General features: G+C 29.3%; 48 protein-coding genes, 2 tRNA genes, 3 rRNA genes and 1 pseudogene (2 of these 54 cut by a window edge). 5 read left to right on the top strand and 49 right to left on the bottom strand.

Annotated features, from left to right (window positions below; translation table 11 throughout):
• The 10 genes from J4863_RS00505 to J4863_RS00460 all read right to left on the bottom strand — a co-directional run.
• Positions 1–1172, bottom strand: the start of a protein-coding gene (locus J4863_RS00505) for a DEAD/DEAH box helicase (protein ID WP_211618509.1). Its footprint begins 1894 nt before the window's first position; the window shows 1172 of its 3066 coding nt (coding positions 1–1172); it begins with the start codon at positions 1170–1172; its stop codon lies off the left edge, out of view.
• 189 nt (positions 1173–1361) lie between these two features.
• Positions 1362–2387, bottom strand: coding sequence for an RnfABCDGE type electron transport complex subunit D (locus J4863_RS00500; RefSeq protein ID WP_211618508.1), 1026 nt, complete (start codon positions 2385–2387; stop codon positions 1362–1364).
• 19 nt (positions 2388–2406) lie between these two features.
• Positions 2407–3027 (bottom strand): hypothetical protein, encoded by a 621-nt coding sequence (locus J4863_RS00495; RefSeq protein WP_211618507.1) that lies wholly within the window; start codon positions 3025–3027, stop codon positions 2407–2409.
• 78 nt (positions 3028–3105) lie between these two features.
• On the bottom strand, positions 3106–4851 hold the full coding sequence (locus J4863_RS00490) for an ABC transporter ATP-binding protein (protein WP_211618506.1): 1746 nt from the start codon (positions 4849–4851) through the stop codon (positions 3106–3108).
• A gap of 67 nt (positions 4852–4918) precedes the next feature.
• Complete coding sequence (locus tag J4863_RS00485; protein WP_211618505.1) at positions 4919–5899, bottom strand: glycosyltransferase family 52; 981 nt, start codon at positions 5897–5899, stop codon at positions 4919–4921.
• A 17-nt stretch (positions 5900–5916) separates the two neighbouring features.
• Positions 5917–6984, bottom strand: a complete 1068-nt coding sequence (locus J4863_RS00480; protein ID WP_211618504.1) for a polysaccharide deacetylase family protein — start codon at positions 6982–6984, stop codon at positions 5917–5919.
• Positions 6985–7044: 60 nt separating this feature from the next.
• The gene (locus J4863_RS00475) at positions 7045–7782 is read right to left on the bottom strand and encodes a glycosyltransferase (RefSeq protein WP_211618503.1); all 738 of its coding nucleotides are present in this window, start codon (positions 7780–7782) and stop codon (positions 7045–7047) included.
• Complete coding sequence (locus J4863_RS00470; protein WP_211618502.1) at positions 7775–9322, bottom strand: glycosyltransferase; 1548 nt, start codon at positions 9320–9322, stop codon at positions 7775–7777. The genes J4863_RS00475 and J4863_RS00470 overlap by 8 nt, the downstream gene beginning before the upstream one ends.
• A 47-nt stretch (positions 9323–9369) precedes the next feature.
• Positions 9370–10416: a glycosyltransferase family 9 protein gene (locus J4863_RS00465; protein WP_211618501.1), complete on the bottom strand. Its 1047-nt coding sequence runs from the start codon at positions 10414–10416 to the stop codon at positions 9370–9372.
• 22 nt (positions 10417–10438) lie between these two features.
• Entirely contained in the window at positions 10439–11446 is a 1008-nt protein-coding gene (locus J4863_RS00460; protein ID WP_211618500.1) for a glycosyltransferase, read from the bottom strand.
• A gap of 135 nt (positions 11447–11581) precedes the next feature.
• Here J4863_RS00460 and J4863_RS00455 point away from each other — a divergent pair, with 135 nt between their 5' ends.
• Entirely contained in the window at positions 11582–12826 is a 1245-nt protein-coding gene (locus tag J4863_RS00455; protein WP_211618499.1) for an O-antigen ligase, read from the top strand.
• Positions 12827–12905: 79 nt separating this feature from the next.
• Here the strand turns inward: J4863_RS00455 and J4863_RS00450 are convergent, their stop codons facing one another.
• Entirely contained in the window at positions 12906–13922 is a 1017-nt protein-coding gene (locus J4863_RS00450) for a glycosyltransferase family 9 protein (protein ID WP_211618498.1), read from the bottom strand.
• A 629-nt stretch (positions 13923–14551) separates the two neighbouring features.
• Here J4863_RS00450 and J4863_RS00445 point away from each other — a divergent pair.
• A tRNA-Gln gene (locus J4863_RS00445) sits at positions 14552–14626 on the top strand.
• A gap of 183 nt (positions 14627–14809) precedes the next feature.
• Here the strand turns inward: J4863_RS00445 and J4863_RS09385 are convergent.
• A pseudogene (locus J4863_RS09385) lies at positions 14810–15205 on the bottom strand (ISLre2 family transposase); the annotation flags it as partial.
• A 576-nt stretch (positions 15206–15781) separates the two neighbouring features.
• Between J4863_RS09385 and pth the strand changes: the two are divergent.
• Entirely contained in the window at positions 15782–16351 is a 570-nt protein-coding gene (pth, locus tag J4863_RS00440) for an aminoacyl-tRNA hydrolase (RefSeq protein ID WP_211618497.1), read from the top strand.
• 335 nt (positions 16352–16686) lie between these two features.
• Here pth and J4863_RS00435 read toward each other — a convergent pair whose 3' ends face one another.
• The 28 genes from J4863_RS00435 to J4863_RS00300 all read right to left on the bottom strand — a co-directional run bounded on the left by J4863_RS00435 (position 16687) and on the right by J4863_RS00300 (position 48722).
• Positions 16687–17325 (bottom strand): RNA-guided endonuclease TnpB family protein, encoded by a 639-nt coding sequence (locus tag J4863_RS00435; protein ID WP_211618496.1) that lies wholly within the window; start codon positions 17323–17325, stop codon positions 16687–16689.
• 220 nt (positions 17326–17545) lie between these two features.
• A tRNA-Asn gene (locus J4863_RS00430) sits at positions 17546–17622 on the bottom strand.
• Between the two features lie 31 nt (positions 17623–17653).
• A 5S ribosomal RNA gene (gene rrf / locus J4863_RS00425) occupies positions 17654–17766 on the bottom strand.
• A 49-nt stretch (positions 17767–17815) separates the two neighbouring features.
• Positions 17816–20726: ribosomal RNA gene (locus J4863_RS00420) — 23S ribosomal RNA — on the bottom strand.
• Between the two features lie 120 nt (positions 20727–20846).
• Positions 20847–22358: ribosomal RNA gene (locus J4863_RS00415) — 16S ribosomal RNA — on the bottom strand.
• The 16S, 23S and 5S rRNA genes sit together here with 1 tRNA gene alongside, the layout of an rRNA operon.
• A 469-nt stretch (positions 22359–22827) precedes the next feature.
• Positions 22828–23214, bottom strand: a complete 387-nt coding sequence (locus J4863_RS00410) for a nucleoside triphosphate pyrophosphohydrolase family protein (protein WP_211618495.1) — start codon at positions 23212–23214, stop codon at positions 22828–22830.
• Positions 23215–23346: 132 nt separating this feature from the next.
• Positions 23347–24078 (bottom strand): Bax inhibitor-1/YccA family protein, encoded by a 732-nt coding sequence (locus J4863_RS00405; RefSeq protein WP_211618494.1) that lies wholly within the window; start codon positions 24076–24078, stop codon positions 23347–23349.
• Between the two features lie 126 nt (positions 24079–24204).
• Positions 24205–26115, bottom strand: a complete 1911-nt coding sequence (thrS, locus tag J4863_RS00400) for a threonine--tRNA ligase (RefSeq protein ID WP_211618493.1) — start codon at positions 26113–26115, stop codon at positions 24205–24207.
• 198 nt (positions 26116–26313) lie between these two features.
• Positions 26314–30024: an LPS-assembly protein LptD gene (locus tag J4863_RS00395; RefSeq protein WP_211618492.1), complete on the bottom strand. Its 3711-nt coding sequence runs from the start codon at positions 30022–30024 to the stop codon at positions 26314–26316.
• A 99-nt stretch (positions 30025–30123) separates the two neighbouring features.
• Positions 30124–30573, bottom strand: coding sequence for a MarR family winged helix-turn-helix transcriptional regulator (locus J4863_RS00390; RefSeq protein WP_211618491.1), 450 nt, complete (start codon positions 30571–30573; stop codon positions 30124–30126).
• 69 nt (positions 30574–30642) lie between these two features.
• Positions 30643–31761 carry an AI-2E family transporter gene (locus J4863_RS00385; protein ID WP_211618490.1) on the bottom strand — a complete coding sequence of 373 codons (1119 nt, stop codon included), beginning with the start codon at positions 31759–31761 and terminating at the stop codon, positions 30643–30645.
• 25 nt (positions 31762–31786) lie between these two features.
• On the bottom strand, positions 31787–33106 hold the full coding sequence (der, locus tag J4863_RS00380) for a ribosome biogenesis GTPase Der (RefSeq protein WP_211618489.1): 1320 nt from the start codon (positions 33104–33106) through the stop codon (positions 31787–31789).
• A gap of 185 nt (positions 33107–33291) precedes the next feature.
• Positions 33292–33882: a YigZ family protein gene (locus J4863_RS00375; RefSeq protein ID WP_211618488.1), complete on the bottom strand. Its 591-nt coding sequence runs from the start codon at positions 33880–33882 to the stop codon at positions 33292–33294.
• A gap of 209 nt (positions 33883–34091) precedes the next feature.
• Positions 34092–34571, bottom strand: coding sequence for a hypothetical protein (locus tag J4863_RS00370; RefSeq protein ID WP_211618487.1), 480 nt, complete (start codon positions 34569–34571; stop codon positions 34092–34094).
• A gap of 97 nt (positions 34572–34668) precedes the next feature.
• Entirely contained in the window at positions 34669–35619 is a 951-nt protein-coding gene (locus J4863_RS00365; RefSeq protein ID WP_211618486.1) for a hypothetical protein, read from the bottom strand.
• The gene (locus J4863_RS00360) at positions 35595–36494 is read right to left on the bottom strand and encodes a hypothetical protein (protein ID WP_211618485.1); all 900 of its coding nucleotides are present in this window, start codon (positions 36492–36494) and stop codon (positions 35595–35597) included. Before J4863_RS00360 ends, J4863_RS00365 begins: the two co-directional genes overlap by 25 nt.
• Positions 36495–36557: 63 nt before the next feature.
• A complete protein-coding gene (locus J4863_RS00355) occupies positions 36558–37319 on the bottom strand; it encodes a site-2 protease family protein (protein WP_211618484.1) in 762 nt (253 codons plus the stop codon).
• A 339-nt stretch (positions 37320–37658) separates the two neighbouring features.
• Positions 37659–39473: a S1 RNA-binding domain-containing protein gene (locus tag J4863_RS00350; protein ID WP_211618483.1), complete on the bottom strand. Its 1815-nt coding sequence runs from the start codon at positions 39471–39473 to the stop codon at positions 37659–37661.
• Positions 39474–39621: 148 nt separating this feature from the next.
• Positions 39622–39891 carry an HPr family phosphocarrier protein gene (locus J4863_RS00345; protein WP_211618482.1) on the bottom strand — a complete coding sequence of 90 codons (270 nt, stop codon included), beginning with the start codon at positions 39889–39891 and terminating at the stop codon, positions 39622–39624.
• Positions 39892–40196: 305 nt separating this feature from the next.
• Complete coding sequence (locus J4863_RS00340) at positions 40197–40637, bottom strand: DUF333 domain-containing protein (RefSeq protein ID WP_211618481.1); 441 nt, start codon at positions 40635–40637, stop codon at positions 40197–40199.
• 338 nt (positions 40638–40975) lie between these two features.
• On the bottom strand, positions 40976–41662 hold the full coding sequence (gene gpmA / locus J4863_RS00335; RefSeq protein ID WP_211618480.1) for a 2,3-diphosphoglycerate-dependent phosphoglycerate mutase: 687 nt from the start codon (positions 41660–41662) through the stop codon (positions 40976–40978).
• Between the two features lie 121 nt (positions 41663–41783).
• Positions 41784–42071, bottom strand: a complete 288-nt coding sequence (locus J4863_RS00330; protein WP_178938259.1) for a hypothetical protein — start codon at positions 42069–42071, stop codon at positions 41784–41786.
• Between the two features lie 151 nt (positions 42072–42222).
• Entirely contained in the window at positions 42223–42969 is a 747-nt protein-coding gene (locus J4863_RS00325) for a hypothetical protein (RefSeq protein ID WP_211618479.1), read from the bottom strand.
• A gap of 36 nt (positions 42970–43005) precedes the next feature.
• A complete protein-coding gene (locus tag J4863_RS00320) occupies positions 43006–45189 on the bottom strand; it encodes a heavy metal translocating P-type ATPase (protein WP_211618478.1) in 2184 nt (727 codons plus the stop codon).
• 30 nt (positions 45190–45219) lie between these two features.
• The gene (locus J4863_RS00315) at positions 45220–45591 is read right to left on the bottom strand and encodes an HMA2 domain-containing protein (protein WP_211615234.1); all 372 of its coding nucleotides are present in this window, start codon (positions 45589–45591) and stop codon (positions 45220–45222) included.
• A gap of 26 nt (positions 45592–45617) precedes the next feature.
• On the bottom strand, positions 45618–46103 hold the full coding sequence (locus J4863_RS00310; protein WP_211618477.1) for an HMA2 domain-containing protein: 486 nt from the start codon (positions 46101–46103) through the stop codon (positions 45618–45620).
• Between the two features lie 146 nt (positions 46104–46249).
• A complete protein-coding gene (locus J4863_RS00305; RefSeq protein WP_211618476.1) occupies positions 46250–46651 on the bottom strand; it encodes a zinc transporter 7-A in 402 nt (133 codons plus the stop codon).
• Positions 46652–46787: 136 nt separating this feature from the next.
• Positions 46788–48722, bottom strand: a complete 1935-nt coding sequence (locus J4863_RS00300; RefSeq protein WP_211618475.1) for an ABC-F family ATP-binding cassette domain-containing protein — start codon at positions 48720–48722, stop codon at positions 46788–46790.
• 196 nt (positions 48723–48918) lie between these two features.
• Here J4863_RS00300 and J4863_RS00295 point away from each other — a divergent pair, with 196 nt between their 5' ends.
• Positions 48919–49182, top strand: coding sequence for a SemiSWEET family transporter (locus tag J4863_RS00295; protein WP_007070517.1), 264 nt, complete (start codon positions 48919–48921; stop codon positions 49180–49182).
• 231 nt (positions 49183–49413) lie between these two features.
• A complete protein-coding gene (locus J4863_RS00290) occupies positions 49414–50628 on the top strand; it encodes an ATP-binding protein (RefSeq protein ID WP_211618474.1) in 1215 nt (404 codons plus the stop codon).
• A gap of 160 nt (positions 50629–50788) precedes the next feature.
• On the opposite strand, the gene J4863_RS00285 is transcribed toward J4863_RS00290, so the two are convergent.
• The 9 genes from J4863_RS00285 to ftsZ form a co-directional block, all read right to left on the bottom strand.
• Positions 50789–51760 (bottom strand): transposase, encoded by a 972-nt coding sequence (locus J4863_RS00285; protein ID WP_211618473.1) that lies wholly within the window; start codon positions 51758–51760, stop codon positions 50789–50791.
• 20 nt (positions 51761–51780) lie between these two features.
• On the bottom strand, positions 51781–53139 hold the full coding sequence (locus tag J4863_RS00280) for a DUF2207 domain-containing protein (protein WP_211618472.1): 1359 nt from the start codon (positions 53137–53139) through the stop codon (positions 51781–51783).
• A 46-nt stretch (positions 53140–53185) separates the two neighbouring features.
• Positions 53186–54556 (bottom strand): MFS transporter, encoded by a 1371-nt coding sequence (locus tag J4863_RS00275; RefSeq protein ID WP_211618471.1) that lies wholly within the window; start codon positions 54554–54556, stop codon positions 53186–53188.
• A gap of 116 nt (positions 54557–54672) precedes the next feature.
• The gene (locus J4863_RS00270; protein ID WP_211618470.1) at positions 54673–55251 is read right to left on the bottom strand and encodes a DUF937 domain-containing protein; all 579 of its coding nucleotides are present in this window, start codon (positions 55249–55251) and stop codon (positions 54673–54675) included.
• 20 nt (positions 55252–55271) lie between these two features.
• The gene (locus tag J4863_RS00265) at positions 55272–55874 is read right to left on the bottom strand and encodes a lipoprotein (protein ID WP_211618469.1); all 603 of its coding nucleotides are present in this window, start codon (positions 55872–55874) and stop codon (positions 55272–55274) included.
• 369 nt (positions 55875–56243) lie between these two features.
• Positions 56244–56483 carry a 30S ribosomal protein S18 gene (gene rpsR, locus J4863_RS00260; RefSeq protein WP_211618468.1) on the bottom strand — a complete coding sequence of 80 codons (240 nt, stop codon included), beginning with the start codon at positions 56481–56483 and terminating at the stop codon, positions 56244–56246.
• Between the two features lie 23 nt (positions 56484–56506).
• Positions 56507–57010, bottom strand: a complete 504-nt coding sequence (locus J4863_RS00255) for a single-stranded DNA-binding protein (protein ID WP_211618467.1) — start codon at positions 57008–57010, stop codon at positions 56507–56509.
• Positions 57011–57070: 60 nt separating this feature from the next.
• Positions 57071–57355 (bottom strand): 30S ribosomal protein S6, encoded by a 285-nt coding sequence (rpsF, locus tag J4863_RS00250; RefSeq protein WP_211618466.1) that lies wholly within the window; start codon positions 57353–57355, stop codon positions 57071–57073.
• A 101-nt stretch (positions 57356–57456) separates the two neighbouring features.
• A protein-coding gene (gene ftsZ, locus J4863_RS00245; protein ID WP_211619260.1) for a cell division protein FtsZ crosses the window boundary here: on the bottom strand, positions 57457–57671 show its end. The gene runs 964 nt beyond the window's last position; 215 of the gene's 1179 nt are visible here — the last part of the coding sequence; its start codon lies beyond the right edge, outside the window; it ends in the stop codon at positions 57457–57459.

The raw sequence follows: 57671 nt of genomic DNA, 5'->3' as shown, positions 1-57671 counted from the left end.
ATAGTTTCAATTCCCTTGTAAATCCCAACTCCATACTGAACATGAATTACATAGTCGCCTTCTACAATTTGATTGACTTTCTTGTACTTTATACCTTTATTTGCCTTCACTTTCTTTTCGTAAATGTAACCATCTAATTCTCTATCTGTTAAAATGAAAACATCTTCTATTACAAATCCCTCAATTAACGGATAATTGTGAATTTTTAACAACTTTTTCTTGTAAATTTCATTATATTCTGAAACTTTTTTATCATAATTTTTTGTATATAATTCAACTTTTTTTATTTCAGATAATTTTTCTAATTTATCTTTTGTTTTAAAAGTTTCTAACTGTTCTTCAGTAAAATTAACCGTTTCCATCGAAAAACTTTTATTTTTTAAATTTTCATATCTCTGTCTATAAATATTTTCCTTTTCTCGATTTAGCAAAATATATTCTTCCATTTTGTAATCTAGTAACTCTTCGTTTTCTATGATGATCACCACATCTTCAGACTGCAACTCTTCAATCAATTCAACCAATTCATAATTTTTTCCTGAAAGAGCATTTCCAAAAATTTTAATTTCATTTATTTTTGAAATAGACTTTTGGCTATCAATATCAAATTCTCTGATACTGTCTAATTCATCTCCAAAAAACTCAAGCCTTATAGGATTTTCAAGATCAGGTGGAAAAATATCCAAAATATCTCCTCTTTTGCTATATTGTCCCTTTTTATCAATCAAATATGAATTTTCGTAACCATTTTCTATTAAAAAATTTATCGTCTTAATAATCTCGTATTCTTTTCCAATTTTGAAATCCAAAAATTTTACTTTTTCAAAAAATACATCCAATGTGATTTGTAAATTAATAAATAACACAAATTCTGACTGATTTTTTAAAATATCTAACAATTTTATATTAATTCCTGTCATATCTTCTTTTTTTGAAGAAATATTTTCAAAAATCTCAATTTTTTTATTAGAATATTTTTTACTTTTTTTTTCTTCAAAATAATTTTCCAACATATAGTGGTAATTTTCTAAATTTCTGTTAGAAGTGGAAATATAAATTATTTTTTTATTTTTAGAAGTCAATAAAATCCAAGGAATTGCTCCACGATAAATTTTATTATTCTGTTTCAACTCAAATTTTTCTGTTTTTTTTAAAAAATTTAATTCACCCATTTTTCCCCTTTCTATCTTTTTGTTCTTAATTTATAGTTTATTATATCATTTTCTCTCTTTCAAAAAAATAAAAAATTTTCTAAAAATTCTAAATTTCAATAAAAAAATAAAAACGTCATACAACTCACAGCTTTCCAACTATTAGTGCATGACGCAATTAATTTTAAACTATATAAAATATATTTTTAGTTATTTTAAAGTTGATATTTTCCAAATACCGAAAAATAAATAAATTATAAATAAGTAAAGTATTAATCCAAATTGGTGTAAGAAAATGAATGCGAATACTAGCACGATTACTGCTATCGCCATTCCTAATCCTTGTGTTATTTCAGCAAATCCTAATTTATCATCACCGTAAACATTTGGTTTTAATACAGAATTTATTGGTCTTATAAATATATTTAGTATTAAAATTGCATATAATGGTGCTTCTTGTTGTATTCCATGTTTCCAGAATAATATCATTGAAGCTCCAATCATTATTCCATAGAATAATTTCCCAAATAAGTATTTCGGACTTGAATATAAATCTGTTAAAATGAAAACTCCTAAAAATACAATTTCTCCTAATTCTAATGGAATTTCAATACCCATAAATGCTGCAACAAAATATCCTACAAAAATAGATATAAACAATCCTGTCGGAACTTCCCAACTTAATCTTCCTCTAAGCATTAAATATATTGATCCAACTACTATTGCGATTACTGAATATCCACCTATCATTCCTGTATTTGCCAATAAGATTGATCCAACTCCCTCAAAACCAGGTGCTACAATATCTGGATTTGACCAAGCAGCTGATCCCGTAGCCAATACAGATGGAAAGAATAATAAAATCGCTAATTTACCAATTACTATAGGATTTACAATTTTCTTTTCTACCGAACCAAAACATAATTGTCCAAATAATACACTAATAATTGAAGCTAATCCTGCGATATAAATTGGTGTAAATGGTGCTAATGAAAGTCCCACTAAAACTCCCACAACCGCTGTTGAAAAATCAGTTTCAATATCTTTTTTCAATATAAATTTTCCAAATATATATTCCGTTAATACTGCCAACACTGTTGATGTTAAAATAATTAAAATCGGAAAAATCCCATAAACTACAAATGCAACTACTATCAATGGAATAGTCGCTATCAAAGTATCTATCATAGTTGTTGTAATTTTTTCTTTCAGAGCCCTTTTTTCATTTAATCTCATTTCAATTTATCCTCTCTTTCTATTCTGATGTACCTTCACTAGATTTTGTTCCAGAAGAACCTGAACTTGATTCAGAAGAACTTCCACTATTACCGTTACTTTCTGGTGAACTACTAGTTGATGTCTTCGATTTTTCTGGTGAACTATGTTTAGAAGATTTTTTTGTACTTCCTGATTTTGGTTTATCTAAAGAAAATTTCTCAACATTTCCCATACTTCTTTTTTTCGTTGTATGTTTTTTCTCTTCTTTTGGTTTTTCCTTTGCCACTGGATTTTGTGGTGCTACAACAGGTGCTGTTGCTGGTTGTGGTTGCGTTGGCTGTTGTGCTACTGGTTGTTGTGGCTGTGCAGGTTGAGCTTGTGGTTGAGGAGGCTGTTGCTGTTGTTGCTTAGCCTTTGCTGCTTGTTGTTGTGCTGCTAATTGAGCTGCTTTTTTCGCATCTTCTTCTTTTTGTTTTTGCCGTTGTTTTTCTTCTTCTTTTGCTTTTTTATCAGCCAATTCTTTAGCCTTTTTCGCTGCCTTCTTCTCTGCTCTAATCTTTGCAATCATTGGATTACCTATATCTTTTGCCTTAAAACTTCCAACCGCCAGTAATAATAATGAGACCAAAAAGATACACACATTTTTTAAATGTTTCATAATTTACCGTTTCCTTTCTACAATTTTTTTAATTTTATACAGTTTTTCAATTAGAAAATAAAATCTTAATTTTTTTTCTTAACTCTTAACTCCAGCTTTGCTATACAATGCTCTATAAATTCCATTTTCCTTATCCATTAAAGTTTCGTGATTTCCAACTTCTCTAATTTCCCCTTGCTGTATAACTACTATTTTATCACTATTTACTATTGTTGACAACCTATGAGCGATAACAAATGTTGTTTTCCCTTCCATTAATTTTTCCAAAGCATCTTGAACTAACTTTTCTGACTCATTATCAAGTGCCGAAGTTGCTTCATCTAAAATTAAAATTTGTGGATTTTCCAAAATTGCTCTCGCTATTGCAATTCTTTGTTTTTGACCACCAGAAAGTTTGACTCCTCTTTCTCCAATTTCTGTATCGTATCCGTCATCCAATTTTTGAATAAATTCGTGTGCATTCGCTAATTTTGCGGCTTGAATAACTTCTTCATCAGTCGCATTCTGTCTTCCGTATTTAATATTACTAAAAATCGTTCCACTAAATAAAAATGTTTCCTGTGGCACAATTCCAATACTTTTTCTCAAACTTTTTATTTCAAAATCCTTCAAATCAGTACCATCAATCGTAATATTACCACCTGTAACGTCAAAAAATCTTGGAATCAAGTTCACTATCGTAGACTTTCCTCCACCAGAATTTCCAACTAAAGCAACCGTTTCTCCTTTTTTTATTCTAAGGTTAATTCCCTTCAATATTTTCTCTTTATTATCCTGATAAGAAAATTCCACATCATTAAATGCTATTTCATCATTAAATTCTCTAAATTTTATACAATTTTCTTTATTGATAATCTGAGGATTTATTTCTAAAATCTCATATACTCTATCAATTGAAGCTATATTTGAATTTATTGTATTATAAATTGTTGTACTTCTTCTTACTGGCGTATACACAGAAGCTATAGCTCCCACAACCGTTAAGAAATCACCTGTTGTAAAATTATGTCCTCTAATAATTCGATATCCTCCAAACAATAATAATATCGCAACCATTATATAATTCAATGCTTCTGAAACTGCCATTGATTTTGCATTATAACTAACACTTTTCAATACAACTTTTTTTAAATTCAAACTTTTTCTTTTAAAATCTCTTATTTCAACACCCTCTGTAGCAAATGCCTTTATTACTCTAATCCCAGAAATCGTTTCCTGCAATTTAGAATTCAAGATCCCTGTTGCTTCTTGTCTTTCTTTCCCAGAACTTTTTAATTTTCTCGAATATTTTTTTACCGTTACCATTAATACTGGTGCTACAATTAACACTCCTAAAGTTAATTTCCAATCTATATACAACGCAACTCCCAAATATAATATCGCAGTAAAAACATATTTAATCAACTCAAATAAATCCAAAATCAATGAATTTACATTTGCTGGATCATTTAAAACCTTCGTCATCATTTCTCCAACTTTTGTTTTAGAAAAATATTCTATATCCAATGACTGTAATTTTAAATACAAATCATCTATTATATTTTTATAAATTGATGATGAAACTTTTCCCGAAAGAAGCGTATTCCAATACATTATAAATGCACCAACTACAGATAAAAGTATCATTCCACCTGCTGCATAAAGTATATCTTTCTCATTTTTCCCAATAATTCCTTGATCTATAAGTCGCTTCAACAAAGCAATTGGAGCTACCGAAGAAGCAGATGAGACCATTGCTAAAATCATATTTAAAATTATTAAAATATAATATTTTTTTATATATTTTTTTAATTTTTTTATTGAAATTAAATTTTTACTTCTCATTTTATTTAAACTTTTTCTCCTTTTTATATTTTTAATTTTAACCAATAAACTTCATAAATTTATTTTCCTATAACTTCCCTAATTTTTTCTCTAATTTTTTATTTATTTGTGAACCATAAAAATCTACTTTTTTCACATTTTTAACAGTTAACGAAGCCGTTGAAGCCACTGTTGCCAATACATCAAACTGAACTCCTACAAAATCAAATAATTCAAAAGGAACTATTTTATCAAATACTAATATATCAGGAAAATATTTGCTGTAATCTTTTCTATCTCTTGGATGTGTTTTTATCATTATTTCTTCTCTTTTATAATTTTTAAAAATTTCTTCATAAATCGAAATTTCTTCCTCTAAAGTCAAAATTCCATCTTGAGAAAAAGGTTGTGTCAAAAAAATTACTCTTTTAGTTTTTATTTTTTCTATATCTTCTGTATTCAACGTGAAAAAATCTAAAATTTCTTTTTTATCTACATCATCTTTTTCTTCATAAATTTTTTTAAAATCTAAAATTTCTGCTTTCTTTATCAACTCTTGTGGAATTTCTTTTATCCCACTAAATATCACTTTTTTTACCTTTGGAGATAGACCTAATTTTAAATTTTTCTTCGACTTAAACTTATTCCTTCTCGATTTTCTGTAAAGTTTTTGATCATAATAACTTGCTATTCCGTCTTCTATCATGGTAAACTCATCTATCTTATCCCAAATAACTCTCGTCGTTAATATATGATCATTCCCAATATATCGTATTTTTTTATTTTTAGTTCTCTTTTCAATTTCTGATAACAAAATTTTTCTTAATTTTTTTCTAAAAAGAATTTTTTTTATCCCTTTTAGCATTCTTAATTTTATTGACAAAATCTTATTGTACTCTTCTTTATCAATATAAACTGTATCTAGTTTAAAATTACTTTTCTCAAAATAATTCAATAATGTTTTATCAGAAAAGATATAAGTTTTATTTTTGTGTAATTCTTTTGTTAAAAGCATATACAATAACAAAGTATATCCGCTATCAACTAAGATTATATCATGTTCTTCCATTTCTGACCTTTCATTTTTTATTTAAAAATTTTCCGATAAATTGCAGTCGTTCCATTATTTAATTCTTTTTTGAAATCTTCTATACTGTAATCATCAGCACTCAATCTATAAACCCAATTTTTATTTATTTTCAGAGAATTTGCACCTTTTCTTGTCGTTATAAAAATATCAACACCCAACTTTCTCAAATCCTCTCGATTCCCTTTGTATCTGTGTCCCCACGGATAAGCCAAACAATCTGGCGTTTTATTCAATTTTTCTTGAATTATTCTTTTATTTTCCAATATTTCAAATTCTACAGTTTTCTTAAATTCCTCTTCACTAACCTTATAAAAAAATTCATCCTGTTTTTCCTTAAATAATTTTGTCAAAAACTTCTTTCTCTCTTTCAAAGATTTTTTTTGAAATTCTTCACTTTTTTCTATCTTTCTGTACTTCTCAACAAAATCTTTTTTAGGTTTATGTCCAGGAATTGAAATCTGACTCACTGACTTGCAAATCGGCAATCCATCCATTTTTTTACCACTAACATTTTCCTCATAAAAATCATCAAAAAACATACTGTAACTTTCTCTTCTAAAATATGGAGAACTTTCCTCATCATAAAACCCAGTTACTTTCAAATGTTTAAGTGTCATAGCATGAGAATGTGTATGCATCTGAAAATCAACTAATCCACTATCATACATCTCTCTAACCTGATCCCAATTCAAGTAAAAATCATTCTTCCCAATATATTTTGTATTCAAAAAAATTGTCGCCTTAATGCCATATTTTTTTAAAATTGGAAACGCCTCAACATAATTATTCTTATATCCGTCATCAAACGTAACCAAAACTGAATTTTCAGGTAATTTATATCCTAATCCTTTCAATTCTTCCATTTTAAAAGTTTTCTTATCTTTAATCACTTTCATTTGCTCTTCAAATTCTTCCGTTGAAATAATTCCTGGAATTCCTACCTTGTAAACACTGTGATACATCAAACAAGTAAAAAATTTTTTTCTACTTTTATTATAAACAATATATCCCAGTACCAATAATACTAGCAATATCAACACTTGCCGCAACAAAAAAACTAACATTCCTCTCTCCTTCCTTTTTTATTTTTAATTTTTTAAATTCACCCAATTATTTTAGAAATCCTAAATTTTTCCTCTAAATTTCAGCCATTTCGCTCTTATTTTTTTTATCAATCTATCAATTTTAAAATTTAAAATCGTATTTTTTCGTTTATTACTAAAATGCACATGCCTTTTATTCCCAATATGTCTAACAAACGGCTCCTTAAAAAATATCGTTTTAAACCCTTTTTCCTTGTAAAAATCTGATAAAACTTCCTCATATCTCTGATTTTCCAATTTCTCATGCAAACCAAATAAATCCATATCTTTTTTTCGTCTCAAACCTGGATTATATGTGAAAATCTCACCTTTCACTTTATAAAATCTCTCACCAGATTTTGAAATATAATCTTCACTCTCATCAAAAAAGAAACCTTCTGCGTAATCTTCCTTCGCTCTTCCACCAACAATCAAGATTTTCTCATCTTCCTTTAGCAACTCAATCGATTTCTCAATAAATCCCTCTCGAAAAAATTCCCAATCATCTTCACAATGAAATACATATTCAGTATCAACTTCCTTATAAGCCTTATCAATCGATTTTAACTGACCCAAACGAGTTTCATTTACAATCAGCTGAAAATTCTGATTCTCATATTTAGAAACCAATTTTTTTAATTTATTCCCTTCCGTGCTATCTTCTGTAATTATAATTTTCTTAATCGGATAAGTGTTATACTTAAAAAAACTATCCAAAGTTTCTTCTAGCAAATCAAACCGACCACAACTTGTTATGATCAAACTAACTTCATCATTCATATTGACTTAACCCTTTCTCTGCTCTCATTTTACCAGCTTTTATAACATTCGCTAAAAATTCATCATTCTCTTTTAACTTGCTTCTATCATTTTCTTTATGATAAATATGATAAACCAAAGCCTTAAATTTCAATCTTTTCTTACTAATCCCATTATTGTAGAGTCTAACCGCAATTTCACTATCTTCTCGACCCCAACCTTGTATTTTTTCTTCAAATCCATTCACCTTTTGTAAATCTTCTTTAAAAAATGCCATATTACAACCACGAATTCCACTCAATTTCTTATCCCTTTTTATAAACATTTTCGACAAAATTCCACATCTTATCATATTCGCTTTATTCTTAAATCCTTTTTCAAATAATCTAAAAATAAAATTCGGCATTCGATTTTTCAAAAGATTTTTCGAATTTTTTTCATCCACAATCACACGAGAACCTTGCACAAAATATCCTTTTTCCATATTCTCAATATGATCTTGAATAAAATGCTTCTCAAGTATCAAATCTCCATCAATTATTATTAAATATTTTCCACTCGCACAATTTATCGCCTTATTTCTTGACATCGAAAGCCTGAATCCATCATCTTCTTGCCAAGAATGAATAATATTCAACCACGGATAACTTTGCTGAAAATCCTTCACTAAATCAATCGTTTCTTTCCTAGAACCATCATCCGCAATTATTACCTCTCGTGGCTTTACCGTCTGCTCTAAAACACTGTTCAAACAAGCCTTCAACGCTTCAGGCCAATTATAAGTAGTTATTATAAGTGAAGTATCTTTCCCCAAAGTATTGTAATACGCTTCTCTCAATTTTGTATATTTTGTCATCGTATAAATTGAACTATACTTAGCCAACAAATACCCCTCGTATCCATCCAGAACACCAAATTGAAAAATGTACATTTTTACAAATCGAAACAACATTTTTGAATAAATTTTCAAAAAACTTGCACTTTTTTTATGCTTAATATATTCAGTCGCACTCTGCGAAGTATATCTATTCAATTTCTCTAAAAATTCCTCAATACTGTCATAAGTATAATGAATTATTTTCTCATTAATTTTTTCAATTTTACTCTCAGTTTGATATTGTTCATGAACCTCACGATTACTTATTTTAACCTTTCCATTCTTCCAAAGCCTAATTACATAATCATCCCATCCACCAAACTTAATCTCCTTCCCAAACGCAATATTTCTAAGTTTTATTTTATAAACATCACTTGAAGGTTTTTCATCATTTATAATACTTTTTATTTTTTCTTTCAATTCAGGCGATACAACTTCATCTGCATCTAATAACAATACCCATTCTCCCTGACATTTCTCCAAAACAGAATTCTTCTGAGGACCATACCCTTTCCATTTCTCAACAAAAACTTTCGCTCCTTTAAACTCAGCTATTTCTACCGTCCTATCTTTGCTCTCACTGTCCACAATTATAATTTCATCCACTATATCCCTTATAGCATCAATAGTTTTCCCTATTCTATTTTCTTCATTAAACGTTATTAAACCAACTGATAGTTTCATTTTAAATCCTTTCAGTTTTTCTCATATTTTTACTAAAATAATCAATTTTACAAATATTTTCCCAACTCTTTTTCATAATCTAATTCATTTATATCTTCATTATATTCAATTAAAATATTATTTTTAGTTCTATTTATTCCCCATTTTTCAACTTTTTCTTCATCATAAAATGCTATTATTTTTTTATCCAATCCTTCTGCTATATGAACTATCGAAGTATCTGGAGAAATTATTAAATCGCATCTTTTTATTATTGAAATTGCTTCCATTATACTTTCTGTTTTTTTATAGAAAATATTCTTATCTTGTATTTCTGACATTATCTCTTCCAATATTTTTCTATCTCTTGGAGAATCTAAAATTATAGTTTTATATTCCTTTTTTCTTAATAATTCTAATATTTTTAATATATTTTCTTTATTAATTTTCCTTCCTTTTGAATATCCAAAAAAATTAATTGCAATTACATTATTTCCCAACTTTTTGTCTTCAAAATATTTTTCTATTTCCTTTTCATATTCCAATGAAATTGGTACTTCATATTTAGAATTAAAATCTGTAATTCCTAATTTTTTCAATATCTCTTTATAATTTTCTATCATTTTATTATTATTTTTTTCTATTTTTATGTTAAAAATATTGAAATCTTCCTTATCGTACCCTATATTCACTTCAGCTTTCATGCTTTTCACAAACCAAAATTCTTTATATTTCATATGCTCTGTTAAATCAACTAAAACATCATATTTATTTTTTTTCAATTTTTTTATCATTTTCAACATTTGAAAAGTATTTTTTCTCTTATACACATAAACATTATCTATATTTTTATTCGTTTCTAAAAGTTTTTTTATTGAAGTATCGCTAACTATATCAATAATAATATTCGGATTATTTTTCTTCAACTCTTTAAATATAAAAGAACTAATTATATAATCTCCTATTTTCCCATCTATTCTCATAAATAGTATTCTTTTTATATTTTTATAATTTATATTTATTTTTTTTCTCTTTTCATCCAACAACTTATTTATAAAAAAATCTCTATTATCCTTTAATTTATTTCTCAAAGGTTTATAAAATTTCCAATTCATTCTTCTATCTTCCCATCTTTTATTATTTTTTCTTTTTTATTAATTCTTTTATAAAAAAATATTTTCCTAAAAAATATAATAAATAAAAATTAATATTTTCAAAATTTTTAGCATGTGTATACTTCAATGTTTCTCTAAAATCTTTTTTAAATTCTTTATGTATTTTATAAAATAAATCTATTCGATCACATTCAATTGCCCTTTTCATTGCATTTTTATAAAATCTTTTTGTTCTATAAAATACCAATGCTTTTATTAGTTCATCTTTTTCTGTTTTATATTTTTGAACTAAGTACTTACAATTTTCAAAAACATCTTCAGTTTGCTTATCATATGAAGTTGTTAAAGTACTTCCTTCTCTTGCTAAATATACCCCAAATATATCATCAACTATTTTTATTTTTTGTGCTTTACTTAAAATATTAATTAGAAACAATTCGTCTTCATGAGTTCCTATTTCCTCTATAAATTCTATATTATTTTTTTCTAAAAATTCTTTTTTATATAAATAAATTCCAACTCTTACACTTAAAAATTTATGCTCAATACCTTTTTTAAAATATTCTCTACCAGTTAATATTTTACCTATTAATTCTTTAGGCGTTCTTGCATCTGCACCAACCCATGTTTCACCACTATTTTCATCATATCTAGTTTCTTTTCCAACAATTATATCAATATCTGTATCCTTTTCTATATTTTCTTTCAACATTTTTTTAAATGATTCTGTTTCTACCCAATCATCACTATCTAAAAAAAATATAAATTCTCCTTTTGATTCTCTCAATCCAACATTTCTTGTTTTGGAAATTCCCTTATTCTCTTGATTTATTATTATTATATTTTCATTTTCATGCTCATTTTTAAATTTTTTTATAATTTCCAACGAATTATCTGAACTTCCGTCATTGATCACTATTATTTCATTTGCTATTTCTAAACCACATAATGATCCCAAACATTTTTCTATATATTTCTCTACGTTATATACAGGAATTACTACACTAAGTTTTACTTCTTTATTTCCCATTTTTATACCTTTCCCTTTAACATTCTATTTATAATTTTTTCTTCACATATTATATCATAAATCACATTAATTTATTTATATTTTTTCTATTTTATGGTAAAATTTAACTAATCTAATCATAGAAAGGAAAAAATTATGAAAAAATTAAATTCTATAATACAATTTTTTGTATTTTTATTTCCAATTTTACTATTTTTGTCTTATAAAGGAGTTCAAACACTCAGTTATATAATTTTACTTTTTTTTATTTTACAAATAATAAATAAAAATAACAGAGCTAATCTAAGCTCTCACTTGGATAAAAAAATATCTATTGGTCTTCTAATTTTTATAGCAACACCTTTTATTATTTCAATCTTTAGTGGCGGAATCATGTCTCGTTCAGATAATTATATTTATTTATATTTATTAATGTTTTTTCCACTAGTATATTTTATTAATAGCGAAAAAAAATTTTTTCTTTTTTTAAAATTTTTATTTGGAAGTGCAATAATCTCCCTAACAGGTGCTCTTATATTTTTCATTACAATTTTTAAAGAATGGGCTAATCCAAAAGGATTTTATTATCCAAGAATACAATTTGTATTGCCAACACAAGATTTTGCAAACATAATGTGTATCTTTTTTTTATTTATGATTTCATTTTTACTCTTTTATAAAAATGAAAATAAAAAAATAAAAATAACCTTTTTAATTTCAGCAATACTAGCTATTTTTATTTTATTAGTAAATAGATCTAAAATGGTTTACATCTGTTTATTCCCTAGTGTTATATATATTTTATGGGAAAAAAATAAAAAATATATTTTATCATTTATATCTGTTTGTTTTGTCGGTTATTTTTTCCTTCCAAAAGCTATTTCTGAAAGATTACAATACATTATAAAATTTGACAAAGATCCTTCTAGTCGTTTACGTGTTTTATTTTGGGAAAGTGCTATTGCTTCTTTCAAAAAAAGTCCATTATTTGGAATGACGACAAAAGATAGAGTTAATTTTAATTTGAATCATTTTAAAAATAACGGTACCCTTGAATATATTGCCAACAATTATGAATTTAAAGTAACTGAAACTGGAATTGTAAATACTCATAATATGTATCTTCATTATTTGGCATACTATGGAATTGGAATATTTTCTTTAATTTATTTTTTATTTATTGTTATTCCTTCAAGACTTTTAAAAATAAATTATTTGAAAAATAATTTTAATGATACTCGTTTTATTGCTCTTGAAGTTGCAATAAAATCTTCTTTTATTGCCTATTTAATTCAAAATTTAACAGAAATTAACTTAAATAAAAAAATAATGGTTTTCGTTTTTACAATTATATTATTCATAATTAACTATATTTATAAAAAACAATTTTCAAAAAATTAAAACAAAAGGAGATGTCTCATAAATCAAAAAATATACAATCCATTTTTGTAAATTTATTTATTTTATGAAACAACTCCTTTTATTTTTCTAATCTCTTCACAATCTCTCCATACACCCTCTCAACACTAATTCCAGGTATCCCCCTATAATAATCCTTCCTATACGCATACTGATGTTCAGGTATTTTCACAATATTATTATCATAAAATTCATTATCCTCAATAACATTACTCTTCTCTTTCCAAGGAAAAAATCCTAACGAACGTTTCCCTGGTCCAAAAATTCCAATCACAAATGGTTTCTCAAATCCACTAGCAATATGAATCGGAGAACTATCATTCCCCACAACTACATCTGTATACGACAAAAGTGCCGAAAATTCCAACAAATTTATTTCTCCTCTTAAATCAATCACATTTCTCTTAGAAAATTTTAAAGGTAATCCCTTTTCAACCTTACTACCTGTAATAACTATCACATTTTTAGAATCCTCAGACAACCTCTGTATCACTTCTCTATATTTCTCAATCGGCCACATCTTCTCAGGTCTTTGACTCCCAGGTGCAACAACAATTATCTTCTTTGTTGCTTCTTCATAGCCACTTTTTTCTAAAATATTTCTAATCTTCATTTTATTCTCATCAGTCGGATAAATTCTAATTGGAATTCTCTCTCCCTCGTAATCAACCAAATCCAACAATCTCTCAACCTCATGCTTTTTCATATCATAATGCACCTTTTTATCCAACATCCACGCTCCACTAGCCACATCAAACCCAACAATTTTAGGTATCCCAGCTAACTTCGCAAGTGCAATAGACCTTATAAATCTATGAGGTATCACCGCATAATCATATTTTTTCTCTTTCAAAATCTTCAAAATCCTAAAAAAACCTCTAATTCCCTTATCTTTACCCTTTTTATCATATAACATAATCTCATTCAAATTTGGATTATTGTCAATAATGCTTTTGTTCGCTGGCAAAGTCAAATAATCTATAACTGAATCTGGATACATATCTTTCAATCTTTGAATCAACGGCGTTGATAACACAATATCTCCAATAAACGCTGTATGTATAATTAATATTTTCATATCTCACCTTTTTCTCGTTTTCTTTTGTGAATTATACCATAAATTACAACATTTTTTAAACTTTTATTTTGACAACGACAAAATAAAAAACATAAGGCAAATAGATTTAATCAAATTTTTAATTAAAAAAAGAGGAACCAGTTATAATATTCAATCAATCCTATTAAAAAGCGATCCTCATAAAAATATCAGATTAAAGACTTTTTTTAATATTTTCCCAATATTTTGCCTTCAAACTTTCATTTGAACAGGAGCAAATATTTTGTATTCAAGGAAAGAAGAATATCTGATGAGTGAAGTTCTAAAGAAAGTACCCCGAAGTAGAATGATTTAAAAAAGATAATCCGAAATATTTATTATGCATTTGACAGCTGCCCCTATATTTTTTTACTCTGTCCATTCTCAACTGTCCGTTAACAAACATGGTATATTTCTAATACACTATTCATATGAAAGGTTTCTCCTTAATGTGGTTTGGTAGACTTACAATGTATAAAAATCTTTCTTTTTTTATATACTCTTGTTACATATGTATTATCTCACAACAAAAAAATTACAAAATTTTAAAAAAGTTGTTGACAAAATAATATAAATAGTGTATAATACTTCTTGTCTTGAAGAAGATTTGTTGGGCTGTCGCCAAGCGGTAAGGCACTGGACTTTGACTCCAGCATGCAATGGTTCGAATCCATTCAGCCCAGCCATATTTTTTTATTAACTATGCTAAATTAATACTATTAAAGTATTAGATATAGCATTTTTTTATTTTATATAGAAATTTTTTCATTTATTATAGAAGAATTAAACTATATGAATGTCTTACAAATAAAAATAATTTTACTAAAACAAAATATCTATATACTATCTCATAAATTTTGTCACCTTACAAAAGAATTGACAAGATTTTATGGTAACCTTTAAAACACCGTAAGTCTTTGCAAAAAATAAAGCCACAGTATGCTGATTATTGAAAAAGTATAGTAAAAATCATCTCGTCAGAAAACCATTTGTAGCGTTTAAGTTCATTATTTTCCTATTTCTTATCTACATATTTTCGACGTTCACTACCCAAAAGCAGTTAACAGTTCTTTTGACAAACCCTTTACTTTTAAATTTATTCTTTCTTTCAGTGGAATAAAAAAATCTATCGTCAACTTTTTTTGACATAAACCCTAAACAATATTTCAAAAGCCTTTATGATAAATAGTAAATTGTTGCTCAAAAGAAAGTTTGAAAGAAAAAATATTTTTTAAAAAGTTTTTACAAGTAAAGAAAAATCTGATCTTCTCTAATCATAAAGAAAACCACCTTTCAATAGGATTTGGAGATTATATTGTAACTGGTTTCCTCATTTTTGTTAATTAAAAATTTGATTAAATTTATTTGCTCCTATATTTTTTACTCTGTCCTACTATAATTGATATATTCCAATTAACATGGGATGCTATAAAACAGTAAATATTGAGTTTTATTATATTTAAAGAGATGTAATCTTAAAAAGATTGTGGAGAAATTACAAAATCTCAATCAACTTTTTAATATTTAAGATGTATTTGTATACTAAATATCAATAAATATAGCTTTTGAAATTATCCCTATATTATTAGAATATATAATACTATAATTTTAAAATTGTCGAAACATCCTTTTTATGATATAATAAAACTTATAAATTAAAATGTATTTTAAATATGATAATAATATTTTTTATTCTCAATAGAATAATAAAAATTTTAAAATTATACTTTAACTTTTTCAAAGATAATAAAAATTTTTATTGTATTTATTATCGTAATACATAAAATTTTACATTTAATAAAAAATTATAAAAATGCACTTAGCATAGAATGGAAGGACATATGAAATTAATTGTTGGATTAGGAAATCCTGGAGAGCAGTATAAATTGACAAGACACAATATTGGATTTATTTTTATTGATGAATATTTAAAAGAGAATAACATCAATGATATTAGAGAAAAATTTAAATCTGAATTTATTCAAACAAATTTTCAAAATGAAAAAATATTTTATCAAAAACCTCTGACATATATGAATTTAAGCGGTGAAGCAATAGCTGAAGCAGTAAAATTTTTTAAAATTGATCCAAAAACCGAACTTTTTGTAATTTATGATGATATGGACATGAAATTTGGTAAATTAAAAATAAAAAAAGAAGGTAGTGCTGGAGGACATAACGGTATCAAATCCATTATTAGTCACATTGGAAAAGATTTTATTCGAATTAAATATGGAATTGGAAAGCCAGAATTGAAAGAAGAAACAATAAAACATGTTCTTGGAAAATTTACTCCTGAAGAAAAAGAAATTTTAAAAGAAAGCAGAAAAAAAATCTTCAACTTAATAGAAGATATCAAAACAAATACTTCAGTAGAAAAACTAATGAATAAATACAATTCAAAAAAATAATAAAATGAGAGTGTAAACTTTTTGTGTAAATAACCTAGAGAACATTATATCAGTGGACTTATATATACATTTGCATAAAAATTTTTACACTCTCAAAATTAAATTAGACACTCTCTTACTCATAAAATTTTTATTCAATACTATTTAAAAATTTAATCGCTCTAACAACATAATACCTATTTCTTTCTTATTTTAAAATATCTATTATTATCTTTATACCAAGAGTGAACTACTCCCGCTTTTAGAAGCGGGAGCTTCTTGGGAAGTACCTGCTTTTGCTAGCCAAATATATTTACCAAGCTCTTCGGGTAGTTCCTACCCTGTCTTTTTATTTCCTAATATTTCAAAATCTCTTTTCCAATGTTTTTTATATTCAGTGCCGCATTATAATCTCTATCAATCTCAATTCCACAGCACTCACATTTATAGCTTCTTTCTGATAATTTCAGTTCCTCTTTAACATTTCCACATTTACTACAAGTTTTCGACGACGGAAACCACTTATCTATCTTCAAAAATTGTTTCCCTAAAAACATCAGTTTATACTCAAGCATCCTCAAAAACATTCCCCATCCATTATCTCCTATACTTTTTCCAAAATTTAATGCCTGGCTCATCCCTTTCATATTCAAATCCTCAACAACCACAGCATTATATGTTTCAGACAATTTTTTCGATAATTTATGTAAAAAATCTCTTCGACAATTTTTAATATATTCATGTAATTTTGATATTTTCGCTTTCAATTGAGCATTTGAAAGTGCCAAACTGTCTACTTCTTTCAAAAATTGATTTTCACTTTTCAAACTAGCAGGTGTAATTATTTTATTTTTTCCAGTTTCTTCATAAAATTTATTCGCAGTATACAAAATCGTATTGTAAACAAAACGAACACATCCAAAAGTCTTGTTTATCAATAATTTCTGTTCCTTATTTGGATAAATTCTGTATTTGAATGCTAAATTATATTTCATAAATTACACCTCCTTTTGATTTTGAATATTATTTTTAATTATTTTTTTTAGAAATTTTATCATTAATGATTTCTCTTCTATATTTTATACAAAAATTGTATCATAAGTATATATTTTTTTCAATTTTTTTACAAAAAAAGCAATTCATCTTCCACTTATAGAAGTCGGAGACTTCTTGCTATCTTTTGTTAAAAATTAAAGAAAAATATAATAAAAAAAATGGCGTCCCCGGTTGGACTCGAACCAACGACCCTCTGATTAACAGTCAGATGCTCTAACCAGCTGAGCTACGGAGACACTCTTTTTTAATAAGAATATATATTAAAAAGTTTGGCAATTTCCTATTTTCCCTAGATAACTCTAAGTATCTTCGGCGTAAACAGACTTAACTACTGGGTTCGAAATGTAACCAGGTGTATCCCTGTCGCTATTGTCACCAAACTTAAAACTTAATAAAGACAATGAGAAATAAATAGTATGGTAAAAAGAATATTAAAAGCTTTCGTATTATTAGTACTGGTCAGCTAAATATATCTCTATACTTACACCTCCAGCCTATCACCACCTGTTCTCGATGGATACTAAAAGAACACTCATCTCAAAGTGGGCTTCTCACTTAGATGCTTTCAGCGATTATCCCTTCCAAACGTGACTACTCAGCCATGCCACTGGCGTGACAACTGATACATCAGAGGTTTGTCCATCCCGGTCCTCTCGTACTAAGGACAGATCTTTTCAATATTCTAGCGCCTGCAGTGGATAGGGACCGAACTGTCTCACGACGTTCTGAACCCAGCTCGCGTGCCTCTTTAATGGGCGAACAGCCCAACCCTTGGGACCTTCTCCAGCCCCAGGATGAGACGAGCCGACATCGAGGTGCCAAACACTTCCGTCGATATGGACTCTTGGGAAGTATCAGCCTGTTATCCCCGGGGTAGCTTTTATCCGTTGAGCGATGGCCCTTCCATACGGAACCACCGGATCACTAACTCCTACTTTCGTACCTGCTCGACCCGTCAGTCTCGCAGTCAAGCTCCCTTATGCGTTTGCACTCTTAGGTTGATTTCCATCCAACCTGAGGGAACCTTTGAACGCCTCCGTTACTCTTTTGGAGGCGACCGCCCCAGTCAAACTGCCCACCTAGCACTGTCTCCGATACCAGATTAGAATTTCAACAACATATGGTTGGTATTCCAACAGCGACTCTGTAACAACTGACGCCATTACTTCACAGTCTCCCAACTATCCTATACACACATTGCCAAAACCCAATGCCAAGCTACAGTAAAGCTCCACGGGGTCTTTCCGTCCTACTGCAGGTAGTCGGTATCTTCACCGACATTACAACTTCACCAGGCCTCCAGCCAAGACAGCTCTCAAATCATTTCACCATTCGTGCAGGTCGGAACTTACCCGACAAGGAATTTCGCTACCTTAGGACCGTTATAGTTACGGCCGCCGTTCACCGGGGCTTCAATTCGGATCTCTCAATCCTCCTCTTAACCTTCCGGCACTGGGCAGGTGTCAGCCCATATACGTCGCCTTTCAGCTTAGCATAGACCTGTGTTTTTGGTAAACAGTTGCTTGAGACTCTTCACTGCGACCTATTTCCCCTTGAAGTGTTTCTCTTCTCAAGTAATATAGGCACCCCTTCTCCCGAAGTTACGGGGCTATTTTGCAGAGTTCCTTAGCTAGAGTTAGCCTGTCGGCCTTAAGTTTCTCACTCTGTCCACCTGTGTCGGTTTACAGTACGGGCACTTAATTTCCTCCTTAGAAGTTTTTCTTGGCAGTGTAGGATTTGTGACTTACACCAAGAGGTGCTTACCCATCAGTTCTCACGTTTAAGCATACGGATTTGCCTATATGCTCACGCTATTTCCTTAGAAAGGCTAAACCGTCAGCCTTCTCACATACCTTCCTGCGTCACTCCATCAGTAATAACGTTAATTAAGTGGTATAGGAATATTAACCTATTTTCCATTCGCCTGCGCTACTTAGCCTCGGCTTAGGTCCCGACTTCCCCAGGGCGGACAAACCTTCCCCTGGAAACCTTGGACTTCCGGCCGGCGGGATTCTCACCCGCCTTCTCGCTACTCATTCCTGCATTCTCACTTCTGATACCTCCAGCAGGCCTTACAGCCTGCCTTCATCGGCTTACAGAACGCTCTCCTACCAAGATGCGAAAGCATCTTCCACAGCTTCGGTTTATGTCTTAGCCCCGTTACATCTTCGGCGCAGATACTCTCGACCAGTGAGCTATTACGCACTCTTTTAAGGTATGGCTGCTTCTAAGCCAACCTCCTGGTTGTCTGTGAATATCCACCTCCTTTCCCACTTAGACATAATTAGGGACCTTAGCTGGTGGTCTGGGCTGTTCCCCTTTTGTCCACGGACCTTATCATCCATAGACTCACTCCTAATCATTAATATATGGTATTCGTAGTTTGCTTGATTTCGGTAAGCAATACGCCCCCTAGATCATACAGTACTCTACCCCCACATATCTTAAAATTAAGGCTGCACCTAAATGCATTTCGGAGAGAACGAGCTATCTCCTAGTTCGATTGGCTTTTCACCCCTAGACCTATCTCATCTCCCAACTTTTCAACGGCGGTGAGTTCGGTCCTCCACTAAGTCTTACCTTAGCTTCAACCTGGACAGGCCTAGATCACTAGGTTTCGCGTCTATGACATATGACTTATCGCCCTATTAAGACTCGGTTTCCCTTCGGCTCCATTCTTTTTAACCTTGCCATATATCATAACTCGCAGGATGATTAACCAAAATCCACGCAGTCACTCTTGCGAGCTCCTACCGTTTGTAAGCACACGGTTTCAAATTCTATTTCACTCCCTTACTCAGGGTTCTTTTCACCTTTCCCTCACGGTACTCTTCTCTATCGGTCAACAAAAGTATTTAGCCTTACGTGATATGGTCCACGCAGATTCACACCAAATTCCTCGTGCTTGATGCTACTCGGGTGCTTTAAGTTTTACTAATAGTTTTATGTTCTACAGGACTATCACCTTCTTTGGTCCAGCTTCCCAGCTGTGTTCCACTTACTCTACTAGTAAAATGACTTTATGGCTATTAGTCTATTAAAGTCCCTCTACCCCATATACACAACGTCGCCAACTTACATGTATATGGTTTAGGCTATTCTCCGTTCGCTCGCCGCTACTTAGAGAATCGTTTTTACTTTCTTTTCCTCCCGTTACTTAGATGTTTCAGTTCACGGACTTACCTCTTTCGTATATGTGATCTACACATATAGGTTTTCCCATTCGGAGATCTTGGTATCAAAGGTTATGTGCACCTCCACCAAGCTTTTCGCAGCTTATCACGTCCTTCATCGGCTTTTGTTGCCTAGGCATCCTCCGTGTGCCCTTAATAGCTTTTTATTCTAACTCTAACAGTTTTCCTGTTTTCATTGTAATCTTTTTACCTACTATTCATTTCCCATTGTCCTTATGCTAGAAGAAACATAATCCAAACAGATTTAGTATTTATATACTCCTTAGAAAGGAGGTGATCCATCCGCACCTTCCGGTACGGATACCTTGTTACGACTTCACCCCAATCACTATCCACACCTTAGGTACCTTCCTCCTTACGGTTGAACCAGTAACTTCAGGTGCAAACAACTCTCGTGGTGTGACGGGCGGTGTGTACAAGACCCGAGAACGTATTCACCGCAACATTGCTGATTTGCGATTACTAGCGATTCCAACTTCATGAAGTCGAGTTGCAGACTTCAATCCGAACTTAGATTGGCTTTTTAGTTTTGCTCCACGTCACCGTTTTGCTCCTCTTTGTACCAACCATTGTAGCACGTGTGTAGCCCAGATCATAAGGGGCATGATGACTTGACGTCATCCCCACCTTCCTCCTGCTCTTCGCAGGCAGTCTAGTTAGAGTCCCCAACTTAATGATGGTAACTAACTATAGGGGTTGCGCTCGTTGCGGGACTTAACCCAACATCTCACGACACGAGCTGTCGACAGCCATGCACCACCTGTCTCTACGTTCCCGAAGGCACAGCCTGTTCTCACAGGCCTACGTAGGATGTCAAGATCTGGTAAGGTTCCTCGCGTTGCGTCGAATTAAACCACATGCTCCACCGCTTGTGCGGGTCCCCGTCAATTCCTTTGAGTTTCAACCTTGCGGTCGTACTCCCCAGGCGGATTACTTATCGCATTAGCTTCGGCACAGACACTCTTCATGCCCACACCCAGTAATCATCGTTTACAGCTAGGACTACCAGGGTATCTAATCCTGTTTGCTCCCCTAGCTTTCGCACTTCAGCGTCAGTTGCTGTCCAGTGGACTATCTTCATCATCGGCATTCCTACACATATCTACGAATTTCACCTCTACTCGTGTAGTTCCGTCCACCTCTCCAGCACTCTAGATATACAGTTTCAAAGGCAAGCTTTGAGTTGAGCCCTAAGTTTTCACCCCTGACTTGTATATCCGCCTAGATGCCCTTTATGCCCAATAATTCCGGATAACGCTTGCGACATACGTATTACCGCGGCTGCTGGCACGTATTTAGCCGTCGCTTCTTCTGCAGGTACCGTCACTTTCTTCTTCCCTGCTGAAAGCACTTTACAATCCGAAAACCGTCTTCGTGCACACAGAATTGCTGGATCAGAGTCTCCTCCATTGTCCAATATTCCCCACTGCTGCCTCCCGTAAGAGTAAGGGCCGTATCTCAGTCCCCTTGTGGCCGTTCATCCTCTCAGACCGGCTACCTATCTTCGTCTTGGTGAGCCGTTACCTCACCAACTAACTAATAGGACGCAAAGCTCTCTCTTAGCATCTCTTTTCATTAAAGCTTCATGCGAAGCTTTAATAATATCTAGTCTTATCAGTCGTTTCCATCTGTTATCCCAGACTAAGAGGCAAGTTCTTTACGCGTTACTCACCCGTCCGCCATGGTTATCACGGTGCAAGCACCGTTTCCCCATTGACTTGCATGTGTTAAGCATTCTGTCAGCGTTCATCCTGAGCCAGGATCAAACTCTTCATTCAATATTTATTTTCACCTTTTAAAGTCTTATTGACAGGAACTTTTTTTATTATTAAAAGTCCTTATTTATCACATCTTTTATGGTATATGCTTCTTCTATTTATTTGTTTATTGTACATGATACATTTTTGTATCGACAAGAGGTATTATATCAAAAACAAAAAAAATTGTCAACTACTTTTTTTATTTTTTTTTAGTTTTTTTTGAATTTTATATTTTTTATAAAAATAATAATGATATAATGACGATTTTTACTATGTTTAAAGAGCATTTATATTATAATTTTTTTAATATGATGTATTTAGATAATATTTTTTATAGAAATGAAAAAATAAGGGAAGTGAGAAAATAAGAATTTTTATTAATAATCAATTCTTACTATTCTCATTTTATACTCTAACCTATAAATTAATAAAATTACATAAACTTAGATTTTAAGTTTAGTTTTAAAAGTAATTTTACTATATAAAATTATTTTTCAAAGAATTTTTTTAAATTTGGAGGGAAGTAATTCGGTCCTTTTATTACTTTTCCGTCTTCTCTGTAGATTGGTTGTCCATTTTCATCTAATTTGCTTAAGTTACTTCTGTGAATTTCTTCAAAAACATCATCTATAACGTTTTGCATCCCGTGTTCGATGATTGTACCACAAAGGATGTAAAGCATATCTCCTAATGCGTCGGCAACTTCTACTATATCTCCATTTTGAGCTGCTTCTAAATACTCTTCATTTTCTTCTTTCATTAAATTGAATCTTAATTTTTCTAATCCATCTTTTAATTTTCCGATTGGTTTTTCTGAGTTTCCTAATTTATAGATTCTGTGAAATTCTTCTACACATTCAATTTTTCTTTTCATTCTTTTTCCTTTCGATTTTTATTTTTTTAATTATGTTTTGTAATTTTTTTGCTACTATGACTTTTATAAAATAATAAACTCAGACAGGTTAAGTAAAATAACCTATTTGAGTTTATCTTTAATTTTAAATATTTATCTTCTTCTTCCTAGAAGTCTTAAAATGTAAATAAACAAGTTAACGAAATCTAAGTATAGTTGTAATGCACCGTGTATTTCAATTTTATCAAGTATTGAAGCATCTTCTTGCATTGCATAAGCTATTACGTTGCTTTTTATTCTATTTACATCAACAGCTATGAAGATTATAAATACTATAACTCCTATTATTGAAGTTATAAGCATTAATCCGTCACTTCTTAGGAATATATTTATTAAGCTCATTATGATTAATGAGATTATTCCTACTGTTAGTAAACTTGTGTATTTTGTTAAGTCTTCTTTTGTGCAGTAACCGTAAATTGCTAATACTGTAAATAAAACTACTGTACTTGCAAATGCGATAACTACTAAATCTAATCCGTAAGCGAATCCTAATGTTGACAATGTAACTCCATTTAATACTGAATAAATTAAAAACATTGCTCTTAGTGCTCCAGCACTTGATTTATAAGTTAGTGCTGTAAATGCTATTACTGTTACAAGTTCTAGTATTATTGCCCCTATCATTATTGGTCCGAATATTTCATTTGAAATAATTCCATTGGATACTGCGTTTAAAAAGAAAAAACCAGTAACTCCTGTAATGATTAGTCCTAAAACCATCCAAAGTATACTTCCTCTTACTTTTGATGTTACTAAACTTTGTAAATCTTCATAACTCATATACGTTCTGTAATTGTTTTCTTCTAAATTAACATTTCCCATTTTTATCACCTCTTGACAATATGGTCATTTTTTATTTTAAATGGCCTTAAGTATATTTTAGAATACTTCTTTTATAACTTTCTCTATTTTTCCTTTTTTTATTTATAGAAAAATTCTTTTTACAAACTATTTTGCAAATGGAACTTTTGATTCTTCGATTAAAATATTAACAATTTCATCAACAGATACATTTTGACTGTCTTGAGAACCGAACCTTCTTACGTTTACTTCGTTGTTAGCTACTTCATTTTTACCAATAATTAATTGTACTGGTATTTTTTGGTCTCCGTTTGCTTCTCTGATTTTGTATCCAATTTTTTCTACTCTTGTGTCAATTTCTACTCTGATTCCTGCTTCTTGTAACTTTTTGAATACTTCTTTTGCAAATGGAACTTGTTCATCAGAAATTGTTAAAATTCTTGCTTGAACTGGGGCTAGCCAAATTGGGAAAGCTCCTGCGTAATGTTCAATTAAAATTCCAAGGAATCTTTCTAAACTTCCGTACATTGCACGGTGAATCATTACTGGTTCATGTTTTTCTCCATCCGCACCAATGTAGCTCATTTCAAATCTTTGTGGCAAATTGAAATCTAATTGGATTGTTCCACATTGCCAAATTCTTCCGATTGAGTCTTTCATTTTGAAATCGATTTTTGGACCGTAGAATGCTCCATCTCCAGGATTTAATTTGTAATCAATTCCTTTGTGTTCCAAAGCTGATTTTAAATTAGTTTCTGCCATTTCCCAAATTTCGTCTGAACCAATTGCTTTATCTGGTTTTGTCGATAATTCAATGTGATATTCAAATCCGAATAAAGTATAAAATTTATCGTATAAATCAATAATTTCAATAATTTGTTCTTCAATTTGTTCTTTAGTACAGAAAACGTGCGCATCATCTTGTGTAAATGCTCTAACTCTCATAAGTCCATGCAAAGCTCCACTAAATTCATGTCTATGAACCAATCCCATTTCTCCATATTTTAATGGTAAATCTTTGTATGAATGTAAGTTGTTTTTGTAGGCAATTATTGAACCTGGGCAATTCATTGGCTTAATAGCGTATACTTTTTCATCAATTATTGATGTATACATATTTTCTCTATAATTAAACCAGTGTCCTGAAATTTCCCATAATTCTCTATCTAGCATAATTGGTGTTTTAATTTCTTGGTAACCTCTTTTTTTATGTTCAACTCTCCACATTTCTTGAAGTTTATTAAATAATTCAACACCTTTTGGCATAAAGAATGGGAACCCTGGTCCATGTTCATCTAAGAAAAATAAGTTAAGTTGTTTTCCTAGTTTTCTGTGATCTCTTCTTTCTGCTTCTTCCATCATTGTTAAGTAATCATCTAATTCTTTTTTACTCGCAAAAGCTACTCCGTAAATTCTTTGCAACATTTTGTTATCAGAATTTCCTCTCCAGTATGCTCCTGCTGTTGACATTAATTTAAATGCTTTTAAATATCCTGTTGAAGGAATGTGAGTTCCTCTACATAAATCTACAAATTCTCCTTGTTTATAAATGCTAACAGTATCTTCTCCTAAGTCATCAATTATTTCAACTTTGTAAGTTTCTCCTTTTTCTGCGAAGAATTTTTTAGCTTCTTCAGCACTCATTTCGCTTCTTTCAAAAGGATAATTTTCTTTTACAATTTTTTTCATTTCGTCTTCGATTTTTACTAAATCTTCTTCAGTAAATGGTTTTTCTGGGTCAAAATCATAAAAGAATCCATTTTCGATTACTGGACCTATTGTAACTTTTGTATTTGGGAATAATCTTTGAACAGCTTGTGCCATAATGTGTGCTGCACTGTGTCTTATGATTTCTATTCCTTTTTCACTTGTTGCTGTTATCAATTCTATATTTCCTGATTTTTCTATCAAATATGAAGGATCTACTTGCGTTCCGTCAATTATAGCTCCTACAGTTGCTTTTCCTAAGCTAGAACCTATGGTTTTAGCAAATTCCACTACTGTCATTGGTTTTTCTAGTTGTCTTTTGCTACCGTCAGGTAATATCATTTCTATCATTTTTTTCTCCTTCTTTCTAAAATTTAGTTTGATTTACAATTTATTTTTTGTGTTTTCAGTATATCACATGTGGGAAAATTCTTCAAACCTTTTTATTTTTTCCGTTCTCAATTTCTTACTTTTGCTTCAAAATTTTAATAAAAAATACTTATTAAGCACATTTTAGCAAAATAAGTATTTTTCGTATTTAACTTTGTTTTATAATCCAGCTCCGAATTGGATTCCACCACCGCTGTAATTTAATTGAACATTTTTTTCTGGGAATGTTACTATTCCAAATTTTAATGTTACTACTGGGTAGTATCCTAATTTTTTATTGTCAGGTTTATCCCATTTCATTCCAGCACCGATTTCCCATTCAACATTTTCGAATCTATGACTTATTGTAGCCATTCCTAATGTTAATTTGTTTGCTCTTATTGCTGCTGACGAACTTTCGAAAATTTCTGGATCTGAAGCTTTTGGAGCTCCATCTTGTACATATTGTACTTTTGCTCCTACCCACCAAGGTTTATCAGGATCTTGTCCAAACATGTATTTTCCTTCAAGTTCATGTTTTCTGAAATTAAACGTACTTTTACGACCTGGCACATCTCTATAAATTCTATCTGGTCTTTCCATTATAAATTTATATCCCATAAAGAATTTTTCTAAGTATCCAGCTTCAATTTTGAATGTCAAGTCATTCAATCGGTCAATTCCTTTATAATTTGTTTTATGTAAAGAATCTGAACCGTCAATTTCCATATCTAATCCCACTTGGAAATATTTTTTACCTTTTCTTAAATCTTGTAATTTAGAATTAAAGTCATTCAAGTTAAATTTATTTTGTCTATATTTTTCTTCTTCAACATAACTTTTATACGCTTGTTCTTCTTCATTACTCAAAAATAACTGATCTTTAGTATCAATATTTATTTTATCAATTTGATTATTAGAATTAGCAATCGAAAATTCTTTTGTATTTGAATCTTGTACTAATTTTATATCCTGATTTTCATTCGCAACCTTTTCAGTTTCTTCAGTTTTATCTTTTGCATATTTTGGTTTAGCATTATTTTCATATCTATATAACAAACTAATTGTTGTATAATCACTTCCAGAAGAATAAACGTCATCCGTTGCATTAGTCGGTGTTGCATTTATATCTCTATATTTTTTCTTTCCAAAACCGTAACTAGCTCTAAAATAATGATCTGATTCAAACTTTTTATTTTTCATTTTTGTTGTATCATAAACGAAACCGAATCTATGTAAATTCGTTTTCAATTTTAAATCAGGAGTTCCAAAAGTTGCACTATTTCCGTAAATATCATTTATTTGATTCATTACATTTGAATATTCTACTCCCCATTCATTAAAATTAACTCCGAATGTTCTGTCTCGATAGGCTTCCTTATATTTCTTTCTGTCCCATCCTATAGTTTCGTTATATGGAAAATATCGTTTATTTCTATCAGAATATCTATATAAAAATGCATTGTCATTATCTGTTACATATCCATATTGAACTTCTCTGTTAAACGTTTGTTCTGATCTAAAATTTTCAAATTCATATTCGTCATTTCTCTCAAAATCTAAACTCACAAAACGTTTATTATCAATATCAGCCTTCAAATAATTTCTTACGTAACGATTTTTTAACCAATTATCAACTGCATGTTTATCATCTCTCATTGTTAAAATATAATTGAAATTTACATTCCCAATACTATATCTAAAATTATTTTTTAATCCTAAAACATCAGTCGGTGTTTCGATGATATCATATCCATTGAACATCGTTCTTTTCGCATCAACTTTTTGGAATGTAAAATCTGCATCATTTACAACTTTTACGTCATATTTATTATTTGTTTTTGCAGTATTGTCAAAAATTGTAGTATACAATTTTGCATTTAATGCTCCAATATTTACTGCTGGTTTTTGTTTCATCGGATTTCCACTTGCATCTGTTGCTAATTTATATCCAGTTGTCGAATTAACATCTTCTATTTTTCTACCACCACTAAATTCTGGAATGTAAGTATTCTCGTAATCTCTCGCTTCAATACTAAAATCATATGAAATATACGAATCTTTCAATGGAATATCAATTCTATCATTTCCTACATTGAACTTTTGTGATCTATATTTTTCAGAAATAATTTTTTTCGCTCTTCTGATTCTTTCAGCATCTTCGTAAACTTTGTATGTTTTACTGTTTGCATCTGCCGTCAAATCCAAAAATAAATTATTATAATTAGGATTATCTCTTGTGTAATCGTATTCATACTCTTTTCGTTTTACATCAACTTGTTTTGTTTGAGCTCCAAAATATAATGTATTTGTCAAATTTTGGTATGCTGTTCTTGGCTCGTATCCAAAAAATTCACTTTTTTTGAAAGGATAATAATTTCCAAAAGTCATAGATTGCTCTTTTCGCTTATCATAAGCCACTTTTGGAACCCATCTAATTGTACCAGTTTCCAATGAATACCAATCTGCATCGTCACGCTCTCTCATTCCACGTACTTCTCCGTATTCATCTTTATCTGAATTTAAATACTCAAAACGAATTTTAGGTCCTCTCAAATCTATAAAATAATTTCTTTTTTTCCTATACGAGTTTAAGTCTCCCACATATCCTGGATTAATATCCATAAATTCTTCATTGTCTACTCCAACAGAAACATCGTTATTTCCATTGATATATTTTACACTTTTATACAAATCAACATCAGTTTTTCTAGGGTCAAGTTCGTCTCTATCAACGATATCATCATTAATTTTTGTCAACTCTCTTAATGCTTCCCTATCAGATGTCCAATTGTAATTTAAATTAAATTCTCCATTTCTTCCAAGCTCTTGATCAATCTTAAAGTCATAAAGTCCGATTTTATTATACTTATTAACATAAGCTGTATAATCGTCATTCAATTTAACACCATCTACAGCTCTCATCAAATTTGTAGTCATATTTTTATAATTCAAATTCCATATTCCGTAACCTAAATCATAAAATTTTCTGTCTTCCGCCTCTTTTTTTGGTGTACTAACAAATTTATGATTTAATGAAAAATCCCATTCTCTTTTACGGTTACCAATCGGAACAACCAATCTATTTATAAATATATTTCCGCTATTCCCATTTGAAAAATTATAATCATTAGAAAATTTTAATGCTAATTTTTTCTTTGCACTAAGCTCAAAATCTACAAATCCCTGTGCTAATGGACCTTTATCATAATCAAATCCCCATATTCCATACAATCCTCTATCGCTATCTGATCCAATATACGGAAATAATGTCGCTCTCTGACTTTGCGGTTTTAAGGAAACCACATAGTACGGTAATTTCAGCCAAGTTTTCCCAGCTGCAACTATACCAATATCTTTGGCGACAACTTTTCTATTAGGGTATATATCCAATTCTCTCGAATTCACCTTATAATTTGGCTTTTCATACGGACTTGATGTAAACCAACCATTTTTTACGGTTATTTTTCTTGGTGATTGTTTTCCTGAAGATTTTTTAGGATCTGGCTCTTCACTCAGTATTTCTTCACCACCATATCTTAATTTTAAATTCACATCATAACTTTCAGCACCAAACATTTTGGCCTTTCTATTATCCATATCATAAACTACTTGATCTGCCTTTATAATTTGCGAACCTTGATTGAATTCGACATTTCCATGAGCAAAAATTATATTTTTTTTAGCCAATTTTTTCAAATTATCGGCTTGAATAGTAACATCATTATATTTCAATGATACGTTACCTTTTGTTTCTATTGATTCCTTCTCTAAATCGATTACTGATTTTTGTGTTTCTAATTCTATAACTCCATTTTCTGCCTTTAATCTTGCAAAAAGTAAAATATAGAACAGCAAAATCAATACTTGTTTATGTTTTATTTTTCTCATATTTTCAACCTTTTTTAAGTTTTTTGTCTTTTGAATTATATCATTTTTTTATATAAAAAACAATTCATTGTCACACAATCAATCAATTTAGCAATTTATTTATTTTTTCCCATTCTCTATAATATTCGTAAATTCAATAAACTTCTCTTTCGTTTCTTCCAGATATTTCTGATCTCCAACCAAAGTCTCTATTTTATCAAAAATACTGTGCCACGCTTTATAAACTTCTGGCATAATTTTTTGCCCTTCATCAGTTATTTTTGTATAGGAATGTTTTCCAATTTTTATTCTTTCAACATATCCTTTTGCAGCCAATTTGTCAACAAATCTCGTAACTGTCGAAGGAGCTATCGTCAATGCTTCTGAAATTTCATTCACAGACAATCCTTTTGGTTCCTCTTGTAACAACACTAACAAAAATGCATGCGTCGAACACATATTCATTCCTTCAAACGATTCTTCGGCTATTTTATTTAGAAGTCTAAACATTTTCGAGATAGTAAAATATAAACAGCCATTTATTTTTTCTTCTCCTTTACTACATCCCATTTTTTCTCTCCTTAAATTTTGTTTGTATGTACATATACTATATCATATTTTTACTTTTGTCAATCACTCTTATTCTATTTTCGCACCTATTTTTAAGACTGGAAAATAAAATTCCAAAACTTTTTTTATAATTACATAAACAGGAATTGCAATAAAGGCTCCTCCCATTCCAAATAAAGCTCCTCCAATTAAAACTACTAAAAGCGTCGTAATTGGATGAATATTAACACTTTTACTAGTTAACCATGGTTTTATTATATTCGCTTCTACAGTTTGAATAATTGTAATAAACACGACTATCCATAATGCCAATTGCCACGATTTTGTTATTGCAAAAAGAACTACTGGCACCAATCCGATAAAAGGCCCTAAAAATGGAATAACATTTCCAAAACCAATAATCATCGAGAACAATAAACTATAATCTAATTTCACAAAATAAAATATAATATAAGATAAAACTCCCACAATCAAACTGTCTATAATCGTTACCTTTATATAATCTCCTATTGATTTATCAATTTCTTTTATCAAATTTTTTTCTTTGCTCAAATCCAAAGCATCCAATCTATTTTTAACGCCTCTTTCTATCGAATCATAGCTAAAAATCAACATTATCGTAAAAATTGGCGTCATAAATAATAGCGTAAAAGTACTGCTCATCAATGAAAAACTTGAACTCAAAACTTTTAACACATTACTAATAATCGCATCTTTTGAATTTAATATTGTCGTTTTTAAATCAATATTATTATCTTCTAAAAACTTAAACGTATTTTTTTGAAATTGGTCTTGATTCTTTATAAAAAATTCAATTAATCCTGATAATTGTTTAGTTACAAGCGGAATTATTGTCAAAACGATATACAAAAAAATCGCACAAAATATTGTTAAAACAACTAAAATTGCTAAATTTCTATTTAATCTTATTTTCCCATCCACTTTTTTTATCAATTTTTTTTGCTTCTCTTCATCATCTGAAACACTTATCATATCTATAATTGGCATCAATGCATACACAATTATAAACGACAAAATGAAAGGAAAAATCGTACTTATCACTAAATTAATCGGTTTCACAAAATATTCGTAAACTTTAAAAAATAACAATATTGTCAATAAAGTCAACACACTCACAATCAAAATATTACGAATTTTTGTAAATTTTTCTTCATTATAAAATTTCATTAATTCATTTCCTTCCTTTTAACGTTTAGTAAGCACTGTTTTTTCTGTTAAATACAATGTCAATTGGGCATCCTTCAAATCCAAAATACTCTCTCAATTTGTTTTCAATGTATCTTTGGTACGAAAAATGAATTAAATCTGGATTGTTTGAGAAAAATACAAATTTTGGCGGTGCTTGGCTTACTTGAGTCGCATAATTGATTTTAACGGCTCTACCTTTTCTCGTAGGAACAGGATTTTGTGCAATTATTTCTGCTAAAATTTGATTCAATAATCCAGTTGTTATTTTCTTATGATATTCTTCGTTAATAAATCTCGCTTGCTCTAAAATATTTATTGTTCTTTTTCCAGTCAACGCTGATATTGTCACAATCGGCGCATAATCTAAAAATGACAAATCTGCTTTTACCAACTCAGTAAATTCCTTCACACTATTATTATTTTTTTCAATTAAATCCCATTTATTAACTGCAATAATAATTGGTTTTCTCTCTTCATAAATCAATCCCACAACTCTTTTATCTTGATCTGTTAACAACTCTGTCGCATCTAACATCAATACACAAACATCTGCTCTTTTTATTGATTTTACCGCTCTCAAAACACTGTAATATTCTATTGAATCCTCAACTTTTGATTTTCTTCTAATCCCAGCTGTATCAATCAATGTGAATTTATCCCCATCGTATTTCAAGCTAGAATCAATCGCATCTCTAGTCGTTCCAGCCATATCACTTACAATTGAACGTTCCTCATTCAATAATTTATTTACTAGCGAAGATTTCCCAGCATTTGGTCTTCCCAGGATTGCTATTTTCAAACTATCTTCTTCCTCAACCTCTTTTTCATCATCAAATTTTTCAACTACTGCATCCAACAAATCACCTAAATTTGTTTTGTGTTCTCCAGAAATTCCAATAACTTCCTCAAATCCTAACGCATAAAATTCCAAAATATTTTCTTGGTCTCTCATATAATTATCAATTTTATTAACGGCCACAACTACTTTTTTATCCTGTTTTCTCAAAACATTTGCTACATCTTCATCTAACCCAGTAATTCCAGCTTTTCCATCTACCAAAAAAATTATTACATCAGCTTCATCAATAGCTACTTGGGCCTGTTGTTTAATTTTACTCATCATAAAATCATTTGTTCTTGGTTCAAGTCCACCTGTATCTACTAATAAAAATTCTTTCCCAGACCACTCTGTTTCTCTATAAAGTCTATCTCTTGTTACTCCTGGCTCATTTTTAACAATTGACAACCTATCTCCTATCAATTTGTTAAATAACGTTGATTTTCCCACATTCGGTCTCCCGACGATTGCGACTACTTGTTTCATTTTTTCCTCCTAAAATTATTTATATCTTTTTTTGATTTTTTTGTTACTATGTATTTTACTATTTTTTTTAATTTTTCACAACAAAATTTTTCTTGAAAACTCAATTATTGCTATAACTTTTTAGTTTTTTTTAATTTCTAAATATAATTTTTTATGCCACAATTATATGCTCAATCTAAAAATACTTAAAATTTTATCACTATCAACTTTGGCATTTCATTTAATTTCTCTTCAATTTCCGCATTTGCACTAATTTTCATAGTAACTCTATCTGCATAATTTTTTTCTAAAATTTCAATATTGTACACATTTTGATTTGCATTTAAAAATGCTTCAATTTCCGAAGTATATTCGTAATCATAATCAATTATGAATGTTGATTTTTCTACATATTTTATAATTTCTGCTTCATTTACTGCTAATTTTGCTGTTTTCGCATAATTTCTTATTAAACCTCCAGCACCTAGCTTTATACCACCAAAATATCTTGTTGCAACTAAGGCGACATTATATACATTTAAAATATTTAATATTTCTGCCATTGGCTTCCCTGCTGTGTTTGTCGGCTCTCCGTCATCATTATACTTGAAATATTCTTGTCCATTTTCAATTACTCGATAAAGTGGCACATTATGCGTGGCATTTGGGTGCATTTCTTTTATTCCGTTTATAAATTTTTCTGCTTCCCTTACGCTTGAAACTGGTTTTATGTAACCTATAAATTTCGATTTTTTTTCCTCAAATTCAATTATTGTTTCTTTTGCTACTGTATTCAATTTTTTCCCTCCTCACTTTTTTAAAACTTCCACGACTAAAATTATGAATACTTAATATTTAATAAAAATAAATCTCAGATAACCTATTTTCAAGTAAATTAAGTATATCTGAGTTTTTATTTTACGGTAATTTTTTTCAATAAATAATATAATCTATAATTACCCTATTTATCTATCTTATCCCATATTTAATATTATTTCAAAAAATTTTATTGAATAGTCACATATTCTTCTAATTGCTGATATTTCTTCGTCTTAACAAATTCTTTTTGCATTTTTTCATAATCTGCATTTGTTAATTTTTTAGCATCTTCGCCATTAGAATATGAACTCTTCATAAATAACGCTAATTCAACCAGTTGAAAAGCCTCTTTATCCTCATCATAGTTATCTTTTAACACTTTTTCAGAAACTTTCGCATTCTCAATATCATTTATGTAATCTTCAAACATTTTCTTCTTATTTCCTGTCTCTAAATATTTTTCAGATTTTTCCATAAATTTTTTCAAAACATCAGCATATTCTTGACTATTTAATTCTTTCTCAACCTTTTTACCAGTTGTATTTTTTCTTACAACAACTGTATTTTTCACATTTTTTTGCACTTCAATTTTTCTTAAAGATTTTGCACTTCCTAAAAAACTTATACTTGCGATGACCAATCCCAATGTAATTACTTTTTTCAACATTTTAAACTCTCCTTTAATTCCCATTATTCGACAATCTGTCAAAATTCTCTGTAAATTAATAGTTATAATATCATAAAACAAAATAATTTTCTAGCATTTATTTTAAAAATTCTTCTAAAAATTTGTTATCTTCTTTCATTTTAGCTCTAACTTTTTTAGCAATTGGACTCACATCCAATATTTTATAATTTTCTTTCATAAGCGTTTTATCTTCTAGCTTATCATTTATTCCTAAAATACTAAAAAATAACACCATTTCTCTCTGAAAATTATAGTCAAGCATTTCGTTCGAAACTTTTTCTCCTAAAATATTATTTATGTAATCACTAACAGCTTTTGCATATTCCTTTTTATCTGAATCTAACATTGACTTACTCAAATAATAAGTCAGTTTCATTCCTCTGTATTCTTCATCTGACATTCTATACATATCACGAATTTTTTTATCAGATAAAGCATTTAACACATTTTCTAAAATCTTTTGTTTCTTCTTTTCATCTTTTTCTTGAGAAGCATCTAAAATTTTCAACATAAAGCTATCTCCGTATCTAGCTTTTACCTTTTCATAATATTCTTTTTTCTTTTTTGTATCATTCATAGCATCATAATATCTATATGTTAAAAGCAATTGATCATATTCATACGGATTATACTTCACAAATTCATCCAAATATTTTTTTGCTTTATTCAAGTCTTTTTTAGAACCTACTAAATATAAATTTATTAATTTTCCTAAAACTACATAATTCTTATTGTTTTTACTTAATAAACCTTCTAAATCTTTTTTTTGAGCTTCAAGAGCTTTTTCATCATTTATAAATTGAGGCGAATCCCTCAAATCATAATCTATTTTTATTGTACTATTTATAATATCTCTGCTTGCACCTATTTTTGTTAAATCACTTCGTATTATTTCCTTTTTTGTATACGCATTTCCTACGACACTTCCAAAAATAAAAAACATCGCAACTGCTAATTTCTTCTTCATTCTATATCCCAAAACTCCCTTGTCTCCTTTACTTTCTATACCTTCATTGTCTGATTCCATAATTCGTCCATTTCCAAACTGAAAACTTTATTTAAAAATTCTGAATCTTTATCAGTTTCTTCCTTAATTCTTTTAGAAATCCGTGTTTGCTCCAATTTGTCAGCATTTTCCTCACGCAATCCTATATTTTGAATTTCCTCATTCATTATTGTAACATTAAAAAACAAAATTACTTCTGCTCGTAAATTGTAATCTTCTACTTCTCTACTTACATTCGTAGAAGCCACTTCTTTTAAGTATTCCTCGACTCCTTTTTCAATCTCACCATTATTATAATGATCTCTCAATCGGTTCAAGTAATACGTCAATTTCATAAAATAAAAAGCCTCGTCAGAAAGACCAACCTCTTTTCTAAAGCTCTCTTTTTCCATCAAACTCAATACTTTTTTCGTCAAAATTTCACGTTTATTTGCATCTTCAGTTTGATATAATTTTATCAATTCCCAAATAGGTTTGTTTTTATACTTTTTCTCTAGCTCAGTCATATATTTATTAAATTCTTCTAAATTTCCAATTCCTCGATAATACACCATTTTTGAAAAAATCTTCTCATATTCGTAAGGCGTATATTGCACAAATAAATCTAAATATTTTTCATAATTTGAACCAATTTTTGACTCAAAAATCGTTATTAATGCTTGTGAAACTATATAATTTCTTTTATCTTTATCCAAAAGAGCTTCCAATTTTTTCACTCTCTCATTAATAATATTCTCATCATTCTCAAATGTTATCGTATCTCTTATTTCAAAATCTAATTTTATAGTTTCATCTATTATTTTTTGACTTACTCCGATTTTCGATAAAGTTTCTTGTATTTTCTCCTTTTGAGAAAATGCACTCAATTCAAGATTAGCTAACAAAAATACAGTCATTACCAATAGTGTCGTCCTTTTTATCTTAATCACTTCCTTTTTTATTTTTTTATCTAATCACAATTACATCAATTCTAACTCTATATTTACATTCATCAATTTTAAACAAAATGTTAAAATTTTTGAAAATACGTTTGCAAAAATTCCCGAATAAACAAAACAGAATACGATTACTATTCCATAATTTTCTATTTTATTATAGAAATTTTTTATTTTTTCTCCTGATATTGAATACAATATTCTCCCACCATCTAGCGGTGTCACAGGTATTAAATTAAAAATTGCTAATGATAAATTTATTACTAAAGTATATGTTGCTATCGTTATTATCATATTATTTGGTGTCAAAAATTCAACACTTATTTTTAAAATGATTAAAGCTATTATTGCTAAAATAAAATTCATAACAACTCCAGCAATCGCCACACAAAATAATCCCAATCTATGCGGTTTCAATTCTGAAAAATCAACTGGAACAGGCTTCAACCATCCAATCAAAAATTTCGAACCACTTAGCAATATTAAAATCGGTAACATCATTCCTGCAAAATCTAAATGTTTAATCGGATTCAGCGTTATTCTACCAGCATCCTTCGCTGTACTATCTCCAAATTTATAAGCCACATAACCATGAGCCACCTCATGAAATGTAACTGACAAAATGAAAATAATTATTGCAATTACAATGTCACACGAAATCCCCATATTAAATACACACATATACAAAAGTGACACGATTACTAATAAAAGAAAACACAATTTCAATTTCGTGTACTCAGGATTCAATATTTTAAATTTTTCATAATAATTTCTTATTTTTTTCATACGTTTCCTTCCAAATGTTTTCCGTATGGTTTATTATATCATACTTTTTATTTTTTTTCTTGTTTTTTTTAAAGTTTTCCTTTTTTTCTCTTACGATTATCTTTAAAACATTTGTAGCAGCACTTTGTATTTTTTTCGATTTTTGTACTTTATAAAAATCAACAAATTTTTATTTTTAAAGGCTTCAACAAATTTTTTTATAGTAAAAAATGAAGCTAATCCATAAAATATAATCCATTATAAATATATTTTTGCTTTTAATAATTTTAAAAAATTATTTATAATTCAAATACTTTTATGAAATAACTTCACTTATATAATTTATTTTTTAATTATTTCTTAATTAGATTCTCCAACGCCATAAATTTTCAACAATTCTTCCATTTCTTCTTTTTCTTCCATTTCAGCAACTTTTCTTACTGATAAAACAATTGATTTTTTTCTCTCATTTTCTTCAATAATAATCGCTTCAACTTCATCTCCCACAGAGAATTTTTCAGAAATATCTTTTAAGAATTCTTTTGTTAATTCTTTTTTAGGAATAATTCCATTAAATCTGTCAGTCAATTTAACTAAAACAAAATTTTCTTGGATTTCAACTATTTTCACAGTTAATTTATTCCCTTTTTTGTATAAAGCTGTAACTTCTTTCCAAGGAGAAGTTGTTAACTGCTTGATACTTCCAGCTAATTTTTTCTCAGCTTTATCAAATGAAATCACTTTGAATTCTACTGTATCACCTTTTTTATAAACTTTTTCTTCTTTTCTATCCCAAGAAAACTCGTTTTTGTGAATAAATACTTCAATTCCTTCTTCCAATTCCACAAAAATTCCATATTCTTGAATATTTCTTATTTTTCCTGAAAGAGTAGAATTAAAATCATAATTATCTTCTATTTTTTCCCATTTATCGTCTAATAATGCTTTTGAACTCAATGAAACTCTATTTTTTTCATCATTAAAGTCGATTATTTTAAATTTAATAATATCTCCAACATTGTATTTTGATGTTAAATTTGTTACTTTTCTGTAAGAAATATCCGAAATGTGTAACAATCCTTCAATATCTTTTTCAAGTGAAACTAATATTCCAAAATCAAACACTTCTGTAATCGGTCTTTCCAATACTTCACCAATTTGGTATTTTTCTTTCACTTTCTCCCAAGGATTTTCTTCCAATTGTTTTACACTTAATTTAACATTTTTTCTATCTTCTTCAATTTGAATAATTTTAGCTTCAATTTTATCATTTACATTATAGTTTTTCAACGCTTTTGCACCATTATGCCAAGCCAATTCAGAAACATGTACAAATCCATTATTTCCATCAACAGACACAATCAATCCAAAATCAAGAATTTCTTTAACTTCTGCAGTTACTACATCGCCTACTTTATGAGAACTCAAGAAAATTTCCCATGGATCTTGCGATAATTGTTTAATACTTAATTTCAATTTATGTTTTTCACTATCTTTTTCAATAATTTTCGCACTAACTTCTTCACCAATTCCAAATCTTTCAACTAAATCATTAACTTGATCCCATGAAACTTCTGAAATATGCACAAATCCAGTTGTTACTCCTAAATCTAAGATTACTCCAAAATCAAGAACTTCTTTAACTTTTCCAGTTACTACATCGCCTTCATTTATTGAATCAAAATATTTTTGTTCTTCTTCTTTTACTAAATCTGTTCTTGAAACAGTAATACTCTTTTTCGTTTTTTCTTTTATTATAAATTTGAATTCTTTTCCTGTATAATCTACATTTTTATCAAAACTTGACAATGAAAATGGTAAAAAAGCATTGTTTTTCCCAACTTTTACATTGTATCCACCTTTAATTTTTTTATCCACTTTTCCTGTCACAATTTCATTTACTTCATACGACGCAAATTCTCTCTCTTTATCAAGCACAAATTTAGAGACAATTATATTCTCTTCATCTTCTCTCAAAACCTTAACTTCTACAGTATCTCCAACATTAAAGTCTTTTATTTCACTACTTATAATTCTTCCTTCTTTTTTTGAACCTAAATCTAAGTATGAATATTCCATCTCTTTTCTAGTAATTATACCTTCAACGATATCTCCTGATTTTTTTTCTTCTGGTAAGAAGTCATCTAACATTTGCTCAAAATTAAAATCTTCCATGCTGTTATTTAGAAATTATTAAAATTTATTTTTAACAATTTCTTCTCCTTTCTCTGTTTATTTTTCTAATTTTATTTATAAAATTTTATTTTCCCCCTATATTTTAAAATTTTTTAATTATCTTCTTTCATTTCAAATCTCCAAAAATTTATTCTTCAAAAAATTTATCAACTTCTATCAATTTTTTCAAATTTTCCAATAATTCATTTTCATCCTCGCCATCGGCAATTAACGTAAGTTTTTCACCTTGCTCAGCTCCTAAAGTCATTATTCCAAAAACATTTTTGGCATCAACTTCTTCATCTTTTCTTTTGATTTTCAACGTTGATTTATATTTTTTTGCTAAACGTGCAATTAATGTTGCAGGTCTCGCATGAACACCTTGCTCATTTTTGATTTCCACTTCTAATATTTTCATAAATAAATCAACCCCTTTTTTTAACTTATCTTTGAAATTCTTGGTTCTTCTCTTAATTATACCATATGTAATGCCATATTTCAATTTTTTACAATTTTTTCGATAATCAAATTTTATGAATGAATTTCTACATTATATTTTACTAAAATAATTTATGAAATAAAAAAACAGCCTCACAAAAGTTTTTGACTAAAAAACTCGTTTGACTGCTTTTTATTTTATTCTTTTTTATTCACAAAATTTCTCAAATAAAATCACGAATATTTTTTATCTCATAATTATAATTAACAACAACATATTTATTACTAATTATTTTCTCTGTAATAATGCCATTCATCAACTTTTGTTCCATCTTTAAATTGGCATTTTCCTGTTTCGTTTCCATCTTTATCTTTTACATTGATTGATTTTCCACCATGTTTTTCACAAAAAACTGATGCTGGATTGGGTGTTCCAATCATTTTTTCGGGTTCTTTAGTTTCTTTTTTATTATTTTCTCTGTAATATTCCCATTCTTCTACTGTTGTTCCATCTTTTAATTTACAAACACCGAATTCTCCGTTTTTACTTTTTACAATAGTAGATTCTCCACCATTTTTAACACAAAATTCTGATGCTGGATTTGCCATTCCTATAACAGATTTTTTTGCTGTAACTTTTTTTGTTGTAGTTCTTTTTGTTGCAGCCATTCCTGTCATACAAGACGCTATCATTGCTATGCTTACCAACACTTTTAATTTTTTCATCTTATTTCTCCTTTTTATCTTTAATGTAAAAATATGATAACATATTTCCCTTTTTTTTTTTTACATTTTTTTCAATTAATTTTATTAGTATAATAAATAAAACTAATTTTAACAAAAATAATATTTCCTTCTAGTTTCTTTAAATTATAGTAAAATTGCTTTAAAACCAAATTTAAAAACGATGGCTATTTACTTAAAACCTAAATTTATAGAATTTTAGTAGTTTTATTTTAAATAGGTTCTAGTATCATAACAATCAGAGTAGATAATTATTCTTCAACTAAAAAAGCAAGGACTATAAAAATGCCCTTGCAAAAAAACTATTTTATTTATTTTGACTAAAATGAATCTGGTGATGAAACAACGTTCAAGTTTTCATCTATTTCAAAAATTAATGGTTTTCCAGTTGTTAAGTTTAATTTCAAGATATCTTCATCTGAAATATTTAACAAATATTTTATTAATGCTCTCAAGCTGTTTCCATGAGCTGCTACAATAACGTTTTTACCTTCTTTTAAGCTTTTTGAAATATCTGAATGCCAGTAAGGTAACACTCTTGCGATTGTATCTTTCAAACTTTCTCCAAGTGGTGCTTCTTCATCAGTTAAATCAGCATATCTTCTGTCTGATTTTGGATAATATTCACTTGATTTGTCAATTGCAGGTGGTGCAACATCAAAACTTCTTCTCCAAATAAGAACTTGATCATCTCCGTATTTTTTAGCAGTTTCTGCTTTGTTTAATCCTTGTAATGCACCATAGTGTCTTTCATTCAATCTCCAAGATTTATAAATTGGAATATACAATTCATCCAATTCTTCCAAAACATAATTTAAAGTTTTAATAGCTCTTTTTAAGTAAGATGTGTAAGCAACATCGAAAACTAATCCTTTTTCTCTTAATGCTTTCCCTCCTGCTTTTGCTTCTTCAACTCCTTTAGGACTCAAATCCACATCTTTCCAACCAGTAAATTTGTTTTCCAAATTCCATTGGCTTTCACCATGTCTGATTAATACTAATTTCATAAGTTTCCTCCTTAAAATAATATTTTTATTAATGTCACTCATTTTATGCTTAAAAACATAAAAATATTGTGTTATTTATAAACTTTTTTTATTTGATAGTAACTTAGTTTTAAAAAATTAACTATTTTTCTTCAACTTCCACAACTGTTTCTGAAACAGCTGTATTTGTAGATAATTCTTTTTCAGCAATTAAATCTTCAAGACGTTCTTTTGTTGTCATCAATTCTTCAAGATTCATGTTATCGTAAGTTGCTTCTGAAGATGTTTTTATATTTATCCCTTGTTTTCTTAAAAAACTGTCAACTTTACTTTGATTTTTTTTGTATAAATAGTAACCAACTGCAACTGTTCCCACTCCAACTGCCGCTCCCACTAAATGCTCTTTCTTTATGCTTCCGAATTTTATCATTTTATTACCTCCAAATTTTTAATTTATTTATTATATTTTTTCAAATAATTATATATTAATATTTTTTTATAACTATGTGAATTACTCCTACTTGTAGAATCTGGTGATTTCTTGATATCTTTTGTTAAATTCTTTTACTTTAAATCACAATTTATTTCAAAGCTATATATTTATCATCCGAATCTTCATCTGATCTCTTGCTAAAGAATATATGATCTATTAAATCACTTACATTCTCAATAGTTTTATCATTTTTCACATCCACAACATAATGGAATTTCCCATTTTCAGCTTTTAACCGATAAATTCTCACTTCTTTATTCGATACATTATTTAATACAAGGTGTCGTCCAAAAGTTGTAAGCCACATAAGTGCTATTGCTGTAACTGATCTATTTGCCATATAGGATCTTAAAAGATACAATGCTGGTAAAATTTCAATGTCAAAGAAACCTTTTCGTTGTGTTTCCATATAGGCGTGTTCCATAATTGCCGCTGTTGTAAGTCCCGCTGTAAAATTGTTTATATCCAATTGTAATTTTTCAATTTTACTTTTTCCAAGTCCGTACAAGAAAGAAAGCAAAATCGCAGCTCCAGAATATACAGACAACGAATCTATTGATTTTTCTTCAAAATCTTCCACTAATTTTACCGAAGTCATCCCGTGCTCAACTGATAATGCTGTCGCAGTTCGATAAATCACTTCATCAATCGTAATTTCCTCTGGCTCAAAAGTTATAAGCAATGTATTTATAGTTTTATTATATCGTAAAGCTGTACTTTTTGCTCCAACTTTTATTGTTTCAAAAAATTTTTTTGTGTCAATAATTTCGTGTGAAACTTTCAATCTGACACGATTCGGTAATTTATGCAATACCGTTAAAGTTAATTTTTTCATATAATTTCCTCCAAAATCAGATACGCCACAAAAATTCTATTTATTGACATCATATTTTAGAAGTCTTAATGAATTTCCAACTACTAAAATTGTTATTGAATTATGTAAAACTGAACTATATATTGCTGGTAGCAATCCTGTCGCACCTAATACAAGTGCAAAACTGTTTATTCCAATCGCCATCACAAAATTTTGTTTTATAATTTTTACAGTATTTTTAGCTAAACCGATTACAGCTGGTATTAACAACGGATCGTCAGAAGTTATTGTAACATCGGCAGCTTCCATTGCAACATCTGTTCTAGTACTTCCGAGTGCTATTCCTACATTTGCGTAAGAAAGAGCTGGAGCATCGTTTATTCCATCTCCAATCATAATAACTTTTGATCCGATTGAACGGAATTTCAAGATATCTTTTGCCTTATCTTCTGGTAACAATTCAGATTCATATCTATCCATTGACATACTATTTGCAATGGTTTCAGCCTGTTGTCTCAAGTCTCCTGTAAGTAGCACAATATCGTCTATTCCTTGATTTCTCAAACGGTTCATAGCTTTTTTGATATTTTCTCTTGGTGGATCAGAAACTCCGATTACACCGATTAAATTCTCATTTTTAGCCACATAAATAACGATTTCTCCATTATTTTGCATTCCTTTTACCACGTCAACTGACATCTCTACCGAAATATTATTTTCTTCCATGTATCTTCTGCTTCCCACACGAATAATATCCTTATTTACATAAGTTTCAATTCCTCTCGCCACTCTAATTACATCTTCTTTATGTCGTGGTATTTTTAATCCTCTATTTCTTACTTCGTTTAAAATTGCACTCGCCAAAGGGTGTGTAGAAGTTTCTTCAGCAGCCGCAGCTAATGCAATCATTCTATTATCTTTCATATTTTTAGCAAAAGTTTTTACTGTTTGAACTTTAGGTTTTCCTTCTGTAATTGTTCCAGTTTTATCAAATATTACAGTATCAGCCTTTGAAAGTTCTTCCAAATAATTGCTTCCCTTAATCAAAATTCCATTTTTAGCAGCTGTATTAATTGAAGCAGAAAATGCTGTCGCTGTCGACAATCTTATTCCGCATGAATAGTCAATTACAAGCATACTCAACGCCTTTTGTAAATTTCTAGTTGAAGCATAAACTATTCCAGCAAGAAGGAAATTTAACGGTATCAACTGTGCAGAAAATGCATCGGCGTAAGATTGAATGTCCGCTTTGTTAAATGAAGCATCTTCCACCAATTTTATAATTCTTGAAGCCGTTCTATCATCTCCAACTTTTTCAGCTCTTACAGTAATATTTCCACTTTTCAAAAGTGTTCCAGCAAAAACTTCCTGTCCTGTTTCCTTTTTAACAGGCATATATTCTCCAGTAATCGCCGATTGGTCAATTACCGCACTTCCCTTTTCAATTGTTCCATCAACACTTATTTTTTCTCCAGTTTGAACAAGTATCAAATCACCTTTTTTAATTTCTTCAATTGGAACTTTTTTCGCCACTTGGTCTTCATCTTCAGATGCTTTCCAAACATAGCTTTCTCCAACACTTAGCATGTCTTTAATTACACCACGAGTTTTTTTCATAGTATAAGCTGTCAAAAGTTCTGCAATTCTTTCTAAAATCATAATTGTCAAAGCTGTTCGCTCACTTCCCAAAGCGATACTACTTACAATCGCCGTAGAACTCAATGTATCCGCATTCGGGCGCTTATTCTGAATCAATGATAAAATTCCATTTTTTAAAACAGGCAATGCCAAAGAAATTGTTGAAATAGTTTTGTAATTAAATAATCTTCTAATTCCAGTCAATTTTGTTTTTGGACCTGGAAGCAAAAGCAATAATACTGCCGCTCCAATATTTTTCATAATTTCTTTTGGTGATTCTTCCTGTAATCGTCTTTCTATCACATATTTATTCGATGCTTGTTTTTTCTCATTTTTGTAAATATCCACCAAATACCCATTCAATGTATTTTGAAGCAAAGATACAAAATTTTCTCCAGTTAGCGAAAAGTTATCAAAATAAATAAGTACAGAACCTGTAATAGTTGAAATTTCAACACTTTTTATATAATGAACTTGCATTAAACGCTTTGTTATTTCTTCTTTGTGAACGCCAAGATATTTTAACGCTCTTGAACGAATTCTGATTCTCCCACGAATTTCATGCAAAATCTCACAATTTAGCAAATAATTTCTACCAGCCATAAAATTTTCCTTTCTTTTTATTCCACAAACTTAAAGTCTTTTTATCAAATCATAAAAAATTTCCAGATTATCTTCTATTTCTTTCAAAGATTTATTTTCATACAATTCAGGATGATTGACAACCGTTTTCCAAACTTTGTTCATCCATTCAAGTATTTCCTTTTCTGAAATCAAATTTGGATCATAATAAAGCAAAATTTTATTCGTTATATACGAATATTCAACACTTTTTATCCCTTTTTTTGATAAAATAAGTTTTTTTACTTCATTATCATATTTTTTTAATTCCTCTGGAACTTTTGATAAATTTGGAACAAATAGCCTAAGTCTTCCAGGAATACTGTGCACTACCTTTATCTGATTAAACATCAGATATGTTGTTCTAAAAAAATTTTCTAACATCTTTTTTCCTTTCAATTTTTTGTCTACTATTTTCTTTTCTCATCTGATAAAAGTCTAGAAGCCCACCATAACAATGTAGCTCCTTTAGGTAATCCTGGAACTTTCCATATTTTTTTTATTCCATAAAAAATAAAAATACCTGCAGTTAATGTCCTCAAATCCAAATAACCTTTACTCTTGTTATAAACAGCCATATCTGCTGATTCAAATATCTGCTTTAACAACTCTTTTATTCTCCCAGGTTTATTTTTCAAGGCTTCCTCATCCAAATGAAGCAATCTCAACACTACCAAATACAAAAAAGAACTTTCAATAACTTTTTCATCAAAATAAATCAGAATACTTCCAGTAATAGAATTAACTTCCACAGAATTTATTCCTTCTATTTTACAAATATTATTTAAAAATTCCTCTTTCAACTCTTCGTCATCTTTTAACACTTCCGTCTGCAATCGCAAACGTCCATTTTGATAATGTTTCACTTGAATAACGCCATAAAAACTTTGCAACATAAACTGACTCCTTAAACTTTTTTATAATTCATTATATACCTTTTCATTTTAAATTACAAGGTCGTTTCATCAGTAAATTGCGTTAATTTTTTCTCTTAATAAGCTAATTCCCTTATAAAAAGCCTACAACTTCTTGCTAAATTTTATTAAGATAATTTTTTTATTATTTTATAAAATCCTGAACCAATAAAAAGTATTACACCTGCAAAAATGATAAATATATCAAAAAGACCAATATTTTGACTCCTATTAATACAATTTTCTCTTTCTTTTGCATCAATAATACTTTCACAGTTTATTCTCCCTGAACTGCTTGAATGAGAACCACGACTTCTCCAAAAAGATGACGAATTTTCTTGCTCATCATCACCAGATTTTTTAGATTTTCCATCTCCTTCTCCATCTGAATGTCCTCTCGAATGCTCTCCGCTACTATGTTCTCCACCATAGTGACCACCATAATGATGACTTCCACCACTTCCATGAAAATGACCATGTCCACCACCATGAGAATGTCCGCCACCACCTCTTCTTACTAATTTTTCCATTTTGACCTCTCTTTCTTCACTCTTTTTCATTTTTTTCAATTTCTATGATCTCAAAAATTCAATTTTTTATTCACTTTTCCAATTCGTTTTCCCAGTTGTATTTGCTATTTGTCATTTATTTCCCCCATTCTACTTTCTATTCTTCAAATCCCTTCAATTCCTCACTCTTCGAATCCCACTCTTCCATCATTTCCATCTCGTCACTATCTAATCTATCAAATTCCTCCTGAATTTCCATCAACTTTCCAACATCATTTTTTCGTCCAGCTTCTTCATAATCCTTATTCAATTCTTCCCGTTTTTTCGAGATTTTCTCCATTTTTTCTTCCAATTTTGCAATATCTCTTTTCAATTTTGAAATTTTTTTAGAAAGTTCCTTTTGCTCCTGATATGACAATTTTTGTTCTTCTTTGGTCTCAATGTCAGTTGCAGTCGGATTCGATTTATTATTTTTCAAACTTTCCTTGTAATCTTCGTAATTTCCTTTAAATTTCGTAAGACCATTTTCATCAAGATAATAAATTGTGTTACAAACTGTGTCTAAAAAGTGACGATTATGCGATACGACAAGCATTGTTCCGTCAAAATCTTCTAATGCGTCTTCCAAAACTTCAATTGAGTAAATATCCAGATGGTTTGTAGGCTCATCTAAAATTAGGAAATTCGCCCTTTGCATATACAATTTTAAGAATGAAACTCTAACTTTTTCTCCACCGCTCAATTTTTCTACTTTTTTCAAAACATCATCGCCTGAAAACAAGAAAGCTCCCGCAAGTGTTCGTAAATATTCTTCCGTCAAATTTAGAGAATTATTAATTTCCTGCAAAATATTGTTTGCTGGAGTTAAATCCATGTGATTTTGGTCGTAATAACCGACTTTTACACGAGAACCAAACTCAACTGTTCCTGAATCCTGCTTCAATTTATTTACCAAAATTTTTAACAAAGTTGATTTTCCAATCCCATTTTTTCCAATAATTCCGACTCTTTCGCCACGGAATAGCTGAAAACTCACATTATTCAATACTTTTTTGTTGTCGAAACTTTTTGAAATTCCATTCACTTTTAAAACATTGTCCCCAGTAATCGTATCTGTTTCAAATTTCAATTTCATTCTTTGCGGATTAAAAACAGGGTCGTCCATTCGCTCGATTCTATCTAGAATTTTTTGTCGCCCTTTTGCCTGTCTAGCCTTTATTCCAGCACGGAATCTGTCAATGTATTCTTCCATTTTCTTAATTTTTTCCTGCTCTTTTTCGTAACGCTTCATTTCCCCTTTTAAAATCATCTCTTTTTGAATGATAAATGCAGAAAAATTCCCATCATACTTATGCAATTTCTTATTCTCAATTTCAAAAATTTTGTTACAAACATTATCCAAGAAAATTCTATCATGTGAAACAAGCAAAAACGCCTTCGCATACCGTTTCAAATAATCTTCCAGCCACTCAATTGAAACCAAGTCCAAATGGTTTGTCGGCTCATCTAAAATTAATAAATCTGGCTCAGACAACAGCAATTTTGCAAGTGAAACCCTAGTTTGCTCTCCACCACTCAAATCTTTTAACACCAAATTGTAATATTCCTCAGTAAGCTCCAACCCAGTCAAAATCTGCTTTATCTTATACTCAATATCATATCCGCCCTTCGCCTCATAAAGCGACGACAACTCCGCAGACTTATTAATCAATTTTTCCAGCTCATCATTTTCAGCCGTTCCCAAAAGCAAATTAACCTTCTGAAGTTCATGCCAAATTTCCCTCTCTTCTGCAAAAACCGACATCATCTCTTCATAAATCGTATTTTTTTCATCTGAAAATTCATGATTTTGCGACAAATATCCAATTTTCATCGAAGCACTTTTCACAATATTCCCAACTTCATTCAAATTATCTTCCGCCCCATCAATTCGCTCTCTATCAAGCAACATCCGAATAATCGTCGATTTCCCAGCTCCATTCACCCCAACAAGCCCAATCTTATCCTTCTCCTCAATCGTAAAATTAATATCCTTCAATATATATTCCCCAGCAAACTGCTTATACACCCTATTAAATTGCACTAAACTCATCAAATTCCCTTCCTTTTCTTTATTTTTATCAAATTATTTTTTCTAAATATTTCATTTTTAAATTTATTCGTTAAATTATATCATTTTTGATATTTGTTTACAATGTTTGAGAAATTTTCAAAATATTTAAGTTTGACAAAAATATTAAACTGTGATATTATGATACCTATAAATTTTTAAAAAAGAAGGTGATTTTATGAACAAAAAGAAAATTAACACTATTGTTGGTTCAATTGGAGCATTTATTGGAGTTTTTGTGTTTATAACCTATATTCCTCAAATTATCGCTAATTTAGGAGGAGAAAAAGCTCAGCCTTGGCAACCGCTCACAGCTTCAATTTCTTGTCTAATTTGGGTTATTTACGGATGGACTAAAGAACCTAAAAAAGATTTCATCCTTATTGTTCCAAATTTAGCTGGTGTAATATTAGGATTTTTAACTTTTATTACAGCTTTATAAATTTTTATTTATAAAAAATGAAATTTACTATTAAATATTTTTATTATACTTTTATTTAAAAGCAAAAAGAGGTTTTATGCCTCTTTTTTTATTTTATCAGAAATTTATATTTATTTTTTCTAGTATATAAGCAAAAAATATGTTATTTTGGAAAGTTTTTCTAGTATAAGTTGAAAAACTTTTTAATTTAGGATATAATTTCTTGTATATATTAATATAGGTGGTAATAAAATGATAAAAAGAGAGCAATATTTAAAAGAAATTAGGAAATTTATGGATAAGCCGATAATAAAAGTTATTACTGGTATGCGTAGAAGCGGGAAATCTATGATTTTAAAATTAATATCTAAAGAACTTGAAGAAAAGGGAATTAATAAAGAAAATATTATTTTTATTAATTTTGAGTCTTTAATGTTCGCCGAATTTGCAAATTTTCAAAAATTATATAGCTATATTATTGAAAAATCAAAAAATTTAGCTGGTAAAATTTATATTTTACTCGATGAAATTCAAGAAGTTGCTTCTTGGGAAAAAGTAATAAATTCATTGCTAGTTGACTTAGATTGTGATATTTATATCACTGGTTCGAATGCTAATTTATTATCTTCGGAATTGGCTACCTACATTGCAGGAAGATATGTTGAAATAAAGGTTTTTCCTTTATCTTTTAAAGAATTTATAGATTTTTCCAAAATTCAAAATCCAGAAAAAATTTACAGCAATGAAGAATATTTTGAAAAATATTTGCAATTTGGAGGTTTACCTGCCATCCACAATTTTAATCAAGATAAAACTTCTATTTATCAATATTTGACTGATATTTATAATTCTGTCTTGCTAAAAGATGTTGTTGCGAGAAATAATATAAGGGATATTGAACTTTTAGAACGAATAATTTTATACATTTTTGACAATATTGGAAATATTTTTTCTGCAAAAAAAATTTCAGATTTTTTAAAAAGTCAAGGTAGAAAGTTAAGCGTTGAAACTGTTTACAATTATTTAAAGGCACTTGAAAATGCGTATATTATTTCAAAAGTTCAAAGATATGACATAAAAGGAAAATCCATTTTAGAAACACAAGAAAAATTTTATCTTCTTGACTTAGGTTTAAAACATTCTCAATTAGGCTACAAAGCAAACGACATCGCTGGTCATCTTGAAAACATCATCTATTTAGAACTATTAAGAAGAAAATACAATGTAAATATTGGAAAATTAAAAACAAAAGAAATTGATTTCATCGCACAAAAAGAAGATAAAAAATTATATATTCAAGCAACTTATCTTTTAGCCTCAGAAAATACCATTGAGAGAGAATTTTCTCCATTAAAAAACATTGAAGATAACTATCCCAAATATGTTCTTTCTATGGATAATTTAGGTGAATATAATATAAATGGAATTCAACGGAAAAAGATTATAGATTTTTTGCTGGATTTATGATTTTGGAATTATAGTAAAAATTTTTATCTTAAAATATTTTATTTTACTGACTTTTATAATATAATAATTTTATCCCAAAATTTTCATAATAAATAGATAAAAATAAAAGAGAACCAATCAAATCAGTTCTCTTTTTTCTATAACAAACAAAGCCATAGTTTTACCCTACTACTCTCAAAACTCTACAATTTCTCACAAATAAAAACGAAATATCTTCAATCATTATCTCAGATTTAGCAATAAAAATTCCAGACATTTTATCTATTTCTTTTAAAGTTATTTTCTTGTTATCAAATGTTTCAATTATCCCAAATTTTTCCGAATATGATTTCTCATGCTCAAAATGCACTAATATTTTATTCTCAAAGCATTTTTTCAAAACTTCTTCTATTCTCATTTTTACAATATTTGGAAAAAATTCCTCCAAATCTATATCTTCTGTTTCTATTACACAAACTCTATCACTAATCTCATCAATATCTGACATTTGTAATATTATAAATTTACTATCACCAAAAAATAAATCTTTTTCGCAAATTAAAATATAATTATCATCTTGAAAGATAATATCACCTAAAACATCATCTAAACCATAAACTTTTATTAATTTATTTTTTTTAATTTCGCTATCTTCTACAATAATATCTTTTATAACGTTTTTTCCTGCTTTTATAATTTTTACTCCATATTTTCTTATAACTTCTTCTTCTTTTTTATCATCTTCATCACAAAAATGAAATTTAAAAAATTCCTTTAAATTTTTTATCAAATATCCATTTTTACTCCAATCTCTATCATAGAAAATTTGTAATCTTATTTTATTTTCTATAAAATATTTAAACAAATTTTTAAAAAATTTATCTTTTTCTAAAATAATAGTCTTTCCTTCATTTAGTTCTCTTTCCTTCATTTCTTCTTTCATCAATTCTAAATACCACTTATTTCTTCCTAATCTTTTCAATTCTTCTTCTTTTAAAAATTTATAACCTTCGTATTTTCCATATGGATTAATTGATGTAAAAATATGAAAATCATTACTACTCCCAATATGATTTCCAACAGAAAATTTATCTCCTAAACGTGAATATTCAATCAACTCATCTTTCCCAATTTTTTCTAAAAATTTTTTCATAAAGTTTCCTCCTTAAAAAATCATCTTCCCATAATATTAACTTTCAATTCCCCCAACAATTTTTTATCACAAAAAACAGTCGAAATCAAAAGTTTTTCGTAAATAAATTCTTTTCTCCCAAAAAAATTATTTTTCTCCAAAGTAACATCCAAAAATTTCAAAAATCTTTTTTCAATTCCCAAAGCAAAAGCGTAAATATACATTTGCTGAAAATTTTCGATTAATTCATCTTCACTTGAAAAAGTGGGAACTTCTAATTTTTCAAAATTTAAAATGTATTTTCTGAATGATTCAATTTCATTCATGGCCAAAAGTCCATTTTCAGTATATCGCACGATTAATTTCTTGTAAATGAAAAATAAAATTACAAATATCAGTGGAATTAAAATATAAAATCTTAGTTCAAATATGAATGCAATATTTGGCAACATAAAACTATACAACGAAAATAAAAATACCAATGCAATAAAAATTTTTACTATTTTTGGGATATACTTAGAAAATATCGGTAAAAATGACATTCTTAGCCAAAGACTTTCCAAGAAAAAAACGATTATTGCAGCTAAAACTATAAGTCCAAAATTCCCTTCCCCACTTCCAAATTTTACATCTTTACTTGTCATTATAATTGAAGCTAAAATAACGCCAAAATAAAAAATATAAAACCCTGAATTTTTCTTGTAAATTATAAATTCTTCCAATTTTTCAGGCGACCAAAATGAACCTAAAAACTTTTTCTTCGTCCTTTTATAAATCTCAAACATTTTTTCAAAAAAAGGATCTAAAGATTTTTGATTATATGAACTACTCGAATAATTGCCGCTTGAACTACTCGATGAAGAACCCTTTAAAATTACATTTATCAAAAAAGCTACTAAAAAAGTTATTAACACTTGCAAGACTTCTCTAAAAATCTCTTTTCTTCTATCAATATTTTTTTCATCCATTTTCGGCAATTTCTCTCTATTCCCAGAACTTTGATAATCACTCAAAATCCCCTTTTCAGAATCCGCCAAGCTATCTAAAACCCATCGCTCTTCTGCAAAAAGCTCATCTTGTCTGTAATAATTACTTTTAGATTTTTCCAAATTTTTCTTATACAAAATATTCGTTTGAAAATCCATATTTTCAAAAAGTTTTTCTCGTCCCGCAATTATAAAATTTTTCTCCACCAAAGAAAATATCCCAATATGAAAATTTTTCTCCGTCCTCGAATTATTCAAAATTCCAACTCCCATTGCAGAAATACTTTTTGGAACTTTCAATTTTGGTAGCACATCTTTTTTGAAAAAATTTTTACCCCAAAATTTTACTGTCCAAAAGCAGTAAATCAGTAAAATTATAATCGCAATTATATAAATAATTGTTATTTCTCTCATAAAATCCTCCAATAATAATCAAAAAATTTCAAATGAAATTTCTTCATTATTCCTTCTCATTCTCAACTTCTTTCTCATCACTCCACTCATCTCTAGATTTACTAGAATTAAGAACATATCTAGATCCCGAAAACATTATTTTTGAGAACATACTTTTCATCTTTCCACTTTTTCTAGCGTACACAAATGTTTTTTCAAATGAATAAACTCTTGTCAATTCCAACAATGAAAATAATCTCAAGACAAATCCGATAACAAAAGCAAATCTTATAGTGTAAAATTGTTCTCCAAAAATATAAATTACGCCGTTATTGATAAATTTTCCTAAAATTCCACCAAATATTCCAGCTGCTATTGCTGAAAGCCCGGAAACCATCGCATAAGCTCCCACATAAGCATCAGCAGGTTCTCCAGAAACTTCCATCATCAAATTTAATAGACTTAGTGTTATTGCTGTAAATCCAATCGCATCAATTACCGCAGCTGCAAAAAGCATTGACATTTTGTTATCCTGAGTCATCGAAAAATATGTAAGGACATAATATGTTGTAAAAAATATTCCCATTCGTAACATCGTTTTATTCCCGTATTTATCAGAAAATTTTCCATACACCAAATAAAGTACGCTTGACAAAATTGCTGTTAAAACTCCCATTTGTGAAATAAACATTGTATTTACACCAAGTATTTTGATTCTATAGTATTCTGTCATTGGTTTCAAAAATTCCCATGTAAAAAGCCACACAGAAGCAAATCTTAAATAATCAACAAAATTCTTATTCTTAAAGGCTGTTTTTATACTCACTTTTTTAGCATCATCTCCTAAATCAGGAACATAATGAAGACACATAAATATTGCTGAACCTATTGCTGAAAGCGACATTGTTGTTGTCAAAAATAGCATTGCGAGTTTTCTGTTAGGCATTGATAAAACATATCCGTAAAACAAAGTATAAACTACAGTAGATAATGAAGAAAATAAATTACGCACTCCAAAATATTTTCCTCTTTCTTTTTTGTTAATAATCGTTGTCATTACCGCTGTCCACACATTATTCGAAAATGGTGAAACAATAGCATAAATGAACATTACCATAAAATATACTCCCTGTTTTCTCACATCAAAAAGAACAGCAAAAGGCATTACGCATATTACCAATCTTGAAAGGGTTGCTGCTATTACCATTGTCCTTTTTCTACTCCCGAGAATATTATTTACCTTACTTGTAAATATTTGCAATAGATATCCAGCCGTTGGTAAAGACGACACAATCGAGATAAAAAAAGAACTCATATTAAAATAAATCGCCAGACTTAACAGTACAAAGCTCTGCATTCCTACCGAATATCCATTAAAGAACATAACTTCTAATATCGCATATTTTTTTGTATTTTCTATCGAACGTTCTCTATCCATATTTCCCTCCAATTTCTCCTGTCGCCTCAATTGACAATCTAAAAAAATAGACAAAGATGACTAATTCAAAACTGAATAACCTCTTTGCCTAACTGCATATTTATTTTATAATTTAATTATTTATTACCACCAAATAATTTACCAATCATTCCAGTCAAATCATCCATTACATTTCCATCTTTATTCGCATCTAATAAATTTGTAATCATACTCATAATTCCACCTTCTCCAGCAAAATTCGCTGCAAGATTTGAAGTTAAATTACTAATTCCTTGTGCGTCTAAATTATTTTCTTTTTTCTGTTGTCCTAACGCTCCCAAAACTAATGGTGCTAAAGTTTCTAACATCTTCAAACTTCCTTGAGTATCCAAACCGCTCGACTGAGAAACTGCATTTGCCACATTTTGTGTATTTCCACCAAATAAATGGCTCAAAATTCCTGCTCCATCTTTTAAATCAGGGTTTTGTAAGTACCCTTCTACATTATTCAAAACTGAACCATCATGTTGCTCCAATGCATTATTCAATGTTTGTGCACCTTCTGGTGTATTTGAATTTTTATTTAAAGCTCCCAACAATGCTGGAAGTGCTGCCATTATCGCATTTTTAGTTTGACCATCAGTTCCACCAATTTGTTCTGCTAATTTTCCTAAATTTTGTCCTTGTAATAATCCCAATAGTGCTTCTAAATTCATAATTCCCTCCATTTTTTATTTTATATTTTTTGTGAAAGTGACCTATCTTCCACCTCTCTTGCCATGAATACTAGCTCTCCTGTTTTCTGAGTAATTTTTACACTATAAATCACTCCATTTGAATACAAAATCGAACTTTCTAAACCGTTATCATCCATTTTTGATAATACTTGTGCATAAATCTTTTTCGCTTCCTCATCTGACATCGCCGAATCCGAAACTTGTATCAAATTAACGACCATATTTTCAATAGTTGCCAAATTTTGACCTGTCACAACACCTACTTTTAAAAACATTCCACTTACATTCACACCTTGATAATCCAAAACATAATTAGAATTTGATCCTTCTCTTGAATTAATTTTTGAATAATAGTAATTTCTATTATCAAAATTCAATTTCTCAAATTTCCCAATAGCGATATTATTTTCCCTCGATTTTTTGTCAAAATTCTGTATTATTGTATCTATGGAGTTGTTAAAAAATAAACTTTTTTTTTGCTCTTCTTTTTTAGCTTCCATTTCTATTTTCTTCTGTTCTTCCATCTTTTTCTTTTGTTCATTACATGCTAATACAAGAAAAACTGATAAAAAACCTGTCAATAATATTTTTTTATTCTTCATTTTTCATCACCTTATATCTGAACCTTTTATAACTAAAGCTCAAGAGTCCTTTTATCATTTTTAGAATTTTATTACTTTTATTTATGCTAATTATACAAAAAAAAATACGATTTAGAAAAATATTACGATTATTTTTGTCTTATAATTAAATTTTAATTTTTTTATAAATTATATAAATCTTGTTAAATTCCACGGTATAACATTCCTTAACGATTTATAAAAAAAGTAGTATTTATCACTTATAAAAATTACCACATTCCTATTAATTCACGTATTCACGTAATTCCTTTCAATTTTATCTTTAAAAAAAAGAGCTATCAAAAATAAGTTTTACTTATCTTTAAATAGCCCTTTTATAAATTCAATGAATTATTTTTCTATTTTTGTATAAGGCATTAAAGCTATTTGTCTTGCTCTTTTAATAGCTTTAGCTATTTTTCTTTGAATTTTTGCATCTAATCCTGTAACTCTTGCAGGAGAGATTTTACCTTTATCATTCATGAAATTTTTTAATAAATCTACATTTTTGTAGTTAATATCTTCAACTTTAAATTTTACTTTTGGTCTTCTTTTTCTTCTTTTAAATTCTGTAGATGGTTTCGCTCTCATAGTCACCTCCTAATTTTTTTACCCTAAAATGGGAAATCTTCGTCTGAATCATCCGAATTACCATTATTTCCAGCAAATGGTTTATTATCTGAATGTTGCGATTGATTATCATGGTTGTGCGAATTATTGTAATTATTGTTATTGTTATTGTTATTGTTATTGTTATAATTACTACTATTGTAGTTATTATTAGAATTATTATGTGAATAGCTTCCTCCACCATTTGAAGGATTATTTGATCCTATAAAATCAAATTTTTCTACTATAACTTCAGCAATCCATTTATTCTCACCATTTTGTTCATAACTTCTAACACTTAATCTACCTTGTACACCTATTTGACTACCTTTTCTAAAATATTCAGCAATAGTCTCTCCAGTTTTCTCCCATGCAACACAGTTAATAAAATCTGCTTCATCTTTATTTCTTGACACGGCTAAAGTAAATCTAGTATTTCCTTTTCCAGTACTTGTATATTTTAATTCTGGATCCTTTGTCATTCTTCCAATTAAAACTATATTATTCATAATTTATTCCCCCTCATAATCACTTGAATTATTTTATAACCCCCATTATATTTAATCTAATTAGTCATTTTTTACTATCATATATTTCAAAATAGATTCTTCGATATTTAATCTAGCTTCAACTTCAGCTAATTTAATTCCATCAATTTGGAATGTAGTTAAAACATAGTATCCATTTTCTTTTTTCTTAATAGGGTAAGCTAATTTTCTTTCTCCCCAAACTTCTGTTTTAATTTCTGCAGCTTCTGATTTTACTAAAGTTTCTTCAACGAATTTAACTTTTGCTTGTTTTTCTTCATCAGTTAATTGCGTAGAAAGTATAAACATAATTTCGTAATTTTTCATTCTTTTCTCCTTTCCTTTGGCTTTTTAGCCCTACTTCTTACAATAGAGCAGGCTCGTCTTAGTATTATATCAAAAAAATTTAATTAAATCAAGAATATTTTTTATTCTTCAAAAAATGGTGGAACAACGAATCCGTCTCCTATAAAATCGTTTTCTTTATTTTCATCTCCCATTTCTGGAACTTCTTCTTTTTCAACACCATTTTCAGACTTTTTTTCAGTTTCAGCACCATTTTCCACTGTTGCTTTTTCCGCATTTTCAGACTTTTCAGGAGTAGTTCCTGTTTTATTAGTAGCTTCTTTGTGTGGTGTAAATA

The organism is Leptotrichia sp. oral taxon 221 (assembly GCF_018128245.1).
Taxonomy (GTDB): domain Bacteria; phylum Fusobacteriota; class Fusobacteriia; order Fusobacteriales; family Leptotrichiaceae; genus JABCPH02.
Note: the sequence above shows the minus strand (reverse complement) of the source record. Positions and strands in the feature narration are given on the sequence as shown.

What these genes read in the sequence shown, in the direction of transcription:
- J4863_RS00500 (WP_211618508.1), bottom strand. Translation starts at nt 2,387, where the DNA reads ATGAGATTAAATGAAAAAAGGGCTCTGAAAGAAAAAATTACAACAACT.
- J4863_RS00495 (WP_211618507.1), bottom strand. Translation starts at nt 3,027, where the DNA reads ATGAAACATTTAAAAAATGTGTGTATCTTTTTGGTCTCATTATTATTA.
- J4863_RS00490 (WP_211618506.1), bottom strand. Translation starts at nt 4,851, where the DNA reads ATGAGAAGTAAAAATTTAATTTCAATAAAAAAATTAAAAAAATATATA.
- J4863_RS00485 (WP_211618505.1), bottom strand. Translation starts at nt 5,899, where the DNA reads ATGGAAGAACATGATATAATCTTAGTTGATAGCGGATATACTTTGTTA.
- J4863_RS00480 (WP_211618504.1), bottom strand. Translation starts at nt 6,984, where the DNA reads ATGTTAGTTTTTTTGTTGCGGCAAGTGTTGATATTGCTAGTATTATTG.
- J4863_RS00475 (WP_211618503.1), bottom strand. Translation starts at nt 7,782, where the DNA reads ATGAATGATGAAGTTAGTTTGATCATAACAAGTTGTGGTCGGTTTGAT.
- J4863_RS00470 (WP_211618502.1), bottom strand. Translation starts at nt 9,322, where the DNA reads ATGAAACTATCAGTTGGTTTAATAACGTTTAATGAAGAAAATAGAATA.
- J4863_RS00465 (WP_211618501.1), bottom strand. Translation starts at nt 10,416, where the DNA reads ATGAATTGGAAATTTTATAAACCTTTGAGAAATAAATTAAAGGATAAT.
- J4863_RS00460 (WP_211618500.1), bottom strand. Translation starts at nt 11,446, where the DNA reads ATGGGAAATAAAGAAGTAAAACTTAGTGTAGTAATTCCTGTATATAAC.
- J4863_RS00455 (WP_211618499.1), top strand. Translation starts at nt 11,582, where the DNA reads ATGAAAAAATTAAATTCTATAATACAATTTTTTGTATTTTTATTTCCA.
- J4863_RS00450 (WP_211618498.1), bottom strand. Translation starts at nt 13,922, where the DNA reads ATGAAAATATTAATTATACATACAGCGTTTATTGGAGATATTGTGTTA.
- pth (WP_211618497.1), top strand. Translation starts at nt 15,782, where the DNA reads ATGAAATTAATTGTTGGATTAGGAAATCCTGGAGAGCAGTATAAATTG.
- J4863_RS00435 (WP_211618496.1), bottom strand. Translation starts at nt 17,325, where the DNA reads ATGAAATATAATTTAGCATTCAAATACAGAATTTATCCAAATAAGGAA.
- J4863_RS00410 (WP_211618495.1), bottom strand. Translation starts at nt 23,214, where the DNA reads ATGAAAAGAAAAATTGAATGTGTAGAAGAATTTCACAGAATCTATAAA.
- J4863_RS00405 (WP_211618494.1), bottom strand. Translation starts at nt 24,078, where the DNA reads ATGGGAAATGTTAATTTAGAAGAAAACAATTACAGAACGTATATGAGT.
- thrS (WP_211618493.1), bottom strand. Translation starts at nt 26,115, where the DNA reads ATGATAGAAATGATATTACCTGACGGTAGCAAAAGACAACTAGAAAAA.
- J4863_RS00395 (WP_211618492.1), bottom strand. Translation starts at nt 30,024, where the DNA reads ATGAGAAAAATAAAACATAAACAAGTATTGATTTTGCTGTTCTATATT.
- J4863_RS00390 (WP_211618491.1), bottom strand. Translation starts at nt 30,573, where the DNA reads ATGGGATGTAGTAAAGGAGAAGAAAAAATAAATGGCTGTTTATATTTT.
- J4863_RS00385 (WP_211618490.1), bottom strand. Translation starts at nt 31,761, where the DNA reads ATGAAATTTTATAATGAAGAAAAATTTACAAAAATTCGTAATATTTTG.
- der (WP_211618489.1), bottom strand. Translation starts at nt 33,106, where the DNA reads ATGAAACAAGTAGTCGCAATCGTCGGGAGACCGAATGTGGGAAAATCA.
- J4863_RS00370 (WP_211618487.1), bottom strand. Translation starts at nt 34,571, where the DNA reads ATGTTGAAAAAAGTAATTACATTGGGATTGGTCATCGCAAGTATAAGT.
- J4863_RS00365 (WP_211618486.1), bottom strand. Translation starts at nt 35,619, where the DNA reads ATGGAATCAGACAATGAAGGTATAGAAAGTAAAGGAGACAAGGGAGTT.
- J4863_RS00360 (WP_211618485.1), bottom strand. Translation starts at nt 36,494, where the DNA reads ATGACTGTATTTTTGTTAGCTAATCTTGAATTGAGTGCATTTTCTCAA.
- J4863_RS00355 (WP_211618484.1), bottom strand. Translation starts at nt 37,319, where the DNA reads ATGAAAAAAATAAGAAATTATTATGAAAAATTTAAAATATTGAATCCT.
- J4863_RS00350 (WP_211618483.1), bottom strand. Translation starts at nt 39,473, where the DNA reads ATGGAAGATTTTAATTTTGAGCAAATGTTAGATGACTTCTTACCAGAA.
- J4863_RS00345 (WP_211618482.1), bottom strand. Translation starts at nt 39,891, where the DNA reads ATGAAAATATTAGAAGTGGAAATCAAAAATGAGCAAGGTGTTCATGCG.
- J4863_RS00340 (WP_211618481.1), bottom strand. Translation starts at nt 40,637, where the DNA reads ATGAAAAAATTAAAAGTGTTGGTAAGCATAGCAATGATAGCGTCTTGT.
- gpmA (WP_211618480.1), bottom strand. Translation starts at nt 41,662, where the DNA reads ATGAAATTAGTATTAATCAGACATGGTGAAAGCCAATGGAATTTGGAA.
- J4863_RS00330 (WP_178938259.1), bottom strand. Translation starts at nt 42,071, where the DNA reads ATGATAAAATTCGGAAGCATAAAGAAAGAGCATTTAGTGGGAGCGGCA.
- J4863_RS00325 (WP_211618479.1), bottom strand. Translation starts at nt 42,969, where the DNA reads ATGAAAAAATTAACTTTAACGGTATTGCATAAATTACCGAATCGTGTC.
- J4863_RS00320 (WP_211618478.1), bottom strand. Translation starts at nt 45,189, where the DNA reads ATGGCTGGTAGAAATTATTTGCTAAATTGTGAGATTTTGCATGAAATT.
- J4863_RS00315 (WP_211615234.1), bottom strand. Translation starts at nt 45,591, where the DNA reads ATGTTAGAAAATTTTTTTAGAACAACATATCTGATGTTTAATCAGATA.
- J4863_RS00310 (WP_211618477.1), bottom strand. Translation starts at nt 46,103, where the DNA reads ATGTTGCAAAGTTTTTATGGCGTTATTCAAGTGAAACATTATCAAAAT.
- J4863_RS00305 (WP_211618476.1), bottom strand. Translation starts at nt 46,651, where the DNA reads ATGGAAAAATTAGTAAGAAGAGGTGGTGGCGGACATTCTCATGGTGGT.
- J4863_RS00300 (WP_211618475.1), bottom strand. Translation starts at nt 48,722, where the DNA reads ATGAGTTTAGTGCAATTTAATAGGGTGTATAAGCAGTTTGCTGGGGAA.
- J4863_RS00295 (WP_007070517.1), top strand. Translation starts at nt 48,919, where the DNA reads ATGAACAAAAAGAAAATTAACACTATTGTTGGTTCAATTGGAGCATTT.
- J4863_RS00290 (WP_211618474.1), top strand. Translation starts at nt 49,414, where the DNA reads ATGATAAAAAGAGAGCAATATTTAAAAGAAATTAGGAAATTTATGGAT.
- J4863_RS00285 (WP_211618473.1), bottom strand. Translation starts at nt 51,760, where the DNA reads ATGAAAAAATTTTTAGAAAAAATTGGGAAAGATGAGTTGATTGAATAT.
- J4863_RS00280 (WP_211618472.1), bottom strand. Translation starts at nt 53,139, where the DNA reads ATGAGAGAAATAACAATTATTTATATAATTGCGATTATAATTTTACTG.
- J4863_RS00275 (WP_211618471.1), bottom strand. Translation starts at nt 54,556, where the DNA reads ATGGATAGAGAACGTTCGATAGAAAATACAAAAAAATATGCGATATTA.
- J4863_RS00270 (WP_211618470.1), bottom strand. Translation starts at nt 55,251, where the DNA reads ATGAATTTAGAAGCACTATTGGGATTATTACAAGGACAAAATTTAGGA.
- J4863_RS00265 (WP_211618469.1), bottom strand. Translation starts at nt 55,874, where the DNA reads ATGAAGAATAAAAAAATATTATTGACAGGTTTTTTATCAGTTTTTCTT.
- rpsR (WP_211618468.1), bottom strand. Translation starts at nt 56,483, where the DNA reads ATGAGAGCGAAACCATCTACAGAATTTAAAAGAAGAAAAAGAAGACCA.
- J4863_RS00255 (WP_211618467.1), bottom strand. Translation starts at nt 57,010, where the DNA reads ATGAATAATATAGTTTTAATTGGAAGAATGACAAAGGATCCAGAATTA.
- rpsF (WP_211618466.1), bottom strand. Translation starts at nt 57,355, where the DNA reads ATGAAAAATTACGAAATTATGTTTATACTTTCTACGCAATTAACTGAT.